This window comes from Streptomyces sp. Ru71, from assembly GCF_002920535.1.
Lineage (GTDB): Bacteria > Actinomycetota > Actinomycetes > Streptomycetales > Streptomycetaceae > Streptomyces.
On sequence record NZ_PQSS01000031.1, the window covers coordinates 1 to 57,671 of the forward strand.

A 57,671-nucleotide genomic window follows, 5' to 3' on the forward strand; every position below is an offset into this window, starting at 1 on the left:
GCGTTCATGTCGGGACGTCCCCCCTGTTCACGGGCGGCCGTGGCGGCCGCACACCAGGTCGGGACCGTAACAGCGCGTCAGCTCGCGCCGCACCGCCGGAACGCCCCGTGTCACGGACTCAGGACAATGCCGTCACCGGGCGCGGATCATGTGACGCCCGACCGCCCGCTGGGTGGACGCCCCCTTGACGTCGCCCCCCGACGCCTCGACACTCCCTTATCAGGGAATCCTAGTGAACAGGTAGGGAATGGCATGAGGACTCGCGCAGCGCTCCCGGCCCATTCCGGAGCGAGCCGTTCGCCCCTGCTGACCTCCCGCCGCCACATCGACCTGCTGCGCGTCTGCAGCGCCATCAGCAGCGCGGCCGGCTGAGCCGCACGCCCACTGCCGGCCCGCGTCGGTGCCCGTCGCTCCTTCGCAGGGCGCCGTTCGAACCCCGCCGCTGTCAGCAAGGCGTACGGCGCCGCCACCTCACCCCGCCCCCAGCACCGCCCGTCCGCGCGCCCGCGCACGCGCGCGCCCGACCCCGGGAGAACGATGTCCGTCGCACCCCTCGCCGCCCACCCCTCCGCCCCTTCGGCGCACGCCTTCCGGGGACGGATCGGGCGGGACGCCCGCAGCGGGCACTACGCCGTGCCCCGCCGCTACCGGCTGCATGTGTCGACCGCGTGTCCCGACGGTCTGCGGATCGCCGTCACGCACAGCCTGCTCGGCCTCGACGAGAGCTGTCCGGTCACCTTCCTGCCCGCCGTCCCCGACTGCCCCGACGGCGGTCACGCGGCGCTGCGCCCGCTGTACGAGGCCAGCGCCCACCACTACCCCGGCCCGGCCCTCGCGCCCGTGCTCAGCGACGACTGGTCCGGACGGATCGTCAGCACGCACGCCCGCGACATCATGCGCGACCTCGACCGGCACTTCGCCAGCGGCCGCCCCGCGCTCTACCCGTGCGGGCTCGACGCGGAGATCGACGCCGTCGAGCGGCTGTGCGCCGACGGCATCGAGGAGGCCGCCCAGCGCGCCGGATCGGCCACCGCCGACCCGGGCGAGCGGGCGGCGGCCCTGCGTGTCCTGCTGGCCGCGCTGGACCACGCCGAGCAGTGGCTGTCCGGACAGGACCACTACCTCGGCGAGCACATCACCGCGGCGGACGTCGAGTTGTGGGTCGCGCTGGTCCAGCTCGACACCGTGCACCGCCACCACCTCGACGCCGCCGCGGTGCAGCGCGTCGCCGACCACCCCGTCCTGTGGTCCTACGCGCGCCGCCTCGCCGCGCACCCGGCCTTCGGCGGCCGGCTCGACCTCGACGGCATGTCCCGCCGCCATCACGCCCGTTGCCGCGGGCTGGAGGGCGCCGGGTCCGCCGTGCAGATCCTCGACTGGACCGCCCACACCAGGTCCCAGCAGGCGGACGGGCGTTGACAGCGCCTTGACCACCTGTCTTAAATGACCGCTCAGAACGGTCAAGAGCGTCAGCGACAAGCCCTGGCTTGCTGACCGGCAACCCTCGCGACGCGGTGGGGTGCCCCAGGTGACGACCGGACCGGATGGCGTTTCGGTAAGCGCGAGGCCCCGCAGGGGGCCGGAACAGTGACGGTGACGTGATGCACGCAGCTCCCAGCCCGGCGGCCCGCCGCGCGCCGGGCTGCGTGCGGCCGTATCCGAACCCGCTGGTCGCCGACCGCGCCGTCGATCTCCTGCGCGTCAACAGCGCACTGTGTACCGCACCGGGCCGCGCCCGCTGCCGGGGCTGACCGCTCAGCCGTCCGCCCCGCGCCACCCCGCCGCACCCCGCACCCGCGGTGTGCCGCCGCCCGCCCGAGCCTCTCGGCCCCCCGGTCCCGTGCGCCTCCCGCGCCCCCGCCCGTCCACCCGGCAGCCGCCCCGCGTCTGCCCGGACGCGGTCACGCGCGGACCGCCACGGCCGGGGCGCCGCCGACTCCCCGCCGGAGCCCACCCATGAGCGAACCCCCAGGCGCCGTCGTCTCCCTCGCCGAGGCACCGATCGCTGATACATCGTCAAAAACGGATAATCCCCCGCGTGTCGTGCCTCTGCGGCATCCCGGGCGGTGGATCGCCTCCGCCGTCGTGCTCGTCCTGCTCGCCCAGTTCGTGCACGGTCTCGCCACCAACAGCTTCTACCAGTGGGACCGCTTCGCCTACTGGTTCGCGCGCCCCACCATCCTCGACGGCCTGCTCATCACCCTGGAGGTCACCGCCTACAGCGCGGTCCTCGGCCTGCTCGGCGGCATCCTGCTGGCGCTGGCCCGGCTGTCCCGCAGCCCCGTGCTGCGCCTGGTCAGCTGGACCTACGTCTGGGCCCTGCGCTCCATCCCGCTCATCGTCGTCCTGCTGTTCCTGTACAACTTCTCCGCCCTCTACAAGACGCTCAGCCTCGGTGTCCCGTTCGGGCCGGCCTTCCTCACCTTCGACGAGTCACGGCTGGCCACCGACATGGTCGTCGCCGTCGTCGGTCTCAGCCTCAACGAGGCCGCCTACGCCGCCGAGGTGGTCCGCGGCGGCATCCTCTCCGTCGACCAGGGGCAGCACGACGCCGCGGCGGCGCTCGGTCTGCCCAGGAGCCGGCAGTTCACCCGGATCGTCCTGCCGCAGGCGCTGCGCTCCATCACCCCGAACTACGTCAACCAGCTGATCGGCCTCATCAAGAGCACCTCACTCGTCTTCTACGTCTCCCTGCTCGACCTCTTCGGCGCCGCGCAGACCATGGGCTCCACCTACCCGGGCGACATCGTGCCGCTGCTGCTGGTCGTCACCGTCTGGTACCTGATCCTCACCAGCGCCGTCTCCGTCGTGCAGTTCTACGTCGAACGCCACTACGCCCGCGGCGCCACCCGCTCCCTGCCGCCGACCCCGCTGCAGCGCCTGCGCGCCGGCCTCACCGACCTGCGTGCCCGCGCCCGCCGCGAGGCCGCCGTATGACACGCCACCCCTCCACGCCCCCCGCTCACCGAGCTCACTCATCGACAAGGACAGCCATGCCTTCGCACTTCACCCGACGTCACCTGCTGCGCGGCCTCACCGCGGTGACCGCCGTCGCCACCCTCGCCACCGGCCTGGCCGCCTGCGGCGGTGACAGCGAGGCCGCCACCACGACCGAGGCGGCGGGCACCGTCGTCGTGGGGCAGGTGTCCAACGGCGCCGCGAAGCAGACCACCATCAAGGTCTCCGAGGTGAAGTCCATCAGCGCCCAACTGCCCGACTCGGTCAGGAAGAGCGGCAAGCTGGTGATCGGCTCGGGCACCCTGCCCTCGGGCGCCCCGCCGCTGGGATTCATCGGCAGCGACCAGAAGACCCTCACCGGCTCCGAACCCGACCTGGCCCGGCTGGTGGCGGCCGTCCTCGGCCTCAAGCCGGAGGTCAAGCGCTTCACCTGGGAGAACCTCTTCGTCGGCATCGACAGCGGCAAGGTGGACGTCGGCTTCTCGAACATCACCGACACCGAGGAGCGCAAGAAGAAGTACGAGTTCGCCTCCTACCGCAAGGACGACCTCGCCCTGGAAGCCCCCAAGTCCTCCACGTGGAGCTTCGGCGGCGACTACGAGAACCTCGCCGGCAAGACGGTCGCCGTCGGCGCGGGCACCAACCAGGAGCGGATCCTGCTGGAGTGGCAGCGAAAGCTGCGCAGCGAGGGCAAGAAGCTCACCGTCAAGTACTTCCAGGACAACAACAGCACCTATCTGGCGCTCGGCAGCGGCAAGATCGACGCCTACCTCGGCCCCAGCCCCAACCTCTCCTACCACGTCACCCAGACCGCGAACACGCCCCGCGCCACTCGGATCGCGGGCCAGTTCTCCGGCGCCGGCGCCTCCCTCCAGGGCCTGATCGCGGCCACCGCGAAGAAGGACAGCGGACTGGCCAAGCCCATCGCGGACGCCATCAACCACCTGATCAAGAACGGCCAGTACGCGCAGTGGCTCAAGGCCTGGAACCTCTCCAACGACGCCGTCACCACGTCGCAGATCAACCCGCCCGGGCTGCCGCTGAGCAACTCCTGACCGCCGGGAACAACCCTGCCCTGTCCCGGGCGTTGAACCCACGACGACCCTCGCGCGGCGACAGCAGCCGACCGCGCCCCACGCCGAGGAGGTGACGGACGTGCTCCGCAGCCCGCACGCCGTCCGCCTCCACACCCGGCCGCATCGATCTGCTGCGCGTGGCCGGCGCGCTCTGTCGCGTCTGACGCGCCCCGCGCCCCCCAGCGGCCACCCGATCGCCGTGCCCCTCCCTCTCCCACGGGGCCGGCGTTTCCCATGGACCTTCAGGAAGGCACCCTCGTGTCCTCGACTCCCGCTGCCCCCCTGCATCTCGCCGTCGCCCTGGACGGCACCGGCTGGCACCCCGCCTCCTGGCGCGAGCCGGTGGCCCGGCCGGGGGAGCTGTTCACCGCCCGGTACTGGGCCGACCTGGTCGCCGAGGCCGAGCGCGGACTGCTCGACTTCGTCACGATCGAGGACGGCCTCGGCCCGCAGTCCTCCCACTTCCTCGACCCCGACGAGCGCACCGACCAGGTGCGCGGCCGTCTCGACGCCGTCCTGATCGCCTCCCGCATCGCACCGCTGACCTCGCACATCGGCCTGGTGCCGACCGTGATCGCCACGCACACCGAGCCGTTCCACATCTCCAAGGCCATCGCCACCCTGGACTACGTCAGCAGCGGCCGGGCCGGCCTGCGCGTGCAGATCTCCGCCCGCCCCACCGAGGCCGCCCACTTCGGCCGCCGCACGATCGAGCGCATCGACGCCTACGACAGCCCCTCCGCCAAGGGCCTGGTCACCGAACTGTTCGACGAGGCCGCCGACTACGTCGAGGTCGTGCGCCGGCTGTGGGACAGCTGGGAGGACGACGCGGAGATCCGGGACGCGGCCACCGGGCGGTTCATCGACCGCGACAAGCTGCACTACATCGACTTCGAGGGACGCCACTTCAGCGTCAAGGGCCCCTCCATCACCCCGCGTCCGCCGCAGGGGCAGCCGCTCGTCACCGCGCTCGCCCACCAGAGCGAGCCCTACCGGCTGGTGGCCCGCCAGGCCGACGTCGGCTACGTCACCCCGCACGACACCGACCAGGCCCGGGCGATCACCGCGGAGATCCGCGCCGAGCAGGACGCCGCCGGACGCGCCGAGGAGCCGCTGCACGTCTTCGCGGACCTCGTGGTCTTCCTGGACGACGACCCGGGCGCCGCCGTCGCACGCCGGGAACGCCTGGACGCCGTGGCCGGCGAGCCGTACACCAGCGACGCGCGGATCTTCACCGGTACGCCCGCCCAACTCGCCGATCTGCTCCAGGAGTTCCAGGCGGCCGGGCTGTCCGGCTTCCGGCTCCGCCCGGCCGTCGCCGGCCACGACCTGCCGGCCGTCACCCGCGGTCTGGTCCCCGAACTCCAGCGCCGGGGCGCCTTCCGTCGCGCCTACGAGGCCGGCACCCTGCGCGGCCTGCTGGGCCTGCCCCGCCCCGCCAACCGCTACGCCGCCACCGCGACCGCCGTCTGAGCCGGAGGGACCCGAGACCATGACCAAGCCGCTGAAGCAGATCCACCTGGCCGCCCACTTCCCCGGCGTCAACAACACCACCGTGTGGAGCGACCCGAAGGCCGGCAGCCACATCGAGTTCGAGTCCTTCGTGCACTTCGCGAAGACCGCCGAACGCGCCAAGTTCGACTTCCTCTTCCTCGCCGAGGGCCTGCGCCTGCGCGAACACGCCGGGAAGATCTACGACCTGGACGTCGTCGGCCGCCCCGACACCTTCACGGTGCTCGCCGCGCTCGCCGCCGTCACCGAGCACCTCGGTCTGACCGGCACCATCAACTCCACCTTCAACGAGCCCTACGAGGTGGCCCGCCAGTTCGCCAGCCTCGACCACCTCTCCGGCGGGCGCTCCGCCTGGAACGTCGTCACCTCCTGGGACGCCTTCACCGGCGAGAACTTCCGCCGCGGCGGCTTCCTGCCGCAGGAGGAGCGCTACAGCCGCGCCCAGGAGTTCCTCGCCACCGCCCACGAGCTGTTCGACTCCTGGCGGGGCGACGAGATCGTCGCCGACCAGGCCACCGGCACCTTCCTCTCCGACGCCAAGGCCGGCGCGTTCGAGCACCGGGGCAAGCACTTCGACATCCACGGCCGGTTCAACGTCCCCCGCTCCCCGCAGGGCCGCCCGGTGATCTTCCAGGCGGGCGACTCCGACGAGGGGCGCGAGTTCGCCGCCGCCGAGGCCGACGCCATCTTCAGCCGCTACGGCACGCTGGAAGCCGGCCAGGCCTTCTACCAGGACGTCAAGCGCCGCCTGCCCAAGTACGGCCGCCGCCCCGACCAGCTGCTGATCCTGCCCGCCGCGACCTTCGTGCTCGCCGACACCGACGCCGAGGCCGAGGAGCTGGCCCGCGAGGTGCGCCGGCAGCAGGTCAGCGGCGCCACCGCGATCCGCCACCTGGAGTTCGTCTGGAACCGGGACCTGTCCGGCTACGACCCGGACGGGCCGCTGCCCGACATCGACCCGGACGTCAGTGAGCACCACATCGCCCGCGGCCGCGCCCAGGTGCGGATGTACCGCGACCCGCTGGCCACCGCCCGCGAGTGGCGCGAGCTGGCCGAGGCCAACAACTGGTCGATCCGCGACCTGGTGATCAACACCGGCAACCGGCAGAGCTTCATCGGCTCCCCGGCCACGGTGGCCGGGAACATCAACGAGTTCGTCCAGTCCGACGCCTCCGACGGCTTCATCCTCGTCCCGCACATCACCCCCGGCGGGCTCGACGACTTCGCCGACAAGGTCGTCCCGCTGCTGCAGGAACAGGGAGTCTTCCGCACCGACTACGAGGGCACCACCCTGCGCGACCACCTCGGCCTCGCCCACCCCGACGAGGTGGTGCGGGCGGAGCGGGCCGCCTCCTGACGGCCGCCCGCCCGCCGGCGGACGGCCGGCTGCGATGATCGGCTCATGACACTCCCCATCACCCGGGCCACGGTGAACGATCTGCGGCAGGTCGTGGCGGACCACCCCCGCTACTGGGGTGAGCGCGACCTGCGCGCCCTCCACCAGCCCGTGTTCGTCCAGGAGTTCGGCGCCACCTGTCTCGTGGCCCGCGCCGAGGACGGCATCCGCGGCTACCTCTTCGGCTTCGTCACCCCGGACCGCACCGGCTACGTCCACCTCATCGCCACCCGCGACGACAGCCGGGGCACCGGTCTGGGACGACGGTTGTACGAGGCGTTCACCGAGGCCGCGCACGGCCAGGGCGCCGTCCGGCTGAAGGCGATCACCTCGGTGGGCAACACCGGCTCGATCGCCTTCCACCGCGGCCTCGGTTTCGAGGCGCGGGTGGAGGACGACTACGACGGTCCCGGCCGGCCGATGGTCGTGTTCACCCGCGCCCTGCACCCCTGACGGGAACGGCCGCGGCCGGAGACGTCACCATCCCCCGAAGATGACGTCTCCGGCCGCTTTCCCCCGGCGCCGGACTGTGGTTCAGGTGCCCCCGTTTCGGCGGTGCCGCGTGCTCACCAGCACATCACCGCCGTCTCGCCCGCACCCCAGCCGGAGTACAGACGGACCCGGACGACATAGCGGCGGCCCCGGACGAGCCGGGCCGTCAGCCGCGCGTTGTGCGAGGTGCCGCCGTCGTCCCGGCCGGCGAGGAAACGGGGTTCGCCGTCCCGCTCCTCGAAGACCACGACGACGCAGTCCGCGTCGCCGAAGACCCCCACCCGGTAGGCGCGGGTCTCCGCCGGCTCGACGGTGAAGTCGGCCTGCTCGCCCGGCCCCAGCCGCAGCGGCACCGAGCGGAACGGCACCAGCGCCGCCGGCCGCTCGGTCCCGGCCGGCGGATACCAGCGCAGCACCGCCTCCTTGTCCTGCGGCGACAGCGTGCCGGGCGGATGCAGACCCCGGCGGTACTGCTCCGGCTCCAGCACCATCCCCGCGGCGAACGGGAACTGCATCACCGACTGCGGGTCCCAGACCGGGCCGTCGACCTCAGCCGCGTCCAGCGTGCGCAGCACATTGGCGTACGTCCGCTCCCGGCTGAAGAAGTTCGGCGGCCCCGCGAGATGCGCGTACACCGCCTCCTCGTCGAAGTGCAGCCCGGCGTACGGGCTCTGGTGCTGATGCAGCGGGCCCAGCGCGTGCCCGACCTGGTGCAGGGCCGTCGCCTGCTCCCCGGGCGCGGTCAGGTCCCAGCCGAAGTTCATGGTGCGCTCGCCGCGGCCGGCCCGCAGCGCCTCGCGGCCCACCGCCGACCAGGAGCCGGCGCCGCGCTGGAACCCGATGCGCAGCTCGGCCTCCGAGCGGTCGGCGACCTCCACGAAGGTGACCCCGATGCCGAGGTCCTGCCACTGGCCGAACGCCCCGCGCACGACGTCCCGCTGCTCCTCGCCGCCCACCCACGACACATGCCGTGTGCCGCCGTCCCCCGGCAGGGCGATGACGGAGCCGTCCTGGTCGCCGTCGAAGAAGCAGTAGTGCAGGACGGTGCCGTTGACCCACATCCGCCGTCCGCTCGACAGCGCGCGCCGCCGCTCGTCGGCCAGGCCCGGCGGGAGCGCCGGGGCCGGCTGCGGCGGCAGCGAGCAGTAACGGACGGTCATGGTCCCAGCGTGGCCGAAGGCGCGGCCAGGGCGCCTGAGTCGGGGGCTACTCAAGTCGCCCTGTATCAGCAACGAGTAGGCCTGCTCTTGTTGACGTGACGATCCACGAACGTGACGCCCGGACCCTGCCGCTGCCCTGGCCGTTCACCGGCCGCGACGACGAACGGGAACTGCTCCGCCGCTGCCTGGCCGGCGGCCGGCCAGGACTGGTGGTTACGGGCGGCGCGGGCTGCGGCAAGACCCGGCTGGCGGCCGAGGCCGTACGCGGCACCGACTGCGCCAGGATCAGCGGCACGCCCGGCACCCGGGACATCCCCTACGCCGCGTTCGCCCCGCTGCTGCCGTCCACCGCGAGCCCGCACGAGGCGCTGCGCCGGCTCGGCGGGATACGGCAGCTGCTCGTCGACGACGCGCAGTGGCTGGACGACGCCTCCGCCGCGCTGGTCCACCAGCTGGCCGTGCACGGCACCACCCGCCTGCTGGTCCTGGTCACCGACGGCCTGCCGGCCCCGGCCGCGATCACCCGGCTGTGGTCCGGCGACCTGCTGCCCCGGCTCGCCCTCGCCCCGCTGACCGCCGAGGACACGGCACGGCTGCTCACGGCCGGCGCCGGCCACGCCCCCGAACCGCTGACCGCCGCCCGTCTGCACCGGCTGGCCGGCGGCGATCTGCGGCTGCTGCGCGACCTGCTGGACGCGCTCACCGCGCAGGGGCGGCTCACGCCGGTCCCGGACACCGGCACCTGGGCGTGGCGGGGCCCGCTGCCGGTCACCGCCGCCGTCCGTGAGCGCGTCGCGCCTCTGCTGGAGCGGGAGGGCGCCGAGGAGCGGGAGACACTCGACCGCCTCGCCTTCGCCGAGCCCCTGCCGGTGGACGCCGGCACCCTGGACCTGCGGACCCTGGAACACCTGGAGGCCGCCGGGCTGGTCGACGTCGACGAACAGGACGCCGTACGCCTCGCCCACCCCCTGCACGGCCCCGTGCTGCGCGCCGCCGCCGGCCGGCTGCGCGAGCGCCGCCTGGCCCGCACCCCGGACGAACTCGCCCTCGCCCTGAAGACCGAGACGGCCGCGCTGGAACGCCGGATCGACACCGACGACGTCACCGAGCTGCCCGCACCGGTGGGGGAGTGGCTCGCGGCGGAGGGCGCCGGGGTCCCGGCCGCCTACGCGGCGCTGCGCGCCCGGTTCGCCCGCCTGCGCGGCGAGCTGCGCGAGGCCGCGGCATGGGCCCGCCTGGCCCCCGAGGACCCCGAGTGCCGCAGGGAACGGGCGCTGGCCGCGGCCCAGTCGGGCGATCCTGACCCGGCGCACGACGAGGCCGCCGCCTGGAGCGCCGCCGCACGCGGCGACCTCGGCACCGCCCTGGACCTGATCGGCCCCGGCGACGCCTACGACGCCGTACGGCTCGGCGCTCCCGAGCGGGCCCTGGCACTGCTGGCGCCGGGCAGCGTCTTCGCGCGGCACGCCGACGCCCTCGCCCGCCGGGACGGGGCCGCCCTGGACCGGGTGGCCGAGGAGCTCGCGGGCCGCGGCTTCCTGCTGTTCGCGGCCGAGGCGCACGCCCAGGCGGTCCCCGCGCACCGCGACCCGACCGCCGCCCGCACCTCCCGCACCCGCGCCGCCGCCCTGGCCCGCCGCTGCCCGGGCGCCCGCACCCCCGCCCTGACCGGCCTGGTGCTCGGCGAACTCACCGCACGCCAGCGGCAGATCGTCACGCTCGCCGCCGCCGGCCTGAGCAACCGGCAGATCGCCGAGCGCCTCACCCTGTCCGTCCGCACCGTCGCCAACCACCTCTACGGCGCCTACACCCGCCTCGGCACCGGCGACCGCGACGCCCTGCCGTGGCTGGTGGAGCTGCCGGCCTGACCACCGCTCAGGCCGCGCCGAACGCCGTGAACGCCCAGCCCGTCGCCTGGTGCAGCGCGTCGTCCGGGACGGCGGCGCGGGCGTCGCGCAGCGCCTCGGCGAGCGACAGTCCCGACGCGAGACCCTTGTGCAGGGCCAGCATCAGCGGCACCACCGCCGCGTCGTTGACGGGCGCGCTGGCCGCCACCACCCCGGCCGTGCCCAGCGGCAGCAACGCCGTGACCAGACCGAGGAGTTCGTCCGCGCCGACGGAGGCGAAGCGGGCGGTGTCGCAGCAGGACAGGATGATCCGGTACGGGCTGCGGTCGAGGCGTTCGAAGTCGTGCACGATGAGCGGGCCGTCGGCCATCCGCAGCGACGAGAACAGCGGGCTGTCGGCCCGGAAGGCGCCGTGCGCGGCGATGTGCGCGAGGGCCGCGCCGTCCAGCTCGGCCAGCACCCGTTCCACCCGCGCGTGCTCGTCCTCCAGCAGCGTCGGCGCGCTGTACCGCCCGGCCAGTTCCGGCACCTCGGCGCCACCGGTGGCCAGTCCCGGCCCGCGCACCAGGACGTGCCGGCCCGTCGCCGGCGGCGGGGTGTCGTAGGCCCGCAGCCAGCTGCTCGCCGACGGCGACACGCTCACCACCCGCTCCCGCAGCGACGGCAGCACCGCCCACGGCACCCGGTGCAGCCGGCCCGGCGGCACCACCACCAGCGGCCCGGAGCCCAGATGCCGGACCGCCTCGCCCAGCAGCAGCTCCTCAAGCCGCCGGCCCGCCGCCAGCAGCACCGGCAGCCGCGCCGCACCGCCCGGGTGGGCCAGCCGGCGCAGCCCCGCCTGCACATGCTCCGCCTCCGCCTCGGCCTCGGCGAGCAGCCCCGCCGTGAACCGCCGCACCCGGCCCCGCCCGGCCAGCAGCACATGCACCCGCCCGTCCACCACGGCGAGTTCGACCAGCCGCCCCTCCCCGAGCCGCTCCAGCAGGCGCCCCGCGTCGAACCGGTCGGCGCCGCCGGGCGCGTCCCCGCGCAGATGCAGGGTGCGCGAGCGTATCTCCCGCTCCAGCCGCCGCTGTTCACGCTCCAGCGCCGGCACCGCCCGGCCCTCCCCACGGGCCTCCTCCGCCCGGGCGGCGATCTCCCGGAACGCGGTCAGACGGCTCAGCAGGGCCGGATCGGCGGGCGGCCGGGTCGGCGGCGCGCTCAGCGCGGTCGCCCGCCAGCGCTCGCTCCACTCCAGCAGCCGCCGCGGCCCGCCCGAGGCCAGGCTCGCCCGCTGGGCCATCGCCGCCAGCTCCGCGCCCTGCTCGGTGGCGCGCGCCCGCAACTCCGAGGCGCCCAGCGTCATCCGGTACTCGTCCAGCACCGCGAGCCCGCTGCGGCACGCCTGCAGCACGCCCCGGCCGGAGCCGGCGGCCTGAGCGCGCAGCGCCTGTGCCGCCCAGCCGGTGATCCGCGCCAGCGGCGGCCCGCCGTACCTGCTGCGCGCGGCCAGCGCCAGATGCCGTTCCGCGTCGGCCGTCCAGCCCAGCGCCAGCGCGATCCGGCCCGCCAGCAAGGACGCCTCGGGCGCGGCCGGCGCCCCGAACGACGCCAGCCGCTCGGCGACCCGCGCCGCGTCCGCGACCAGCCGCCCCGAGGCCCGGCCGGCGGCGAACCGCGCCTCGATCAGCACCAGCCGGGCGTGCGCCTCCCACCAGGGCCGCCGCTGCGCCGCGAACAGCCGTACCGCCACCGCGGCCCGGGCGATCGCGGTGTGCGGGTCGCCGGCCGGCCGGGCGGCGCGCGCGGCGGCCAGCAGCAGCTCCGCCTTGCGGGTCAGCTGCCCGCCGATCCCGTCCAGCACCCGGATCGCCGCGTCCGCCTCGGCCAGCGCCTCCGGTGCAAGACCCGCCGCCATCAGCACCTCGCAGCGGCGGATGCTGAGCATGAACGTGGGCGTGCCCAGCGCCGCGTACCGCCGCTCGGCCTCGTCCAGCAGCCTCAGCGCCGCCGGCACGTCCCCCGCGCGGAACGCCGCGAGGCCCCGGCTCTCCACCGCGTCGGCCTTGTCGTGCTCCTGGCCGGTGGTGTCCCACAGCGCCTCGGCGGCGGCGAAGTCGGCGTCCGCCCGCTCCACCGAGCCCAGCGCCAGATGCACGGTGGCCCGCAGCGTCAGCGCCCGCGCCGTCCAGATGACGTCCCGCTCCTGCCGCAGCACCGGGATCGCCCGGCGCACGTCCTCCAGCGCCTCCCGGTGCCGGCCCAGCACCCACCGTGCGTAGGCCCGGCGGAACAGCACCCGCGCCCTGATGTGCCCGCTGCCCCGCTCCACGCCCCGCTCCAGGGACGCCAGGCCCTGCCGGGTGCGGCCCGCGTGCACCAGCGCGACCCCGAGCGTGGCCAGCACGTCCGCCTCCCGGTCGGACCGCTCGGCGCGCGCCGCGAGGTCCCGGGCCCGCCGCAGATGGCGCAGGGCCAGGCGCAGATCGCCCCAGTCCCGCTGCCAGATGCCGATCACCTGGTGCGCCACGGAGGCGTGCACCGGGGACGGGCCCCGTCCAGGACCTCCCGCGCCCTCGACAGCGCGTCGTTCGGGGCGGCGAACACCATCGGCAGCAGGTCGAAGACGGCGTCGCTTCCCGAGGTCACCCTTGGGATGGTAGGGGACCGGAACCATATCCCCACAGGTGTGCCTCTGTATCAATCGGCTGTATCAACCGGCGACCGGACGGCTCACACTCACGACGGTCGCCCCAGGGGGAGGACAGGACATGCCACAGCGGTTCCGCGAGCAGTTCGACCAGATCCAGCGCTCCATGCCCGGCGTCCCGCTGGCCATGGGACCCGACGACTCCGCCGAGTTCGTCTTCGAGAAGGGCGTCGTGCTCGTGCGCGACGGCGACGACGCCGCGTTCGTCGAGGACGCGGTCCGCGCCCACTTCACCGCCACCGAGGGCCTGGTCCCCGACCATGTGCGGCGCGCGGGTCCGCAGACCAACCGCTCCGGCATCACCCGCATCCAGGTCGCCGACCCCGGCCAGGGCACCCACCCCGGCGACCCGGTCGTCGGCCACGCGCTGCGCGCCGTACGGCAGGCCGAGGACCGCACCGGACGCCGGCTGGTCAGCCGCAACCACGTGGTGTCCATCGCGGTCAACTCCTGCCCCGGCGACGAGCCCGTGCCCGCCGACCGCACCGCCGGCCCCAACCCGGCCGCCTCCCAGGGCGGTTACGACCCCGAGCGCGCCGTCGGCGTGCTGGTGATCGACAACGGCCTCAGCCACGACTACCGCGAGCACCCGCTGCTCGCCCACACCCAGGGCGAGCTGCACCCGCAGGAGACCGACGAGGACGGCGTCCTGCGCCAGTACATGGGCCACGGCACGTTCATCGCCGGGCTGCTCGCCGCCGTCGCGCCCAGCACCGACATCACCGTCCTCGGCACCCTCAACGACGCCGGCGCGATCCTGGAGTCCGAGTTCGGCGACAAGCTCTTCGAGGCCGTCGACCGCAACGGCTGGCCCGACATCCTCAGCCTGTCCGCCGGCACCTCCAACGGCCGCACCGACGGCCTGCTCGGCGTCGACGCCTTCATGCGGGAACTGCGCGAGCAGCGGACCCTGCTGGTCGCCGCGGCCGGCAACAACTCCAGCGCCAGCCCCTTCTGGCCCGCCGCCTACGCGACCCTGCCCGGCTTCGAGGACGCGGTGCTCAGCGTCGGCGCGCTGCGCGACGACGGCGAGTTCGGCGCCTGCTTCACCAACCACGGCCCCTGGGTGCGCGCCTACGCCCCCGGCGAGCGCCTCACCAGCACCTTCACCGGCTTCGGCACGCCCGTGCCGTACGTCTACCACCACTCCACCTACGACGCCTGCCGCTACGGCTTCGGCTACGCCTGCACCTGCACCACGCCGAGCCACACCGGACTGCTCAGCGACGACGGGGAGACGAGCGCCAAGCCGGACCAGGTGATGTTCGAGGGCCTCGCCCACTGGAGCGGCACCTCCTTCGCCACCCCGGTGGCCGCCGGGCTGGTCGCCGCGCACATGAGCGCGCACAAGGAGACCGACCCGCGCGCCGCCCACACCCGACTGATGGCCGCGAACCGGGAGTTCGCCGAGGTCCGCGGGGCGCATGTGCCGGCGCTGCGGCCGCCCACCTGGCGTCCGGCAGGCGCCCCGGCGTCATGACGGCCGGCGGTACCACCCGTACGGCGTACCATGACGTGCCGTACTGGAGGGGTGGGGCAGTCGTGGACCGAGCAGATGTCGGCACGCTGGTCCGGTCCGCCGTCGACGGTGACGGCGCGGCCTGGAAGGCGCTGGTGGAAGGGCTCAGCCCGCTGGTCTGGTCCGTCGTGCGCGCGCACCGGCTCTCCGACGCCGACGCGCACGAGGTGTACCAGACGGTCTGGTTCCGTTTCGCCCAGCATCTGGGCCGGCTGCGCGAGCCCGACAAGGCCGGCTCGTGGCTGGCGAGCACCGCCCGCCACGAGTCGCTGAAGGTGATCAAGAGCTTGCAGCGGCTGACCCTGACCGACGACCCGCAGCTGCTGGACCGGGCCAGCGAGGAGCACTCGCCGGAACAGTCGCTGCTGCGGGCGGAGGAGGCGGCCGCCGAGCGGGAGCGGATCCGCAGCCTGTGGCGGGAGCTGGAGGAGCTCGGCGAGCGGTGCCGGGGGCTGTTGCGGGTGCTGATGGCCTCGCCGCCGCCCAGCTATCAGGAGGTCTCGGCGGCGCTCGGCATCGCCGTCGGCAGCATCGGGCCGCTGCGCCAGCGCTGTCTGCGCCGGCTCAAGGCCCGACTCGACGCACGGGGGGTGCGGTGATGGACGACGACGAGGTGCAGCTGGAGTGGCTGGAGGCGGACCTGCGCCGGGCGGCGGCCGTGCTCGACCCGCCACCGGCACAGCTGACCGCGCTCGCCGTGGAGGCGTACGCCCTGCACGACCTCGACGCGAGGATCGCGGAGCTGACCTTCGACTCGCTGACCGACGCGCTGCCGGTGCGCGGCGCGGGTGAGGTGCCGCGGATGCTGACCTTCTCGGCGGGGGAGCTGACCGTCGACGTGGAGGTGGGCGCCGACGGGCTGCTCGGTCAGGTGCTGCCGCCGCAGCAGGCGAGCGTGGAGGTGCTGACCGGCCCGCACGGCGGTGCCGAGCTGACCGCCGACGCGATGGGCCGCTTCGCGTGCGGCACCGCGCCCGCCGGCCCGTTCGCGCTGCGGCTGCGGGCGGGCGGCGAGGTGGTCGTCACGGAGTGGCTGCGGGCCTGAGCCGCCGGGCCGGCGGCCGTGGCTCAGCCGGACATGGCGTCCACCAGGCGGGCCAGGGCCCCGGCGAGCCTGCCGAGGCCCCGGCCGGCGGGCCCGCCCGGCTCGCTCATGTAGGTGTCCCGCCGGATCTCCACCATCAGCGCGGCCACGCGCGGTTCACGGCCGTAGAAGTCCAGCGGCACGTACGTTCCGCTGAACGGGCTGTCCAGGCCGCTCTCCCCGCACCCCGCGAACGCCTCGCGCGCCGCCTTGAGCAGCGCGGGCGGGGTGTGGAAGGAGTCCGTGCCCAGGCACACGGGCGGGCGGGGGCCGGTGCCGTGCAGCTCGTAGGGCAGGGGAGCGGTCGGGTAGGAGTGCACGTCGACGATGACGACGCGCCCTGCGGCCGCCAGGCGCTGCGCCACGGCCTCGGTCATCGCCCGGGCGTACGGCCGGAAGTACCGCTCCAGCAGCGGCTCGGGGTCGTGGCTGTCGTGCCGCAGCACCTCCCGGTGCGTGGTCCGGGTGTACACGGCCCCCATGCCGACGGCCGTCATCTCCTCCCGCTCGTCCGGGAACCGCTCCGGATCGACGACCAGCCGCGACAGCCGGTTGACGAACCGCCACGGGGTGAGCCCGGCCAGCCGGGCCGCCTCCTCGGCGATCCCGGCGGTGTGCGCGTCGGTGATGTGGTCCAGCTCCCGCGCGAGCGCGGTGTCGTCGAGCACGATGCCGGCGCGTACGTCGTCCGGTATCTCCCGCGCGGAGTGCGGCACATGCAGGATCACCGGCGAATCGGCGGCGCCGGGCAGCAGCTCGAAGGAGGGGACGGCGGCGGTCACGGGCGGCTCCGGGGCGTGGTCGGTGGCGGGGTGCATGATCAAGGTGCCACATCCCGCGCCGGCTCGTCAGGGCCCGAGCCCCGTCCCGCAGGCGCGACGCTGCTACCGGCCGGGCGGCGCCGGGGCCACCCGGCATGGCGCCCGTGCCGTCATGCCGTCATCGGCCTCGGCGGAACACACCTCCGCCCCGGCCGGGCGGTGCGCGGTCGGGGCGGAGGCGGGGCGGTCCCGGGGGGACCCGGGCGTCAGCTCAGGGACGCCAGGGCCTCGTTCCAGGTGGCCGACGGGCGCATGACCGCGGCGGCCTTGGCCGGGTCGGGCTGGTAGTAGCCGCCGATGTCGACCGGCTTGCCCTGGACGGCGATCAGCTCGTCGACGATCTTCTGCTCGTTCGCGGCCAGCGTCTCCGCGAGCGGCTGGAAGGCCTTGGCCAGCTCGGCGTCGTCGGTCTGCTGGGCCAGCTCCTGCGCCCAGTACAGGGACAGGTAGAAGTGGCTGCCGCGGTTGTCGATGCCGCCGACGCGACGGGTCGGGGACTTGTCCTCGTTGAGGAAGGTCGCCGTGGCGCGGTCGAGGGTGTCGGCGAGGACCTTGGCGCGGGCGTTGCCGGTGGCCGTGGCGTACTGCTCCAGGGACGGCACCAGCGCGAAGAACTCACCGAGGGAGTCCCAGCGCAGGTAGTTCTCCTTGACCAGCTGCTGCACGTGCTTGGGCGCGGAGCCGCCGGCGCCGGTCTCGAACAGGCCGCCGCCCGCCATCAGCGGGACGACCGACAGCATCTTGGCGCTGGTGCCCAGCTCCAGGATCGGGAAGAGGTCGGTCAGGTAGTCACGCAGCACGTTGCCGGTCACCGAGATGGTGTTCTCGCCGCGGCGGATGCGCTCCACGGACAGCTTGGTGGCCTCGACGGGGGACAGGATGCGGATGTCCAGGCCCTCGGTGTCGTGCTCCGTCAGGTACTGCTTGACCTTGGCGATCAGGTTGGCGTCGTGGGCGCGGTTCTCGTCCAGCCAGAACACGGCCGGGTCGCCGGTGGCGCGGGCGCGGGTGACGGCCAGCTTCACCCAGTCCTTGATCGGCGCGTCCTTGGTCTGGCAGGCGCGGAAGATGTCACCGGCCTCGACGCTCTGCTCGATCAGGACGGCGCCGGAGGCGTCGACCAGGCGGACCGTGCCGGCGGCCGGGAGCTCGAAGGTCTTGTCGTGGGAGCCGTACTCCTCGGCCTTCTGCGCCATCAGGCCGACGTTCGGCACCGAGCCCATGGTGGCCGGGTCGAACGCGCCGTTGGCCTTGCAGTCCTCGATGACGGCCTGGTACACGCCGGCGTAGGAGGAGTCCGGGATGACGGCGAGGGCGTCGTGCTCCTGGCCGTCGGGGCCCCACATGTGGCCGGAGGTGCGGATCATCGCCGGCATGGAGGCGTCGATGATCACGTCGGACGGGACGTGCAGGTTGGTGATGCCCTTGTCGGAGTCGACCATGGCCAGCTCCGGGCCCTCGGCGAGCTCGGCGTCGAAGGAGGCCTTGATCTCGGCGCCCTCAGGCAGGGCGTCCAGGCCCTTGAGGATGCCGCCCAGACCGTCGTTCGGGGTGAGACCGGCGGCGGCGAGCTTCTCGCCGTACTTCTCGAAGGTCTTCGGGAAGAAGGCGCGCACCACGTGACCGAAGATGATCGGGTCGGAGACCTTCATCATCGTGGCCTTGAGGTGCACCGAGAACAGCACGCCCTCGGCCTTGGCGCGGGCGACCTGCGCGGTGAGGAACTCGCGCAGCTTCGCGACCCGCAGCACGGACGCGTCGACGACCTCGCCCGCCAGCACGGGTACGGACTCGCGCAGCACGGTGGTGGTGCCGTCGGCGGCCACGTGCTCGATCCTCAGCGTGCCGTCCTGCTCGATGATCACGGACTTCTCGGTGGAGCGGAAGTCGTTCTCACCCATGGTCGCCACGTCCGTCTTGGACTCGGAGGTCCAGGCGCCCATGCGGTGCGGGTGGGTCTTGGCGTAGTTCTTGACGGAGGCGGGGGCGCGGCGGTCGGAGTTGCCCTCACGCAGGACCGGGTTCACGGCGGAGCCCTTGACCTTGTCGTAGCGGGCGCGGATCTCGCGCTCCTCGTCGGTCTTCGGCTCGTCCGGGTAGTTCGGCAGCGCGTAGCCCTGGCCCTGCAGCTCGGCGATCGCGGCCTTCAGCTGAGGGATGGACGCCGAGATGTTCGGCAGCTTGATGATGTTGGCGGCCGGCGTCTTGGCCAGCTCGCCCAGCTCGGTCAGCGCGTCCGGGATGCGCTGGTCCTCGGTCAGGTACTCCGGGAAGACGGCGATGATGCGCCCGGCCAGCGAGATGTCCCGCGTCTCCACGGAGACACCGGCCTGCGAGGCGTACGCCTGGACCACCGGCAGGAAGGAATACGTCGCCAGGGCCGGGGCCTCGTCAGTGTGTGTGTAGATGATGGTCGAGTCAGTCACCGGGTGCTCCGCTCCACGTCTGCAACATTGCTCGACATCAAGATATCTCGTGATCCGGTCCGGCTCGACAGGGGTCCTGGCCGGAAAACGCGCCGCCGGACCGGCCCGCGGCTCAGCCGCCGCGCGCTGTGGCCGGGCCGGTACCGCCTGTCATCTCACGCCCGATCCAGCGGCAGATCACGGCGACCACGTACGCCCGCTCGGCGTGGCTCAGCTCGCGGCCCTTGGGGATGCCGTGCCAGCGCTCCAGGCAGCTGCGGCAGCAGGTCGCGGTCGCGTGCTGGGCCACGAACACCGGGTGACCGCGGTACGGCGTCTGCCTGCCGTCCTTGTACGGCTCGGCCGGCGCGAGGCGCTTGACGATCAGGTCGTGGGCGTGGCGCCGGATCGTCGCCGGGCCCTTCAGCTCGGCGGTGGCGCGGTCACGGCCGCGCAGGTGGAACTTCGACCGGAACGGCTGCCGGGCGAGCGCGTCCAGCCGCCGGTCGATGTCACGGACGTCGGGGGAGGAGGTCATGCTGCCTCGACCCTAGCTCTCGCCCAGCACCAGGTCCGCCAGGAGCGGCAGCTGTTCCGGTACGACGTCGGCGATCTCACCGATCAGCTGGCTCCAGGGGCCCAGGGACAGCGCCTCGACCAGCAGCAGGCGCCCCCGCGGCGACGGCCCCAGCGACCGGGCGATCACCGCGAGCGCCTTGCCGCGGTGTTCCGGCGCGGTGATCGCGTCGGCCAGGTCCCGTGCCTGCTCCGGCGCGTCCGCCCGGACCAGGGCCTTCGCGAGCGCCGGCATGGCACGCTCCCGCAGGACGGGGCGGTGGATCTCGTCGAGCAGCGCCAGGCCACGCGCGATGTCACCGCCGGCGGCCGTTCCCGCCGCGAGGAAGCCGAGGCTGCGCTCGCCCATCGCCGTGTCGGCGGTCTCCTCGGTGAACAGCGCGGCCCGGTCCAGGTCACCCAGCTCCACCAGCTTCTCCACGACGCCGCTCAGGAACTCGGGGACCACCTCCCGCGGCAGGTCCCCCTTGAGCGCGAGGGCTTCGTCCACCTCGCCGGCCGCGAGGAACGCCGTCGCGGCGGCGTAGGTGTCCCAGCGGCGCCGGGAGGGACTGTCCGCGGTGAGGGACAGGTCCCGGATCTCCCGGGCCAGTTCCGCGGCCCCGCCCGGGTTCCCCGTGCCGGCGAAGGCCTCGGCCACGCGTTGCAGCGCGTCGGCGCGTTCCGCCCGGCCCAGGCGCGTCCGGATCTCGTCGAGCAGGAGGCGGAAAAGGTCATCCGCCTCCGCGCGACGCCCCGTGTGGTGCAGCACCCTGGCCAACTTCGTGAGATTCATCAGGCGCCCGTAGCTGTCGTCGGGCAGCGCGGCGATGGTCTCCTCCGCGCGGCGGACGACACGGCGGGCCCGATCCCGCTGCCCGGACCGGCCCAGGGCGGCCGCGACCTCGACGAGCGTGTTCACCCACTGCCAGGGGGCCAGTCCGTACCGGGCCAGGTGCGTGGCCCGCACCAGCACGGCATCGGCCCGCTCGCGATGACCCGCCCGGTACAGGAAGTCCGCCGTGTCGACCAGCAGCTGCACCTGCCAGTGCGGATAGAGCACGTCACCGACGACGTCCAGGGCACGATCGGCCACCCGCATGGTGCGCACCGGGTCGCCGGACGCGGCCAGCTCCTTGCCGACGGCGTTGAGGACCTTCGCCCGGTAGATCGGCTCGGTGAGGTCCTCGGCCAGCGCCAGTGCCCTGCCGACGTCACCGGACTCCGCGGCCACGACGCCGATCTCGACCAGGCCGTCCTCGGGATCGGCGAGGAACGACTCGACCAGGTCCAGCGCCCGCTCGTGCTGTCCTGTGGCCCCAAGACCCGCGGCGACCTGGGGAAAGAGCCACTCCACGTCGTCGGGATCGGCCATGGCCGCCGTCAGCTCCGCCGCCGTCGCCGCGCACCGGGCGGCCAGGGCGGCGAGTGCGGGCGCCGCGGACATTCTCCGGGCGGCCAGGGCGAGCACCTGCGGACGCCGGAACGCGCCTTCACTCTCCTCGCAGCGGCACGCCCGGTCCGCCAGCCGCAGGGCCTGCCGCCCGTCGCCGAGCAGGGACAGCGACGCGGCCAGGGCGGCGCACAGGGCGCTCTCGGTGAGCACACCGGTCCCCGTCACCGTCGCGTCGACCGCTTCGAGGGCGGCCGCGGCGGCATCGGCACCCAACGTCGCGCTGTCGTCTGTACCCGGCGCCGCGCCGTCGTCGGCACCGGGCGCCAGGCCGTCGCCCGTACCCCGCGTCGCGCTGTCGTCTGTACCCGGCGCCGCGCCGTCGTCGTCGGCCGCCCCGTCGCGGCTCGCGGCCCGGGCCACGGCCTCGACGACGGCGACGAGTGCCTGCGCCCTGCGTTCGGCGTCGTCGATGTCCCGGGCCAGCCGCAGGGCGGCGGCGTGCCGCCCGCTGTCCGCCAGCCCTTTGACGATCGCTTCGGCCAGGCGGCACCGGTCCTCCTCCCCGTCCACCTCGTCGAGCAGGGCGGCCGCCTCGTCCGCCTGCCCGGTGGCGGCGAGGGAGCCGGCCACGTCGGCCAGGGCAGCCACCCTGTCGTACGACTCGCGCTGTGACTTCGCCAGACCGAGGGCTCGTCCGGTGTGCCCGAGGCGGGACCACAGACCGATCAGGGCGGCGGGAAGGTTGGCCGTCCGGTCGTGCAGGGCGTCCCGCGCGGCGGCGAGCCGCAGGGCGACGGCCACGTCCTGGTCGCCGGCTCGCCGTCCGTCCGCGAGGATCTGGTCGAAGGACACCGCCACCTCGCTCAGCGCCTCCAGGTCCGCGCCGGACACCTGCCACAGCCGCTCGTGGCGGCGGGCGTCACAGGCCAGCGCCACCAGCCTCGGCGTGTCCCCCTGCTCGCGCAGGAGCTGGCCGTAGCCGCGCAGGAGGTATTCGGGCGTTGTGTCGGGCCACCGAGCGCTCCGGTAGCCGTCCGCCCATGAGTGCAGGCGCGCGCGGTGGGCCGACAGCTCCTTCCCGGTGAGGAGTTCCGCCGCGCTCTGCTGGATCTCCTCGTGGGCCAGCAGCCAGACGTCGGGGCCGACGGGGGTCCAGTGCGCGGAGCGCCGGAGGAAGCTGCGCCCGTCCACCGCGCACAGCTCTCGCTCCACTAGCCGCTGCGAGGTCTCCGTCAGCTCGGCGAAGTCACGCGCGCTCAGGCCGCCTTCGGCCGCCACGGTCAGGCCGACCAGGTCCCAGCCCAGCCCGCCGCCCTCGCGCAGCCGCAGCAGATCCCGCTCCGCGTCCCACCGCACGGCCTCGGCATGGGGCGACGGCTCCAGCTCGTGATCGATCTGCGTCGTTCTGAGGGGATGCCCCGGCGGCACGTCCCCCGGCACCGGCGGATGCGGGCGGCCGGCGACGATGACGCGCATGCCGTGCGGCGGTACGCGGGGCAGCAGCGCGGCGATGCTGTGGCAGTCCGGTCCGGCGGTCACCCCTCGGTCCTCGTCCAGCCCGTCCACCACGAGCACGAGACGCCGGCCGCGCTCGGCGCACCACTGAGCCGCCCGGTTCATCGCGAGCAGCGTCTGTTCGTCGCGTGTGGCGGGCGTGCTCAGCGGTTCCTCCTCGCCCAGCAGGGCGTACAGCTGACGCTGGACGACCTCGCAGAACGCCGCCGCGTCGTTCTGCCGGGCCAGGCGGGAGGTGATGAAGAACGAGATGATGTCGACGCCGGGCGGCGGATCGAGGACGAACCTGGCCAGCAGGGCGGACTTTCCCGCCCAGGCGGGTGCCACCCAGCGCCAGTAGCTGTCGCCGGGACGGTCGTTCGGGGTGTCGTCGCGGCAGAAGGCCGACAGCTGGGCGAGTTCGCGTGCGCGGCCCTGGAAGCCGGCGGTGGACAGGGCCTCGACCTGCAGCAGGTAGCCCGACACGGCCGGGCGCGGCGGGGCCACCCGCACGGGGCTGTTGATCATCACCCCGGTGTTGGCGAAGGCCCCGGCTCCCCGCGCCGAGGCCTCGCCCGAATCGCTCACCGAGGTTCTGCCGCGGGACGTCATCGCGTGTGCCGTCAGTCCTGCCGGAAACCGGTGTTGGCGCTGCCGCCGTCCGCCTGTGCGTCACCGGTGCCGTCGACGGACACCTCACCGGGTGCGGCGCCGGGCGTGGCGGAGACGAAACCCGTGTTGGCGTCCCCGCCGCCGTTGGCCGTGGCCTTCCCCGTGCCCGACACCCGCACGGCGGCGGCACCGCGGGCCGGTGCCAGCAGGGTGTGGACGCTCAGCCCGAGCGCGGCCACCCCGAACAGCGCGGAGGCCACCCCCGCCACCTGGTTCGCGCGCTCCCAGCTCAGGAACGACAGCGCACCGGCGAACACCGCGATCACCAGCCCCGTCGCCGCCAGGACGGCGCGTCCGCCACCGCTCACGCCCAGCCCTCCCACCCTGTCGGCGCCCGGCGCGGGCAGGGACGTCCCGCGCCCGCGTCTGCCACGGAACGCGAGCCAACGATACGGCCAACGCCCGTGCCGCCGCCGCCTCGTGGCGGGTCCCGGCCGGGTTCATCCGGCCTGGGAGGGCCCCGCCACCATGTCCTCCCTGCTCCGCTGCTGCGGGATCGTCGCCGACCCCTGCTGGAGGGTCACCGTGCGTGCCGGGGCCGGGATGACGATGCCCTCGGCGCGGTAGCGCTTGTGCAGGCGCTTGATGAACTCGTGCTTGATCCGGTACTGGTCGCTGAACTCGCCGACGCCCAGGATCACCGTGAAGCCGATCCGGGTGTCGCCGAAGGTGTGGAAGCGGATCGTCGGCTCGTGGTCCGGCAGCGCCCCGGTGATCGAGGTCATCACCTCGGCGATCACCTCGTTGGTGACCCGCTCCACCTGGTCCAGGTCGCTGTCGTACGCCACACCGACCTGCACCAGGATCGTCAGGTCCTGCTCGGGCCGGGAGAAGTTGGTCATGTTGGTCTTGGCCAGCTGGCCGTTCGGGACGACGACGAGGTTGTTGGACAGCGCGCGCACGGTCGTCTGCCGCCAGTTGATGTCCTCGACGTATCCCTCCTCCCCGCTGCTGAGCCGGATGTAGTCGCCGACCTGCACGGTCTTGGAGGCGAGGATGTGGATGCCGGCGAACAGGTTGGCGAGCGTGTCCTGCAGCGCCAGGGCGACCGCCAGACCGCCCACGCCCAGGGCGGTGAGCAGCGGCGCGATGGAGATGCCCAGCGTCTGCAGCACCACCAGGAAGCCGATCGCGAGGACCAGCACCCGGGTGATGTTCACGAAGATCGTCGCGGACCCGGCGACGCCGGAGCGCGACTGCGTCACCGCGCTCACCAGGCCACCGATCACCCGGGCCGCAGACAGCGTCACGACGAAGATCAGCCACACCGTCAGCGACTGGTTGACGGTCCGCTGCACCGTCCGGGTCAGCGGCAGCACGGCCGCCGCCGAGGCGGCTCCGCCGGCGATGGCCGCCCACGGCACCACCGTGCGCAGGGCGTCCACGATGACGTCGTCGCCGCTCCACCGGGTCCGCTTGGCGTGCTTCGCGAGCCAGCGCAGCAGGGTGCGGGAGAAGAAGGCCACCAGCAGGCCCGCCGCGAGGGCGATACCGGCCAGCACCAGGTCGTCCAGGGTCAGCGCGCGGTTCACCGGCCGCCTCCGTGCGGACGTCGTGGGGCCTGCCCGGCCGACGGCGGTATGTGAAGTCTCGTCACGAGGTCACCTGCTCGAACTGTTTAGTGCCAGGGATGCGCGCCGCGCCCGGCCGACGGGCCGTCAGGGCGCGGCGCGAGCGCTCATCCTGCCGCATCCGGCACAGCAGTTCGAAACCGGGCGGGTGGTCCGCAGTGCGGCGGCGGCGTCCCGCGCGGCCCGGCTCGCCCGGTCCGGCCGCGCCGGTCGGCGGGGGTGCCGGTCAGGCCGGCCCCTGCCGCGGCCAGGGGCGGCGGCCCGCGGGACGTGTGCGCGCCGGGCGGGCCGCCGGGCCGCGGTGCGATGCTGCCGACGGCCTGGGCCGCGAGACCGGCGGCAGAGCGCGAGGCCGGTCAGACGATGCCCTCCGCGAGTTCCGCCTGCTCGCGCTCGTCGCCGTAGGCGGCGGTGGCCGGGGTGGCGTACGAGCGGCGGGCCATGAACCACCACACCGTGGCGAGCAGCAGGACGACGGCGAGGGCGACGGCGGCGTAGTTCATCGTGTCGGCCGTCACCGGCCGGGACTGCGGCAGGCAGAACAGCACCGTCACCAGCGCCACCCACACCACCGCGATCCAGCCGATCGGCTTGCTCCACCGGCCCAGGTGCCACGGCCCGCGCTGGAAGCGGTCCCCGGCGCGCAGGCGCAGCAGCACCGGGATGGCGTAGGCGGGGGTGATGCCGATGACGTTGATGGCGGTGACCGCGCCGTAGGCGGTCGCCGAGTACAGCGACGGCAGGGCGAGCACGCACGCCACCGTGACCGACAGCCAGACCGCCGCCACCGGTGTCTGGGTGCGGGCGCTGACCCGGCGCCACAGCGCCGAACCGGGCAGGGCGCGGTCCCGGGAGAAGGCGAACACCATCCGGCTGGCCGCGGCGACCTCGGCGTTGCCGCAGAACAGCTGCGCGACGATGACGACGAGCAGCAGCGCGCTCGCGCCGTCCGTGCCGAGCCCGTCCAGCAGGATCTGCGCGGGCGGCACCCCGGTGGCGCTGGTCCGGGTGGCGTCGTAGTCCTGGATGGCGAAGGTCAGCCCCGCCAGCAGGACGAAACCGGCCAGCCACGACGCCCAGATGGCGCGCACGATGCCGCGGGCGGCGGCGGTGGACGCCTGCTTGGTCTCCTCGGACAGATGGGCGGAGGCGTCGTAGCCGGAGAACGTGTACTGCGCGAGCAGCAGGCCGATCGCGGCGACGTACACCGGGTTGTCCCAGCCGGTGTCGTTGACGAACGTGGTGAACACGAACGACGGCGACCGGTGGTGGTCCGGCACGATCGCCAGCGCGCCCACGATCAGCGCCACACCGGCCAGGTGCCACCACACGCTGATCGAGTTCAGCACGCTGACCAGGCGCACCCCGAACAGGTTCAGCACCGCGTGCAGCAGCAGGATCGCGCAGAAGATCAGCATGGTCTTCCCCGGCGTCGGCGTGAACCCCCACTGCAGGTTCGCGAAGGCCCCGGTGAACAGGGCGGCGCCGTAGTCGATGCCGGCGATCGCGCCGAGCAGGCCGAGCAGGTTCAGCCAGCCGGTGTACCAGCCCCAGCGGCGCCCGCCGAGCCGGTCGGCCATGTAGTACAGGGCACCGGACGTCGGGTACGCGCTGGTGACCTCGGCCAGCGCCAGCCCCACGCACAGCACGAACAGGCCGACGCCCGCCCAGCCCCACAGCATCACGGCCGGGCCGCCCGCGCCCATGCCGAAGCCGTACAGCGTCATGCAGCCGGACAGGATCGAGATCACCGAGAAGCTGATCGCGAAGTTGCCGAAACCGCCCATGCGGCGGGCCAGGACGGGCCGGTAGCCGAGCTCGCGCAGCCGCTTCTCCTCGTCGCGGGAGTCGGCCGGGTCGAGGGTGGACATGTGAAGGCCTCCGGGGGGTCGGGTCAGTCGGGGGTGGGCGCGGCGGCGCGGCAGCGGGCGCGGGCCTGCCGGAAGAGGTCCACGGCCTGCTCCCGGCCGGCGGTGCGGTACTGCCAGGGGGCGGGCGTGACGTACGGGCCGAGCGCGTCGAACACCTGCGCCGCCTGCGGGAACAGCAGCGCGCCCCACAGGGCGTGCGCCAGGTGGTTGAGGTCCAGCGGGGAGCGCTCGGCGGGCCCGGTCCGCGCGAACCAGGACTCCAGCGCCCCCTCCGCCTCGCGCACCGCGTCCTCCGCCACCCAGTGCAGATCCAGCGCCGCGCCCTGCCCGCCGTCGTTCCGGTAGCGCTCCACCCGCACGTACAGCGGCAGCAGATGCAGCGCCGAGCCGGGCGGCGCGGTCTGCGTGGCCCGGTGCGCGTACCCGGTCGCCTCCGGCAGGCGCGGTGAGGAGGCACGCGCGAACAGGAACTGCAGCATGCGGTGGTGGGCCTCACGGTTGAACGGGTCGCGCCGGTCCGCCTCGGCGAGCAGACCCCACGGGCCGGCGGGCAGCATCGGCTCCGGCGGCGGCTCGCGGTGCTCCTTCCACTGCTGCTTCTTGTCCAGCCGGGCCAGCGCCAGCAGGCACACCCACGGCACCGGGTCCTGCGGTGCGGCCCCGGCGGCGGTGCGGGCGGCGTCCCAGGCCTCGATCCACAGTTCGTGCGTACGGCGGTGTCCCGCGCGCTCGGCCCGCAGCGCCCGCTCGACGGCCACCCGGGCCTGCATCACGGTGGCCGCGACCCCGGCCGGGTCCTCGGCACGCCAGGCCCGCACCACGTCGGTGCCCGCGGCCGCCGCCGCCAGCACCTGGGTGCGCCGCGTCCACTGCCACCACGGCATCGGCTGTTCCAGCAGTGTGCGCATCGACATCCAGCGGCCCGCGCGCACCTCCTGCAGGGCCTCGCGCAGCGCGCCGTCGTGGCCGGCCGGGTCGAAGACGGGCCGGGTTCCCTCTCTGGCCATCAGCCGGCCGCCCCCGGTCGCGGGGCGGCCGGGGTCGCGCGGACCACGACGGCATGGAAAGCCAACAGTCCTCCCCCGGGCGGACGTTGAGAAGATCGGTAGCGGTCGGCGGCCACTATAGGGGCGCGAGTTCCGCTTCTCGCCGTCGTTCGCGGAACCTGACGAACTTCCTTGCCTCCCCGACGCTTTGCCGCCGCCCCTCATGGTCTCGATCGCTGCTTGACGCGGTGCGCGCGGCGGCGGCAGGCTGGCGCGGGCAGTGATCGACGTCAAGGGGTGGCATGACATCTGCGGTGCTCGCCGTCGACCAGGGCACGTCCGGCACCAAGGCCCTGGTGGTCTGCCCCGAACGCGGCGTCATCGGCTCCGGGTTCGCCGCGGTGCACCCCCGGCACCTGCCCGGCGGGCGGGTCGAGGCCGACCCCCGCGAACTGTACGACTCGGTGCTCGACGCGGGCCGTCAGGCGCTGGCCGAGGCCGGCGAGGACGTCGTCGCGCTGGGCCTGGCCAACCAGGGCGAGACCGTGCTCGCCTGGGACCCGGACACCTCGCGCCCGCTGACCGACGCACTGGTCTGGCAGGACCGCCGCGCCGACACCGTGTGCGCCGAACTCGCCGCACACGGCGACGAGTTGCTCCGCCTCACCGGCCTGCCGCTGGACGCGTACTTCGCCGCGCCCAAAATGGCCTGGATCCGCCGCCACCTGACCCGCGAGGGAGTCGTCACCACCTCCGACGCCTACCTCGTCAACCGCCTGACCGGTGCCTACGTCACCGACGCCGCCACCGCCGGCCGCACCCAGCTCCTCGACCTGGACCGCACCGCCTGGTCCCGCCGCGCACTGGACCTGTACGGGCTCGCCGGCGAACGCCTCCCGGCGGTCGTCGACAACGCGCTCCCCGTCGGCGGCACCACCGCGTTCGGCCGCGAGATCCCGGTGACCGGCCTGATCGTGGACCAGCAGGCCGCCCTGCTCGCCCACCGCATCACCACCCCGGGCGGCGCCAAGTGCACCTACGGCACCGGCGCCTTCCTGCTCGCCCCCACCGGCGGCACACCCCGGCGCTCGACCACCGGCCTGGTCAGCTGTGTGGCCTGGCGGCTGGCCGGCCGCACCAGCCACTGCCTGGACGGCCAGGTCTACACGGCCGCCTCCGCCGTGGGCTGGCTCACCGGCCTCGGCGTCATCACCGGACCCGCCGACCTGGACCGGGTGGGCGCCGCCGTACCCGACAGCGGCGGCGTCACGTTCGTGCCCGCGCTGGCCGGACTCGCCGCCCCCTGGTGGCGCGGCGACCTGCGCGGCTCCCTCACCGGACTCGGCCTCGACACCGCCCCCGGACATCTGGTGCGCGCCCTGTGCGAGGGGCTGGCCGCCCAGGTCGCCGAACTCGCCGACGCCGTCGCCGCCGACCTCGGCGCCCCCCTGGACGTGCTGCGCGTCGACGGGGGCCTGACCCGCTCGGCGCTGCTCATGCAGACCCAGGCCGATCTGCTGCAACGCCCCGTGGAGGTCTCGGAGTTGCCGGACGCCACCGCCCTCGGCGCCGCCGCCCTGGCCCGGCTGGGCGCCGACCCCGCGCTGACCCCGGCCGACGTGCTGCCGGACACCAAGCCGTCCGCCGTGTACGAGCCCCGCATCACACCCGACGAGGCCGCCGCACGCCGGGCGGCCTTCCGGCAGGCCGTGACCCGGCTGCTCGACGGGGAGCCGGGGTGAGCGCGCCGCGGGAGGGGATGCCGCGGCACCTGGAGTCCGCCCCGCAGGACACCCCCGTGACCGTCACCGCCGCCGGTGCGCTGCCCGAGCGGCCGTACGACGTGGCGATCGTCGGCGCCGGCGTCGTCGGCTGCGCCGTCGCCCGCGCGCTCGCCCGTCACCGGGGGCTGCGCCTGGCCCTGATCGAGGCGCAGGACGACGTCGGCCAGGGCACCTCCAAGGCCAACACGGCGATTCTGCACACCGGTTTCGACGCCGTGCCCGGCTCGCTGGAGGCCGCCCTGGTGCGCGACGGCGCCCGCCGGCTCACCGCCTACGCCGCCGAGTCCGGCATCCCCGTCGAGCGGACCGGCGCCCTCCTCGTCGCCTGGGACGAGGAGCAGCTCGCCGCCCTGCCCCGCCTCGCCGAGAAGGCCGAGCGCAACGCGTACCACGCCGTGCGACCGCTCGGCCCGGCGGAGCTGTACGCCCGCGAACCCCACCTCGGACCCGGCGCCCTCGGCGCCCTGCACGTGCCCGACGAGAGCATCGTCTGCCCCTGGACCACGCCCCTCGCCTACGCCACCCAGGCGGTCCGGCACGGCGTGCACCTGCACCTCAACTGCCGTGTCACCCGCGCCCGCAGGCACGAGGACACCCACCTGCTGGACACCACCCGCGGCCCGGTGCGCGCCCGCTGGCTGGTCAACGCGGCCGGCCTGCACGCCGACACCCTCGACGCCGCCCTCGGCCACCACGACTTCACGGTCACCCCGCGCCGCGGCCAGCTGATCGTGTTCGACAAGTTCGCCCGCGACCTCGTGCGCCACATTCTGCTGCCGGTCCCCACCGCCGCCGGCAAGGGCGTCCTCGTCGCCCCCACCGTCCACGGCAACGTCCTGCTCGGCCCCACCGCCGAGGACCTGGACGACCGGACGGCCACCCACTCCACCGCCGAGGGCCTTCAGGGCCTGCGGGCCAAGGGCCACCGCATCCTGCCCGCACTGCTGCGGGAGGAGACCACCGCGGTCTACGCGGGCCTGCGCGCCGCCACCGAGCACGACGACTACCGCATCACCGCGCACCCCGAGCAGGCGTACGTCACCGTCGGCGGCATCCGCTCCACCGGACTGACCGCCTCCCTCGCCATCGCCGCGCACGTCGTCGACCTCCTGACCGAGGCCGGCCTGAAACCCGGCGCCGCGCGGGACCTGGAGCCGGTGCGCATGCCCAACCTCGGGGAGGCCTTCCCGCGCCCCTACCAGCGACCCGACCTGATCGCCGCCGACCCCGAGTACGGCACCCTCGTCTGCCACTGCGAGCGGGTGACGCGCGGGGAGATCCGCGACGCCCTCGGCGGCACCGTCCCGCCGCGCAGCCTGGAGGGGCTGCGCCGCAGGACCCGGGCCAGGGCCGGCCGCTGCCAGGGCTTCCACTGCGGCGCGGCGGTCCGCGCGCTGTTCGAGGGAGCCGGTCGGTGAACCGCGCGGTCGACGTCCTCGTCGTCGGCGCCGGTCCCGCCGGGCTCACGGCCGCCGCCCGGCTCGCGGCGGCCGGGGCGGGCCGGGTGGAGGTGCTGGAGCGGGAACAGCGGGCCGGGGGAGTGCCCCGGCACTGCGCCCACGGCGGCTTCGGCACCTGGCCGCGCCCGCTCACCGGCCCGCGGTACGCCCGACGCCTCACGGACACGGCCCGGCGGGCGGGAGCCGCCGTACGCACCGGCGTGACCGTCCTGGACTGGGCCGGCCCGCTCACCCTGACCGCGGTGAGCCCCGGCGGACCCGAGACGATCACCGCCCGCGCGGTCCTGCTGGCCACGGGCGCCCGCGAACGCCCGCGCACCGCCCGCCTGGTGCCGGGCACCCGGCCCGCCGGGGTGTACACCACCGGCGAACTCCAGCAGGCCGTCCATCTGTACGGGCAGCACATCGGCGCCCGGGCGGTGGTCGTCGGCGCGCAGGACGTGTCGTACGCGGCGGCCACCACTCTGCGGGCGGCGGGCGTGCGGGTGGCCGCCATGGTCACCGAGGACCCGCGCCCCCGCACGGCCCCGGCGCGCGCCGCGCACGCCCGCCTGTGGCACGGCGTCCCGCTGCTGACGGACACCTCGGTCACCGAGCTCCTCGGCCACGGCCGCCTGTCCGGCGTCCGCGTCCGCCGCCGCGACGGCCGTACGACCGTCCTGGCCTGCGACACGGTCGTCTTCACCGGCGACTTCACACCCGAGCACGAACTGGCCCGGCGCGGCGCCCTCACCCTCGCCGCCGGCACCCGCGCCCCCGCCGTCGACACCTCCTGGCACACATCCCGCCCCGGCGTCTTCGCGGCCGGCGGCCTGACACATCCGGGCCGGAGCGCGACGACGGCGGCCCGTGCGGGCGCGCAGGCGGCCCGAGCGGTGCGGGACTGGCTGACGGCGGGCGAAGGGGCATAGATACCAGGTGTTCATGGACGTCGGATCGCATGAGCATGGCTGCTAGTCCACTTTGGCTCGCATCTGCGTTTCCCTGAATGCACTTCGGACGCGCCCCCGTGCTGCTCGCGGTCGCGGTGGACGGGGCCCCGCTCGACCGGGCCGGGCCGCAGCTGCTGCCGCAGGACCGCTGCGGCGGCCGGTACATCAGCGGCATCACCGCGATCCGCGTGGACGGCGGTTACGACACGGCGGCCTGACCGGCAGGTGCCCCGCGCCGGAGGCCGCCCGTGCCCGGTCAGTCGTCCGTGAACGCCCCGTGCCGGCCCGCGCCCGCCGCGAAGCGGTCCGCGCCCTTCTTCGCCTCCGCCAGCACGCCCATGCCGTGGCCGAGTTCCACCCGCAGGGCCTCCTGCTCGTCCAGACCCTCCTGGTCCAGCACCGAGGCGCGGTCGGAGCGCAGGCAGGCCTGCGGCAGGCGGGCCAGGCCGGCGGCCAGTTCCTCGGCGGCGGCACGCGCGGTGCCGGCCGGCACGACGCGGTTGGCCAGCCCCATCTCGTAGGCCTCGCGGGCCGGTACCGGACGGCCCGTCAGGATCATGTCCAGGGCCCGGCTGGTGCCGATCAGCCGGGGCAGCCGTACCGTGCCGCCGTCGATCAGCGGCACGCCCCAGCGGCGGCAGAAGACGCCGAACACCGCGTCCTCCTCGGCGACCCGCAGATCGCACCACAGCGCCAGCTCCAGGCCCCCGGCCACCGCGTGCCCGGCGACGGCGGCGATCACCGGCTTGGACAGCCGCAGCCGGGTGGGGCCCATCGGCCCGTCCCCGTCCTCGGCGACCCGGTTGCCGCGCTCCCCGCCCATGGCCTTCAGGTCCGCGCCCGAGCAGAACGTGCCGCCCTCGCCCCACAGCACGGCCACCCGGGCCTCGTCGTCGGCCTCGAACGCGTGGAAGGCGGCGGCCAGTTCGGCGGCCGTCGGACCGTCCACCGCGTTGCGCACCTCGGGACGGGACAGCACGATGGTCGTGACGTGATCTCGTCGTTCGACCCGGACCGGCATGGTGGGATTCCCCTCTGTACGACTCCGTGCGACGCGATACGGCGACGCGACGTGCGCACGGTACCCGCCGGTCGCGGGCCTCAGATCACCTTCAGGCGAACCAGCGCCCCCAGGGTCAGCGCGCCCGGCAGCAGCGGCAGCCACACGGTGAGGATCCGGTAGGCCAGCACCACCGCCGTCGCCACGGCCGCCGGGCCGCCCGCCGCGACCAGCGCCACCACCAGCGCGGCCTCCACCGAGCCGAGCCCGCCGGGTGTGGGAACCAGGGCCACCGCCACGGTCCCCGCCAGATACGCCACCGCGATGTGCGCCGGCGACACCGGAAGGTCCAGCGCCTGCCCGACCAGGACCAGCCCCGCCGCCTGCAGCGCCGGGAAGGCGAGCGAGCCGCCCCACAGGGCCAGGGCGCGGGCCGGCCGGGTGTGCACCGAGCGGGCCTCGCCCAGCGCCGTGCGCAGGAAACCGAGCGCGGCCGTGCGCAGCCGTCGCACACAGGCCAGCACGACCCCCGCGGTCAGCGCGAGCGCGGCGACGGCCGCCAGCAGCGGCAGCAGCGCGCCGCCGGGCAGCAGCGAGCCGACGCTCAGCGCGTCCGGGAAGGCGGCCAGCAGCACCGCCAGCAGGACGAGCCGGCCCACGCACTCGGCCAGCATGTACAGGGCGAGGGCCGCCGAGGAGCGGGCCAGCGGCACCCCGCACACCGTCATGAAGCGCAGGTTCACCGCGCTCGCGCCGAGCCCGGTGGGCAGCAGATGGTTGGCGGCGCCGGCCGCGAACTGGGTGGCCAGCAGCCGCCGCCGGGGCAGCCGCTCGACCACGGCGCCCTGCCGGGTGAAGGAGGCGGCCACCCAGGTCAGACAGGTCGCGCCGGCCGCCGCGAGCAGCCAGGGCCACTCGGCGGTGCGCAGCTGGCCGAAGCCCTCGGCGAGCGTGGCGCGGTGCCGCACGGCGACGACGGTGACGAGCAGGAGCGGAAGCAGACACAGCACATGCCGGACGGGGACGCGACGGGGGAGTCGTCCCTGCGGCAGCGGGGGAAGGGGGACGGCGGTCACGTCCGAAGAGGCTGTCCGCACCGTGCCAACGGCGGGTTGCGGAGGCGGGGACGGCACATTACGTACGGTCATCGGATCCTTCGTACAGGGGGACGGGCGGCGGACATTGACCTCAACGATGATTGAGGTTCTACGTTGCTGTCCATGAGCATGGAGACCACCGCATGGACGCAGCTGCACAGCGTCATGACCGCCCAGCAGGAGCGGCGCCCCTTCGACCCCGCGACGCTGCGCCGCATCGGCGCCTTCGCCCGCCCGCACCGCCGCCGTATCGCGCTGTTCGTGGCGCTCGGGGTGGTGACCGCGCTGCTCGCCGTCGCCACGCCCGTCCTCGCCGGTAGCGTCGTCGACGCGATCGTGTCGCACGGCGACGAGGCCCACGTCGTACGCCTCGCCCTGCTCATCGCGCTCATCGCGGTGGCCGAGGCCGCGCTCGGCATCCTGTCCCGGAGGCTCTCGGCGACGCTCGGCGAGGGACTCATCCTCGACCTGCGGACGGCTGTGTTCGATCATGTGCAGCGCATGCCGGTCGCGTTCTTCACACGTACCCGTACGGGAGCGCTGGTCTCCCGGCTCAACAATGACGTCATCGGCGCCCAGCGCGCCTTCAGCAACACCCTGTCCGGCGTGGTCAGCAACCTCGTCACCCTGCTGCTCACGCTCGCCGTGATGCTCACGCTGTCCTGGCAGATCACCCTGCTCGCCCTGGTGCTGCTGCCGGTGTTCGTGATCCCGGCCCGGCGGATGGGCAGCCGGATGGCCCGGATGCAGCGGGAGGCCGCCACGCTGAACGCGGCGATGGGCACGCGGATGACCGAGCGTTTCTCGGCCCCCGGCGCCACGCTGGTGAAGCTGTTCGGCCGTCCCGAGGAGGAGTCGGCGCAGTTCGCGCTGCGCGCCCGGCGGGTCGCCGGCATCGGCGTGCGCACCGCCACCGCCCAGTCGGCGTTCATCACCGCGCTCACCCTGGTCTCCGCGCTCGCCCTCGCCCTGGTCTACGGCCTCGGCGGCTATTTCGCCCTGCGCGGCACGCTGGAAGCGGGCGCCGTGGTTTCCCTGGCGCTGCTGCTGACCCGGCTGTACGCGCCGCTCACCGCGCTCGCCGGGGCGCGGGTGGAGGTGATGAGCGCGCTGGTCAGCTTCGAGCGGGTGTTCGAGGTGCTCGATCTCAAGCCGCTGATCGAGGAGAAGCCGGACGCCCGCGAGGTGCCCGCCGGGCCGGTCGGCGTCGAGTTCGACGACGTCCGCTTCGCCTACCCGGCCGCCGACCAGGTCTCCCTCGCCTCCCTTGAGGAGGTCGCCGCCCTCGACAGCCGCGGCGGCGCGGAGGTCCTGCACGGCATCTCCTTCCGCGCCGAACCCGGGCAGACGGTCGCCCTCGTCGGCTCCTCGGGCGCCGGCAAGTCGACCATCGCGCAACTGCTGCCACGGCTGTACGACGCCGACGCGGGCGCCGTGCGGGTCGGCGGCGTCGACGTGCGCGACCTGTCCTTCCGGTCGCTGCACGACACCGTCGGCATGGTCACCCAGGACGGCCACCTCTTCCACGACAGCGTCCGCGCCAACCTGCTGCTCGCCCGGCCCGAGGCGAGCGACGAGGAGCTGTGGGACGCGCTGCGCCGCGCCCGCCTCGACGATCTGGTGCGCGAGCTGCCCGACGGCCTGGACACCGTCGTCGGCGAGCGCGGCTACCGGCTGTCCGGCGGCGAACGCCAGCGCATGACGATCGCCCGGCTGCTGCTGGCCCGCCAGCGCGTGGTGATCCTCGACGAGGCCACCGCGCACCTGGACAACACCTCGGAGGCGGCCGTCCAGGAGGCGCTCACGGAGGCCCTGGCCGACCGCACGGCCCTCGTCATCGCACACCGCCTGTCCACCGTACGGGCGGCCGACGTGATCCTGGTGGTGGAGGCGGGCCGCATCGTGGAACGCGGCACCCACGAGGAACTCCTGGCCCTGGAGGGCCGCTACGCGGAGCTGTACAGAACCCAGTTCGCCGCGTCGGAGCCGCTGGCGGGGGAGGCGGTGGGGTAGGGGATCGGGCCGGGGGCCAGCGGTGGAGCCGGGTGTGGCGGCGCTGGGGCGCTCCGGACGAGGTCCGCGCGCGGCGCCTGGGTGCACCGGATGAGAACCGCGCGGTGGCGCGAGGGCACCGGCCGGGTCGCTGTCCGTCTCGGGGTTCCGGACGCGGCCCGGCCGGAGTTGTGGATTCCGGTGTGGTGCCGGTGGGTTCAGTTAACGGCGCTCCGAGAGGCTCCGCATCTTCGGTGCACCGAACGGCGCACCTCCGTCACCGGTGCCCCGGCCGCTCCGGTCCCGACAGCACCCCCGTCACCGGTGCCCCGGCCGCTCCGGTCCCGACAGCACCCCCGTCACCAGTGCCCCGGCCGCGCCAGTCCCGCCGGCAGTACCGTCGACGCGTCCCCCCTGGCCGCGTTCAGCTGGGCCTGGGTGACGAAGAGGGCGTCCGTGAGGTCGGCCCCGGTGAGGTCGGCGTCCCGCAGGTCCGCGCCGATCAGATCGGCCGAGCGAAGGTCGGCGCCCTTGAGGTCGGCCGCGACGAGGAGCGCCCCGCGCAGGCTCGCGCCCCGCAGGTCGGCGCCGGCCAGCCGGGCCCCGATCAGATCGGCCCCGCGGTGATTGCGGCGCCGGCCCGGCAGTCGCCCCCGCACCAGCTCGCTCGCCCGCAGCAGCAGCTCGTTCACCTCGCCCCGCAGCGCGTTGACGTCCACGGCGAGGATCTCCTCGGCGGCGCCCCGGGTGATCTCCTCGATACGGCCCGACGCCCGCCGCAGGTCCCGGTGCACGGGCCGGGCCTCGGCGAGACCGAGCGCCTCGGTGACGTACCACAGCAGCTCGTGCAGCTGCCGCATCACCGGGAACACCGCGAACATCGCCTCGGACGTGCCCGGCGCGCTCCGCCAGTCCGTCCCCCCGAAGGTGACCTGGGAGACCTTCTGGCCCGCGCCGAAGCAGTCGAAGACGGTGCAGCCCGGGTAGCCCCGCTCGCGCAGCCCGGCGTGGATGCCGCAGCGGAAGTCCGCCTGCAGGTTGCCGCACGGCTTCCCGGCCGGCTTGTCGGCCGCGAAGTCGGCGGACCGGGCGAAGGGCAGCGCGACACAGCACAGCCCGAAGCAGGAGGCGCAGTCGGACTGGAGATCCGCCCGGCGCAGCAGCGGCAGCGAACGGCGGCCCTCGGCGGACGGCGCCGACGGGGTGCCCTGACCCGACCGAGCCTGCGGCGCCCGGCGCCTGTCCCCGGCCGCGTCGGACCGGCCCCGGCCGGCGGACGCGGCGGGTCGCTTGCGGCCCCCGGCGGGGGAGGGGGTTGCGTGCTGTCGGGACACCGTACGCGCGCTCCAAGGACGAGACGGGCGCCACCGGCCGGCGGCGCTGGAAGACCGGCCGTCCATTCTCGCAGAACACGGGCCCTCGGGATCGTGGGGAGGGGTCAGCGGGACGTCGCCGCGTCCGGGGCCGGCGCCCGGGCCGCGCGGCGGAAAGCGGCCCGGTAGGCGCTCGGGCGGTGGCCGGTGTGGCGGGCGAAGAGGGCGGCGAACGTGCCGGGGTCCTGGTAGCCGACGGCCGCGGCGACGGCGGCGACGGTGCGGTCGGTGGTCTCCAGCAGATGACGGGCGCGGCGCACCCGGGAGGCCTGGAGGTGGGCCAGCGGGCTGCGCCCGGTCTCCTCGGCGAAGCGGCGCAGCAGCGTGCGGGTGCTGACCCGGAAGGCGTCCGCGAGCGCGGCGAGGTCGTACCGCTCGGCGAGGTTCTGCTCCAGCCGCCGCATCACCCGCTGGGAGAACTCCCCGCCGGGCTGCGGCAGCAGCCGAGGGTCGACGTACGGGGTCTGCGAGGTCCGCGCGTCGTCGACGAGCGCCAGCCGCGCGGTGGTCCGGGCCACCCGGGCGCCGTCGTGCCGGCGGATCAGGTCCAGCGCGAAGTCGTACATGGCACTGAAGGCGGCCGTGGTCGTCACCCCCGTGTCGGTGACGACCAGCTGCTCGGGCCGCACCTCGGCGTCCGGGCAGCGCCTGGCCAGCTCCCCGGCGTACAGCCAGGAGGTGGTGGCCCGGCGCCGGTGCAGGAGTCCGGCCTCGGCGAGCAGGAACGCGCCGACGCACAGTGAGACGACGGCGGTGCCGGCGGCGGCCTGCGCGCGGATCGCCGCGATCTCGGGGCCGAGCCGGGCGAGCCGCGCGTCGAGGTCCGTGTCCGGGCGCAGTTCGAAGCCGGGGACCACGAGGACGTCGACCTCGCGCAGGGGACGCACGTCCAGGCCGGCGCCGCCCGCGGCGGTGACCCGGCGGCGGGGCGAGAGGACGGACACCCGGTAGCCGGGCGCGTCCGGCCCGGCGACATGCCCGGCCATCGTCAACAGGTCCGGCACACCGAACACTTCGGACGCGAAGCAGCCCGGATACGCCAGCACCCCGACCCGCAGCGCACCGGCATCCTTACCCGGGCCGTCCTGCGTCATCGCCACCCCCTGGAGTCCCCCGGCCCCGGGTCCGCCGACCCGCGTGCCGCCCGCCGCCACGGGTGGCGAGATTACCCCCGGCTCAGGCGATCCCGCCCCTCAACCGGCGGCAGGGCCCGGGACCAGGCTGGCCCCATGAGCGACGACGATCCGATCAGCGACTTCACCCGCCGCAGCGTGGCCGTGGAGGGGGTGGAGAAGACGGTGTACGTGGCCGGGGCCGGGCCCGCGGTCGTGGTACTGCCCGAGATGCCGGGCATCAGCCCCGACGTGCTGCGGCTCGCGCGCTGGGTGCGGGACGCGGGCTTCACCGTCCATGTGCCCTCCCTGTTCGGCACGGACGGCGCCTTCCCCACGGCCGAGGGCGGCCGGGAGGTCGTCCGCCGCGCCTGTGTCAGCGCGGAGTTCCGTGCCTTCGCCGGGGGCGGCACCAGCCCGGTGACCCGGTGGCTGCGCGGCCTGGCCCGCCAGGCGCACCGCGCGTGCGGTGGGCCGGGGGTGGGCGCGATCGGCCTGTGCTTCACCGGCAACTTCGCCCTCACCATGGCCCTGGAGCCGGCGGTCATCGCCCCGGTGGTCAACCACCCGTCGCTGCCGCTCGACGACCCCGGCGGACTCGAACTCGACCCGGCGGACGCACGCGCGGTGCGCGACCGGCTGCGGCGCGACGGACTCACCGTCCTCGCCTACCGCTTCGCGGGCGACCGCTGGTGCACGGGGCAGCGCTTCGCCGCCTACCGCGCGCTGCTGGGTGACGCCTTCGACGGGCGCGTCCTGCCCGACAGCGCCGCCAACCCGGCCCCGCCGCCCTTCTTCGCCGACCTGGTCGGCACCCCGCACAGCGTGGTCACGGCCCATCTCGTCGACGAGGCCGGCCATCCCACGGTCCGGGCCCGCGACGAGATCCTCGCCTTCCTCACGGACCGCCTGCACCCGGACGGGTAGCGGCCCTCGCCCGAGTCCGCGCGGCCGGCCGGGCCCGGGAGAACCCGGACCCGGCCCGGGTGCCGGTCGCGGAGCGTGCGGGCTCGACCGGACGCTCCCTAGGCCTGCACGACCTCGGCGGAGTTGATCACGACCTGCTCCTTGGGCACGTCCTGGGCGCCCGTGGGGACCTGGGCGATCCGGTCGACGACGTCCTGGCCCTCGACGACCTTGCCGAAGACGGCGTAACCCCAGCCGTCCTGGCCCGGGTAGTCGAGGAAGTCGTTGTCGTTCACGTTGATGAAGAACTGCGCGCTGGCCGAGTGCGGAGCGGACGTGCGGGCCATGGCGACGCTGTACTTGACGTTCTTCAGGCCGTTCTTCGCCTCGTTCTCCACGGTGTTCGGCGCCGGCTTGATGCGCATGTCGGTGCCGTGGCCGCCGCCCTGGATCATGAAGCCGTTGATGACGCGGTGGAAGATCGTTCCGGCGTAGTGGCCGCTGTTGAGGTACTGCAGGAAGTTCTCGACCGTCTTCGGGGCCTTGGCGTCGTCGAGGCTGAGGACGATGTCGCCCATCGTCGTCGAAAGGCGGACGTTGGTCATGACTGCTTCTCTCCGTCTGTGTCGTCGATACCCTGCCCGAACAGGCACGGGAAACACGTCAGTCTTTCACAGCCCCTCCCGGCACAGGCCGCACCATTGGTCCGACCGGGCGCCGGTCCCGACGGGGCTCGTCAGCGCCGCGCCCCCGTGATGAGGGCGGCCGCCTTCTCCGCGGCCATGATCGTCGGCGCGTTGGTGTTGCCGCGCGGCACCGTCGGGAAGACGGAGGCGTCCACGACACGCAGGCCCGCCACGCCGAACACCCGCAGCTCGGGGTCGACGACCTCGCCGATGGCACAGGTCGACGTGGGGTGGTACAGCGTCTGCCCGTGGCGCTGCGCCCAGGCGAGGAGGCCGGCGTCCGAGTCCGCCTCCGGCACGAGGTACGGCCCCGTCGCGACGTCGGTCACCGCCCTTTGCGCCGCGATCTCCAGGGCGATGCGCAGACCTGCGACGATGACCTCCCGGTCCTGGGCCGTCGTCAGGTAGTTGTGCACGATCCGCGGCGCGACGTCGGGCCGCGCGGAGCGCAGGGTGACCGTGCCGCGGCTGGTCGGGGCGAGCACGCACGGGCCGAAGGAGAAGCCGTGCTCGGTCGGTGCGCCGAGCCCCTCCTGGTGGAAGAGCACGGGGGCCGCGTGGAACTGGAGGTCCGGGGCGGCCAGGTCGTCCCGGCTGCGGAAGAAGCCGCCGGCCTCGCCGATGTTGGAGGTGAGAGGGCCGCGGCCCTCGCTCTGCAGCAGCGCGGCGTTCTCCGGGGTCGCCGCCGTGAGCAGGGACTCGACGCCGGTGCGGTAGTTGAGCAGCGTCATGTAGTGGTCCTGCAGGCCCTCGCCGACGGGCAGGTCCTGGACGACGCCGATGCCGAAGGCGGCCAGCGTGGCGGCCGGTCCGATCCCGGACAGCATCAGCAGCTTCGGCGACTCGTAGGCGCCCGCGGAAAGGATCACCTCGCGCTCGGCGCGCACCACCTCGACGGTGCCGCCCCGCTCCACCTCCACCCCCGTGGCCCGGCCGCCCTCGATCACCACGCGGTGCGCGAGGGCCGCCGGCAGCACGGTAAGGTTCGGCCGCTCCAGCGCGGGGTGCAGATAGGCGACCGCGGCACTGCAGCGCAGGCCGCCGCGCTGGGTGAGCTGGTAGCGGCCGACACCGAACTGCGTCTCGCCGTTGAAGTCGTCGTTCGCCTTGTGCCCGGCCTGCACGGCCGCCTGTACGAAGACCGAGGCGAGCGGGTGCTGCGACCGGCCGTCGCTGACGGTCAGCGGCCCGTCCGCGCCGTGGTACTCGTCCTCGCCGCGCTCGTTGCCCTCCGCGCTCTTGAAGTACGGCAGGACCTCGTCGTACGACCAGCCCTCGGCCCCGGCCGCGGCCCAGCCGTCGTAGTCGGCGCGGTTGCCGCGGATGTAGATCATCGCGTTGATCGAGCTGCAGCCGCCGAACACCTTGCCCCGGGGAAGGAAGGACCGCCGTCCGCCGATCCCCGGCTCCGGCTCGCTGTCCAGGTCCCAGTCCAGGGCCGACTTGAACAACTGCGGGAAGGCGGCCGGGACATGGATCTCCTGCGCGGTGTCGGGACCGCCCGCCTCGATCAGCGCGACCCGGACGTCCGGGTCCTGCGAGAGGCGTGCCGCGAGGACACAGCCGGCGGATCCGGCGCCGACGATGACGTAGTCGTACGTGCTCATGTCCATCCCCTTTGATACGTAGGGCAGTTCTACGGCCGTGCGGGATCGAGGGCGCGGACGAGGAAGTGGAGCTGATCTCCCGGCGCCCGCTGCCACACTCCCGCGTGGACGTCCAGCGGTCGACGGGGTACTCGGACAACTGCGCCCGCATTTCCGCGCCAGCCGGCGGGCCGCACCGGGCGGGGCGATGCGCTGTTCTTCCCGGGACCCCGCTGGGGCGGGGGGTCAGCCGAGCGTGCCGTGCGGCTCGGCGGGCAGGGCCTGCTCCGCCCAGATCACCTTGCCCTCGCGGCTGTGCCGGGTGCCCCAGCGCTCGGCGAGCTGGGCGACCAGCAGCAGTCCGCGCCCGCCCTCGTCGAAGGTGCGGGCGCGGCGCAGATGCGGGGAGGTGCTGTTCGTGTCGAAGACCTCGCAGGTCAGCGTGGACTGAAGGATGAGGCGCAGCTGGATGGGGCCCTTGCCGTAGCGGATCGCGTTGGTGACCAGCTCGCTGACGATCAGCTCCGTGGCGAAGGACAGCTCCTCAAGGCCCCACGCGGTGAGTGTCTCCACGGTGCGGGCACGGGCGCCGGCGACGGCCGCCGGATCCGACGGGAGGTCCAGCGTGGTGACATGGCCCGGGTCGAGGGCCCGGGTCCGCGCCACCAGCAGGGCGACGTCGTCGGAACGGTCGTCCGGCAGTACGGCGGCCAGCAGCCGGTCGCAGATCTCCTCCGGCGTGGCCGGCCCGTCGGTGACCGCGTCACACAGCGCGGCGCGCGCGGCGTCGACGTCCCGTCCACGGCTCTGGATGAGACCGTCGGTGTACAGCGTCAGCAGGCTGCCCTCGGCCAGCTCGAACTGGGCCGTCTCGAAGGGGAGTCCGCCCAGGCCCAGGGGCGGCCCGATCGGCATCTCGGGGAAGTCGACCGACCAGGTGGCGTCGACGCCCGGCGCGTCAGGAGGAGTCGCCACCGCCGGCGCGACATGGCCGGCGCTGGCCAGCGTGCACAGCCGGGACACCGGGTCGTAGACCGCGTACAGGCACGTGGCGCTCAACTCGCCGACGTCGCGCGCCTCTTCGCGCTGCAGGCGGATGACCACGTCGTCCAGGTGGGTGAGGAGTTCGTCGGGCATGAGGTCGATGTCCGCGAAGGACCGCACGGCCGTGCGCAGGCGGCCCATCGTGGCGGCGGCGTGCAGTCCGCGGCCGACGACATCGCCGACGACGAGGGCGACCCGCGCCCCGGACAGCGGGATCACGTCGTACCAGTCGCCGCCCACGCCCGCCCGGGCTCCGCTCGGCAGATAGCGCGACGCCGTGTCGACGGCGGACTGCTCCACCGCGCGCTGCGGCAGCAGACTGCGCTGGAGGGTGAGCGCGGTGGTGCGCTCCTGGCTGTAACGGCGGGCGTTGTCGATGGACACCGCCGCCAGCGCCGCGATCTCCTGGGCCAGCAGGAGGTCGTCGTCGTCGAAAGGGGTCGCGGTGCCGCTGCGGAGGAACTGGGCGAGGCCCAGCGTGTTGCCGCGGGCCCGCAGCGGGAGCAGCAGGGCCGAGTGGTGCCCGGACGCGGGCGCCGTGGGGCGGTGCAGACGCGGCCGTCCCGAGGCCAGGGCGCGTGCCGGTTCCGACTCCGCCGGGTAGGTGTGCGTGCGGCCGGTGGCGACCGGCGGGCCGGCGCCGTCGTCCAGCACGGAACGCTGGGCGATGCGACGCAGCACCGGCGTACGCGCCGACGGGGCCGGGGGACGGTCGTCGCCGTCGTGGAGCAGGGAGTCGAGGAGGTCGACGGTGACGAGGTCGGCGAAGTCCTCGGTGCCGAACTCCGTCAGTTCCTGGGCCGTGCGGGCGGTGTCGAGACTCGTCCCGATCCGCCGGCTCGCCTCGTTGGCCAGCAGCAGCCGTCGCTGCAGCCGCCGGTCGCGCTCCTCCTGGTAGGCCGCGACGACCTGCTCCGACCCGCGGTCGACGTACCGGAAGGCCGCCCCGACCAGCCGCATGGCCGCGGCGTTCATCAGCTCCCAGTCGTCGGTGAGCCGGGCGGCCTCGCCCTGGATCAGCTGGACCAGGATCATGTGGCCGAGGCGGTAGGAGCGCAGCAGCCGGCTGAGCGGCACCCCGTGCCGGGCGGCCTGGCGGGCGATCTCCAGCGCCTCGGGCGGCGCGTCGACGTCCGTCACGTCGATGCGCTGTTCGAGCACGTCCAGGAACCGGGTGATGTGCGAGGCCGTCTCCTCCAGCGCGAGCGCGGCGATCTCCTCGTGCTCCCACAGCTCGGGCATGTCGACGGCCAGGCGTTGCAGCAGCAGGTCGGCCGACTCCTCCGCCCGCGGTCTGAGCTCCTGAGCCAGACGACGGAGGAACGCGTCGACATCGATGCCCATACCGGAAACGTACCGAAGCTCCCGAATTCTCGCCCCTCCAGCGAGGCCGGACAGTCCGTGCCCGCCCTGCGGCGGGGCCGGGGGGCGGGGGGAGGTGTCCGCCCTACAGCGGCGCCGGCGACGACGCCGCCGCGATCAGCAGCCGGGGGCTGCCCGTGCCGTCCGCCGGCACGCTCCACAGATCACTGCTGCCGACCTTGCCGTTCGTGGGCAGGGCGTAGGCGAGGGTGCGGTCGTCGAGCCAGGTGGCCTGGTCGTCGACGCTGTGCCGTTCGGCGAGCGGCGTCTGGCGCAGGGTGCGCAGGTCGAGGACGTACTCGTGCCACAGCGAGGCACCGGACAGCACCCGCTTCTTGTAGGCGACGCGGGTGCCGTCGGGGGAGAGCGAGGGGCACTCCACGTTCTCGGCCAGGGTGGTGACCGTGCGCCGGGTCAGTGAACCCCGCACCAGGTGGGTCTTGTTGCCCGTGTTGAGCGTGGCGTAGAACGTGTCGTCGTCGGAGGCGAAGGTGACGCCCCAGAAGTTGACGTCCGAAGCCCGGTAGGGCTTGCCTTCCTTGACGATCGAGAACGTCTCCAGGCTGGGCGTCAGCCGCATCGTGCGGGTGTCCAGGATCGACGTCCGGGTGGAGAAGAAGGCCGACGAGTAGGACTCGCCGGAGACGAAGACGGTCCAGGCGGCGAAGCGGCCGCTGGGCGAGACCCGGGCCCGGCTGGGGGTGCCCGCGAGCGGGAAGGTGCGCAACGTCCGCAGGCCGGAGTCCAGCAGCAGGGCGCGGTTGCGCTGCTTGAGGACGCCGGGGTCGGACTGGAGGCAGACGCCGGTGCCGGCCGCGGCGTAGAAGCGCACGCACGTCAGGTCCGAGGCGGTCCGCCTGCCCGCCGGGTCGGCGGACGGCACCGAGGCGACGGCGCCGCGGTGCGGGCCCGCGGCCCCGTTGACGAACATCAGCCGGTCCCGCCCGTCGAGCGTGACCTTGCCAGCGCCGACGGCGGGCCCGCCCGAGGGCGCTTCGTTCGCCCGGTCGGCGCGGGCGGCGGCGTGCAGGACCACGCCGGTGCCCAGGCCGGCGAGCAGCAGGACCGCCGCGAGGAGTACGAGCAGGCGGCGGCGCAGCGGTGTCATCCGGGTCCTCGGTGTCGTGGTGGTCATCGGGTGCCGTCCGCCGGCCGCAGCACCAGGGCCGCGACGGCCGCGCAGCACAGCAGGCCGAGCGCGGAGCCGGCCAGCGCCGGGCCGTCCCCCCAGGCCGTCCAGGCGGCGCCGAAGGCCAGCGAGCAGCAGAACCGGGCCAGTGCCTGACTGGTGCCGACCAGGGCGAGGCCGCTGGCGCGCAGGTGCTCGGGCACGACTCCGGCGAGCGCGGCTGGCAGCACCCCGTCGGTGGCCGCGTAGAAGACGCCGTGCAGGGCGAGGACGAGCGGGGCGAGGGCCGGCGTGCCCGGGGCCCACAGCAGCAGGGCGTAGGCGGTGAGCAGGCCGGCGTGCCCGGCGAGGAACACGGTGCGCCGTCCGATCCGGTCGGCCAGCGCGCCCAGGGGCACGGCCAGCAGCAGGAACACCGCGGCGGTGCCCAGCGGCAGCAGCGTGAACCACTCCTCGCCGACGCCGGCCCGCCGTTGCAGCAGCAGATAGACGAAGGCGTCGCTGACCGTGGTCAGGCCGAGCAGCGCGGCGCAGCAGGCCAGCGTCCGCAGACGCGGCAGGCGCAGCAGCGCCAGCGCCTCGCGCACGGACGGCTTGGCGCGCGGGGGGCCGGACTCCTGCGTCCGCTCGGCCTGCCTCCTGCCGGGGACGAACAGCACCAGCACCAGCACGCCGAGCGCGGCGACGCAGGCGCTCACCCCGAACACGGCGTCGTAGCCGTCGGCGGCGGCGCGCAGGATCAGGAAGGCCGCCAGCGGGCCGAGCATGGCGCCGGTGGTGTCCATCGCCCGGTGCACCCCGAAGGCCCGGCCGTGGCTGCCGGCCGGGGTGGACAGGGAGATCATCGCGTCGCGCGGGGCGGTGCGCAGGCCCTTGCCGGTCCGGTCCAGCGCGAGGACCGTGCCGAGTGTGCCGATGCTGCCGGCGAGCAGCAGCAGCGGTTTGCACAGCGCGGACAGGCCGTAGCCGAGCCCGGCCATCAGCTTGTGGCCGCGCACCCGGTCGGCGAGGTGGCCGCCGGTGAGCTGGACCAGCGCGCTCACGCCGTTGTAGATGCCGTCCAGGGTGCCGAACCCCAGCGGGCTGAAGCCGAGTGTGCTGACGAGGTAGAGCGGCAGCACCGCGGTGACCATCTCCGAGGAGATGTCGGTGATCAGGCTGACCGTGCCGAGCACGAGCACGACCGGGGCGACCCGGCGCCCGGGGCCGCGTCTTCGGCCCTGGCCGGGGCCCGCCTGCACGGGCGCGGAACGGTCGGTGAGGTACATGGACGAGGGACTCCAGGGGCGGTGCGATCAGTTCTGCCGGCTGCTGGACGACAGGTTCCGCCGGCCGCCGGGCGACGAGCCCTGCCGGCTGCTCTCGTCCCGCAGCCAGGTGCCGAAGTCCCCCGCCCGGACGGCCTTCCCGGCCCGCCGCCGGGCGACGACAGCCGCGCCGGCGAAGACCACGAGGGCGGGCAGGAGCTTCGGGTCCCGGCGCAGCAGGGCGATCAGATCCGCGCGGCCGGTGCGCGCCGACGCCTCGCCAGGTGCCCGGTGCTGTTCGACCTGGGCGGTGGACACCGCGGCCCGCACCCGCCGTCTGATCAGGTCCGGCCAGGTGCGCGGCGGGTGCACCACGACCCGGGCCGTGTCGAGCACGCGCCGCTCCCCGGGCGCGAAGGCGAGGGAGGCGGCCAGGTCGTCGGCCATCAGCGGCGGCAGGGCGGCGATCCGGGCGTGCCCGGCCTCGGAGAGGGCGATCACGCCCCGGCCGAACAGCCCCTCGCGCACGGCGGGCAGCCGCTGCCACACCCGGTAGTACGCCCGCACCCGCCAGGCGCAGCCGTCCAGCGGGACGTGCCGGGCGGGAGCGGTGGCGAGGACCCCAGAGGTGCCGTCGGCCAGCGGTTCGGCCAGCGCCCGTACGCCGGCACCCGTGATCACGACGTCGGCGTCCACGTACACGCGTGGGAAGCCGCGCGCGTGGTCGTCGCCCGCGCGCAGGGCGGCGTGCTTGGACGGCACCGGGATCTCGACGACCCGGACGCGCGGGCCGCGGGCGGCCGCGACCGCCGCGGTGTCGTCCGTGCAGCCGTTGCACACGACCACGATGTCGGTGTCGTCCTCGGCGGGATCGGCCAGCAGCGAATCGAGGAGCCGGCCGATGACGCGCGCCTCGTTGTGAGCCGGGATCACGATGCTCGTCACCCGGGCAGTATGCCGCCGGTGACGCCCCTGCGCTGCGTGTTTCGTCCAACTGTTCCCGCGACTGCGTCCCGTGGTCTAGATTGAGGTTCGCCGGACCGGTTTGGGAGGGGAAATCAGCCTTGACTGCCCGTCAAGGCACGGCGTTGTGAACCGGATGCCGTACAAGCAGACCAACATGCGGGGGGCATGAGGCGGTTGGGGAACCGCCGAAAACCCCCTCGTTTTCAGTGCTTTCAGTGCCTTTCAGTGCCGCTGTGCTGAGGAGATGCAGCGGCACTGATCCAGTCCTGGCTGCGGGCCTCGGTGCCGCATGCCGGGTTTCGTTGGGTCAAGGGTGGCTGCGCATGTCGTGGGGGGTCCATGACCATTGAGATCACGCATGAGCACCTGGTTGTGGAACATCGCATTCCAGATGCTCGTCGAAGACGCTGGGAAGGGAAGTACCGAAGAGCCCTGCTGGTCGCGGACGGCCTGACGGCCGCCGCCGCGGCCCTCGTGATCCACGCGGTGTACGGCCGCTGGGCGGTGGCCCTGCTGCTGCCGCCGGTGTGGATCGCGGTGATGCTGGTCCACCGCTCCTACGACCGCGCCGCATACGGCCTCGGGGCCGAGGAGTATCTGCGGGTGCTGCGCGGTGCCGTGGCCCTGCCCGCCCTCGCGGGCGCGCTCTGGCTGGTCACCCGCGACGCCGGGCTCCTGCACGACCTGGCCATGGCCGCACTGCCGGTCGCCGGCTTCGGCCTGGCCGCCCGCTGCGCGCTGCGCCGCCGGCTGCACCGGCGCTGGGCCCGCGGCCGGGACGGCAGCGCCACCCTCCTGGTCGGCCCCTCGCGCGACGTCCTGGAGCTGGTCGCCGTACTGCGGCGCCCCGGCGGCGTCCAGGGACTGCGGGTCGCCGGTGTGTGCCTGAGCGACCAGGACCACACGGCCCGGATCCGCAGGCTGGGCATCCCCGTCCTCGGCACGGTCGGCGACATGAACGACGTCGTGCGGGCCATGGGCATCACCACCGTCGTGGTGCTGCCGGCACCCGAGTTCGACGCGGACGCCCTGCGCCGGATGTCCTGGACGGCGGCGGTCCACCACGCCGACTTCCTGCTCGCCCCCGTCCTGTCCGACGTGTCCGCCTCCCGGCTGGCCGTCCGCCCCACCAACGGGGTTCCACTGGTGCGGATCCAGGCGCCGAACCTCTCCCGGCTCTCCCGGCTGCCCAAGGAAGCGCTGGACCGCTCGCTCGCCGCGGCGCTCCTGACCCTCCTCGGGCTGCCCATGCTGCTGATCGCCCTGATCGTCCGGCTGGACAGCTCCGGACCGGCGCTCTACCGCCAGCAGCGGGTGGGCCGCTACGGCGAGAACTTCACCATGCTGAAGTTCCGCACCATGCGGCCGGACGCGGACGCCCTGCGGGCCGAACTCGCCCACCTCAACAGCAACAGCGACGGCCTGCTGTTCAAGGTGAAAAAGGACCCGCGCGTCACCCGCGTCGGCTCCTTCCTGCGGCGCAGCTCGCTCGACGAACTGCCGCAGCTGATCAACGTGGTCAAGGGCCACATGTCGCTGGTCGGCCCGCGCCCGCCGCTGCCCGAGGAGGTCGAGGAGTACCCGCCGGACATCAAGCGGCGCCTGCTCGTCAAACCCGGCCTCACCGGGCTGTGGCAGGTCAGCGGCCGCTCCGACCTGCCCTGGGACGAGGCGGTCCGGCTCGATCTCGGATACGTGGACAACTGGTCGATGGGCCTTGACCTGTCGATCCTGCTGCGCACCGGCTCCGCCGTGGTGCGCGGAACGGGGGCCTACTGATGCGCCAGGGAAAGAGGAACGCAGTGACGCAGGAGCCGTTGGGGGTCGCGGTCGTCGGGGCCGGCTACTGGGGCCCCAACCTGGTACGCAACTTCCAGGCCAGTGACCGGTTCCGGCTGCGCTGGCTGTGCGACCTGGACGTGCAGCGGGCCGAGCGGGTCCTCGGCGGCTACTCGACGGTTCAGGCCACCGCCGACTACGCGGCCGTCCTCGCCGACGACTCCGTGGCCGCCGTCGCCGTGGCCACGCCCGCCGGCACCCACCTCGACATCGCCCTGGCCGCGCTGCGCGCCGGCAAGCACGTCCTGGTGGAGAAGCCGCTCGCGGCCACCTACGCCGACGGCATGCGCCTGGTGACCGAGGCCGAGGAGCGCGGCCTGACCCTGATGTGCGACCACACCTACTGCTACACGCCCGCCGTGGGCCGCATCCGCGACATGGTCCACTCCGGGGAACTCGGCGAGATCCACTTCGTCGACTCGGTCCGCATCAACCTGGGTCTCGTCCAGAAGGACATCGACGTCCTGTGGGACCTGGCCCCGCACGACCTGTCCATCCTGGACTTCATCCTGCCCGACCACGTCGAGCCGGTCGCCGTCGCCGCCCACGGGGCCGACCCGATCGGCGCCGGACAGGCGTGCGTTGCGTATCTGACGCTGCAGCTCAACACGGGGGCCATCGCCCACGTGCACGTGAACTGGCTCTCCCCGACCAAGGTGCGCACCACCATGGTGGGCGGCGCCAAACGCACCCTGGTCTGGGACGACCTCAACCCCCTGCAGCGGGTGGCCGTGTACGACCGGGGCGTGGACCTGGCCGCGCCGCAGGAGATCGGCGCGGACGAACGCCGGGAGATGCTCGTCTCCTACCGCGCGGGCGACATGGTCGCGCCCGCGATCGGCGAGAAGGAAGCGCTGCGCGGCATGGTCGACGAGTTCGCCGACGCGATCACCCACCGGCGGGCCCCGCTGACCGACGGCCGCGCGGGCCTGCGCGTGCTGGACATTCTCGAAGCGGCCTCCCGCAGCCTTCAGTTCAAGGGCGCGGTCGTCGGCCTGCGCGCCGGGCACTGAGAGCCGTAACCCATGGAGAGGGCAGAGCAGTTGAGCAGCGTACGAGGCAAGAAGATCCTGGTCACCGGAGGGGCGGGCACCATCGGCTCGAACCTCGTCGACCTCCTGGCCGAGGGCGGTGCCCGCGAGATCGTCGTGCTCGACAACTTCGTGCGCGGCCGGATGGCCAACCTGGCGCGGGCGCTGGGCAGCGGCGTGGTGCAGGTCGTCGACGGCGACGTCCGGGACACCGCCACGGTGCGGAAGGTCACCGAGGGCGCCGACCTGGTGTTCCATCTCGCCGCCATCCGCATCACCCAGTGCGCGGAGGAGCCCCGGCTCGCCAACGAAGTGCTGGTCGACGGCACGTTCAACGTCCTGGAGGCGGCGGTCGACGCCGGGGTGTCCAAGGTGGTCGCCTCGTCCTCGGCGTCCGTCTACGGCATGGCCGACACCTTCCCGACCACCGAGGACCACCACCCGTACCACAACGACACCTTCTACGGCGCCGCCAAGGCCTTCAACGAGGGCATGCTGCGCAGCTTTCACGCCATGTACGGGCTGGACTACGTGGCCCTGCGCTACTTCAACGTGTACGGGCCCCGCATGGACATCCACGGCCTGTACACCGAGGTGCTCATCCGCTGGATGGAGCGCATCGAGGCCGGCGAGCCGCCGCTGATCCTCGGAGACGGCAGCCAGACCATGGACTTCGTCGACGTCCGTGACATCGCCAGGGCCAATGTGCTGGCCGCCGAGTCGGACGTCACCGACGAGGTGTTCAACGTCGCCAGCGGCACCGAGACCTCGCTGAAGGAGCTCGCCCAGGGCCTGCTGGAGGCCATGGGCGCGTCCGGGCTGGAGCCCGAGCACGGCCCCGCCCGCGCGGTGAACGGGGTGACCCGGCGCCTGGCCGACACCAGCCGGGCCGCCGAACGGCTCGGCTTCACCGCCCGCATCGACCTGCGCACCGGACTGAAGGACCTGGTCGAGTGGTGGCGCGCGGAGCGGGAGGCGGCCGTATGAGCACCGACCGCGTCCCCGTGATGATCCCCTGGCTCGGCGAGGAGGAGGCCCGGGCCGCCGCCGAGGCGGTGCTGTCCGGCTGGGTCGCCCAGGGCCCCCGGGTCGCCGCCTTCGAGCGGGCCTTCGCCGAGCGGGTCGGCGCCGAGCACGCCGTCGCGGTCAGCTCGTGCACCACCGCCCTGCACCTGTCCCTCGTCGCCCTCGGTCTCGGCCCCGGCGACGAGGTGATCGTGCCCTCCCTGTCGTTCATCGCCACCGCCAACGCGGTCCGCTACGTCGGCGCCGAGCCGGTCTTCGCGGACGTGGAGGCGGCCACCGGCAACCTGACCCCGGCCACCGTGGACGCCGTGCGCACCCCGCGCACCCGGGCCGTCCTCGTCGTCCACCAGGGCGGCGTACCGGCCGACGTGCACGCCCTGCGCGCCGCCTGCGCCGACTGGCAGCTCCCGCTGGTCGAGGACGCGGCCTGCGCCATCGGCTCGACGGCCGGCGGCAAGCCCGTGGGGCACGGCGCGCTGATCGCCGCCTGGTCCTTCCACCCCCGCAAGGTCGTCACCACCGGCGAGGGCGGCATGATCACCACCGACGACGCCGCGTGGGCCGAGCGGCTGCGCCGGCTGCGCGAGCACGGGATGAACGCCTCCGCGGCGGAGCGTCACGCCAGCGACAGGCCGGTCCTGGAGAGCTATCTGGAGGTCGGCTACAACTACCGGATGACCGACATCCAGGCCGCGGTCGGCCTGGTCCAGCTCGGCCGGCTCGACGAGATGATCGCCCGCCGCCGGGAACTGGCGGCACGCTACGACGCGTTGCTCCGGAACGTCCCGGGCCTCACCCCGGTCCGCGACCCCGAGCACGGCGAGAGCAACTTCCAGTCCTACTGGGTGCTGCTGGGCGAGGACTTCCCCGTCGGCCGGGACGACCTGCTCGCCGCGCTCGCCGCGGCCGGTGTCTCCGCCCGGCGCGGCATCATGGCCGCCCACCTGGAACCCGCCTACGCCGGCCACCCGCACGCCCCGCTGCCGGTCACCGAGCGCCTCAGCCGCGACTCGCTGATCCTGCCGCTGTTCCACACGATGACCGAGCCCCAGCAGGACCGCGTCGTCGCCGTGCTGCGCGAACAGGCGGCGCCATGAGCGAACTGCTGATCATCGGCGCCGGCGGCTTCGCCCGGGAGACCGCCCAGGCCGTACGGGACGCGGGCGAGGCCAAGCTGCTCGGGCACCTCGACGACAACCGCGCCCTGCACGGCACCGAGGTCGACGGCGTGCCCGTGCTCGGCGGCTGCGACCTGGTGCACGACCTGCCCGACGCCCGGGTGGTGATCTGCGTGGGCAACCCCCGCGACTACGCCGCCCGAGCGCGGCTGGTGCGCCGGCTCAACCTGCCCCCGGACCGCTGGGCCACCGTCGTCCATCCGACCGCGGCCGTCTCGGCCACCTCACGGATCGGCCCGGGCTCGGTCCTGCTCGCGCACTGCGTGCTGACCGCCGCGGTGCGGGTGGGCGCGCACGTCGCGGTCATGCCGCACGTCGTGCTCACCCACGACGACGTGGTCGAGGACTACGTCACCATCGCGGCCGGCGCCCGGCTGGGCGGGGGAGTACGGCTGGCCCGGGGCAGCTATCTGGGCTCCGGGACGCTGGTCCGGGAGGGCACCACGGTCGGCGCCTGGTCGCAGATCGGCATGGGGAGCACCGTGCTCGGCGACGTCCCGCCGGGCGAGGTGTGGGTGGGGAGCCCGGCCCGGCGGCTGCGCGAGGCGGCCGCCCCGGCGCTGGACGAACAGGCGAGACGAACCATGGGGGGACAGACCGTATGAACCGGATTCCGCTGGTGGACCTCAAGGCCGCCCACGAGGAGGTCGCCGACGAGGTACAGGCCGGGTTCGCCCGCGTCCTGGCCGGCACGGCGTTCATCGGGGGCGAGGAGGTCGGCCTCTTCGAGCGCGAGTACGCCGGCTTCGGCGGCGTCGCGCACTGCGTGGGCGTCGCCAACGGCACCGACGCCGTCGAACTCGCCCTGCGCGCGAGCGGGGTCGGGCCCGGCGACGAGGTCGTGGTGCCCGCGAACACCTTCATCGCCACCGTCGGCGCCGTCGCCAGGATCGGCGCACGGCCGGTCCTCGCGGACTGCCTGCCCGACAGCCACCTGCTCGACCCGCAGGCGGCGCTGGACGCGGTCGGCCCGGCCACCCGCGCGGTGATCCCCGTCCATCTCTACGGGCAGCTGGCGGACGTGACGGAACTGACCCGCCACCTGCCCGAGAGCGTGCGGGTCGTCGAGGACGCCGCGCAGTGCCAGGGCGCGAGCCGCGACGGCCGCACCCCCGGCAGCGGCACCATCGCCGCCACCAGCTTCTACCCCGGCAAGAACCTGGGCGCCTACGGCGACGCGGGCGCGGTCCTCACCGACGACGAGGAACGCGCCGGCCTGGTACGCGCCATCGCCAACCACGGCGGCGTCGCCAAGTACCGCCACGACGTGCCCGGCTTCAACAGCCGCCTGGACGGACTGCAGGCCGTCGTACTGCGCGCCAAACTCGCCCGGCTGGCGGACGGCAACGCGGCCCGGCGGGCGGCAGCCGCCCGCTACGACGCGCTGCTCGCCGGCCTGGCGGCGGCCGGCCGGGTGATCCTGCCGGCGACCGTGCCCGGCAACGTCCACGTCTGGCACCTCTACGTCGTCCAGGTCACCGGCGCGGACCGCGACGACGTCGTCGGCAAGCTCAACGCCGAGGGCATCGGCGCCGGCGTGCACTACCCCACCCCCGTCCACCTCACCCCGGCCTACCGCCATCTCGGCCACACCCGGGGCGACTTCCCGAACGCGGAGCACGCGGCCGAACGCATCCTGTCGCTGCCGCTCTACCCGCAGATCACCCCCGACCAGCAGCAGCGGGTCGTGGACGCGCTCACCGAGGCGCTCGCAAGCTGACACACCCCGCTCCACCCCCGACCGAACGGGTCGGGCCTGCACAGCACCGCTGAGAGGTACTCATGAACAGTTGGAGCAGACGACTCAGGGGCGGGCGCCTCGCCGTCGTCGCAGCGTTGATCTTTGCGGTGCTCCCGCAGGCCGTGCCCGCACAGGCCGTGACCGATCCGTGCGGGGCGGGCTCGAACCCGATCGTGTGCGAGAACTCCAAGCCGGGCAGCCCCAAGTCCGACTGGTTCTCCGCCAACGCCTACGGAGACATCAAGGGTTTCACGACCAAGGAGAGCGTCCAGGCCGGGGAGACCGTCCAGTTCAAGGTCCAGTCGAAGACCCCGTACCGCATCGAGATCTACCGCCTGGGCTGGTACGGCGGCAACGGCGCGCGTGAGATCTCGACGGCGGCGCAGGCGGCGGTGACCTACCCGGCGAACTACACCACCAGCCCCAAGAGCTGCACCACCAAGGCCGCCACCGGCCTGGTCGACTGCGGCAACTGGCCCGTCACCGCCGGCTGGACGGTGCCGAGCGACGCCGTGTCCGGCCTGTACATCGCGAACCTGACGCAGACCGACGGCGACGGCCTCATGCCGTACCCGTTCGTCGTCCGCAAGGACTCCAGCACCTCCGACATCGTCGTGCAGACCAGCGACCAGACCTGGCAGGCGTACAACGACTACGGCGGCCAGGACCTCTACGGCGGCACCGGTCCCGCGCCCGACGGCCGCGCCTACGAGGTCAGCTACAACCGGCCGCTGGACATCGGCGGTGACAACGGCATCTACGGCTCCGAGTTCATGATGCTGTCCTGGCTGGAACGCAACGGCTACGACGTCAGCTACCTCTCCGGCGTGGACGTGTCGGCCAACGGCTCCACCCTGCTGAAGAACCACAAGGTGTACCTGTCCTCCGGGCACGACGAGTACTGGACGCAGAGCCAGTACTCCAACGTGCTCGCGGCCCGCAAGGCCGGTGTGCGGGAGGCCTTCTTCAGCGGCAACGAGGTCTTCTGGAAGACCCGCCTCGCCCCCAGCATCGACGGCGCGAACACGGCGAACCGCACCCTGGTCTGCTACAAGATGACCAAGATGGCGCAGAACAACGGCATCGCCGACCCCAGCGGCATCTGGACCGGCACCTGGATGGACCCGGCCAGCACCCAGTACGGGCAGGCCTACCAGCCGCCGAACATCCTCACCGGCTCCATGTTCACCGTGAACGGCTACCGCGCCGACTCCATCACGGTCCCCGGCTCCTACGGCAAGAACCGGCTGTGGCGGGGCACCTCCATCGCGAACCTCACGCCGAGCCAGACGGCCACCTTCCCGGCCGGCACGCTCGGCTACGAGTGGGACAGCGACATCACCAACGGCACCCGGCCCGCCGGGGCGATCGACCTGTCGTCCACGACGGTCGACATCAACGACGGCAAGTACCGCCTGGACTGGGGCAACACCTACGGCAACGGCACCGCCACGCACAACCTCGTCGCCTTCCGCGACCAGGACTCCGGGGCGCTGGTGTTCGGCTCGGGCACCGTGCAGTGGTCGTGGGGGCTGACCAACGTGCCCACCTACAACCCCGAGGACACGGTGGTCACCGAGGACTCGCGGATGCAGCAGGCGACGTTGAACCTCCTCGCCGACATGGGCGTCCAGCCGCTGACCCGGCAGAGCAACCTCGTGGCCGCCACCGCCTCCACCGACACCGCGGGACCGGCCGTCACCGTGTCGAGCCCGGCCTCCGGGGCCACCCTCCCGGCGCTGAAGCCGGTCACGATCACCGGCGCCGCCACCGACTCCGGCGGGGGAGTGGTCGCCCGCGTGGAGGTGTCCACGGACGGCGGGACGACGTGGAACGCAGCCACCGGCCTCACCTCCTGGAAGTACACCTGGACGCCCACCGTTCCGGGTGCGGCGTCGATCAAGGTCCGCGCGGTCGACGACAGCGTCAACATCGGCGCCGTCACGACCCTCCCGGTGACCGTCGGCCCCCAGACCTGCCCCTGCACCGTGTGGCCGGCCTCGTCCGTGCCCGGCACCGTCAACGCGGGCGACGGCAGCTCCGTGGAGCTCGGCGTCAAGTTCCGCACCACGGTCGCCGGTTCGATCACCGGCGTGCGCTTCTACAAGTCGCCCGCCAACACCGGCACCCACACGGGCAGCCTGTGGACCGCCTCCGGCACCCGCCTGGCCACCGGCACCTTCACAGGCGAGACGGCCTCCGGCTGGCAGCAGCTCAACTTCGCCACCCCGGTCGCGGTGAAGGCCAACACCACGTACGTGGCCTCCTACTTCGCTCCGAACGGCGGCTACTCCTACGACGGCGGCTACTTCACCGACAGCGGCGCGGGCCTCGCCCCGCTCACCGCGCTGAAGTCCGGCACCGACGGCGGCAACGGCGTCTACCGCTACAGCTCCACCAGCGCCTTCCCGTCCTCGCAGTCCACCGGCAGCAACTACTGGGTCGACGTGGTGCTGGACACCGCGACGGCCAGCACCGCACCGCCCACCGTCACCGCGACCTCCCCGACCTCGGGGGCCACCGGCACGGCGATCACGGCACCGGTGTCCGCGACGTTCAGCTCGTCCATCGACTCCGACAGCCTGACGTTCACCGTGAAGGACCCGGACGGCACCGCCGTGCCCGGCTCCGTCACGCTGCCCGCGGCGAACAAGGCGACCTTCACCCCGTCGACCCAGCTGGCGCTGCACACCACGTACACGGCGACCGTGCAGGCCTCGGACGTGTGGGGCAACGCCATGGCGGACCCGGTGACCTGGTCCTTCACCACCAGCTCCACCCCGCCCGCGGTGACCTGCCCCTGCACCCTGTGGAACGCGAACACGGTGCCGGCCAACCCCGACATGACCTCCGACACCAACTCCGTCGAGCTGGGCACCCGGTTCACGTCCTCCACGGCCGGCTGGATCACCGGCGTCACCTTCTACAAGGGCACCGGCAACACCGGCACCCACACCGGCAGCCTGTGGACCGACGACGGCACCCTGCTGGCCGGCGGCACCTTCACCGGCGAGACCGCCTCCGGCTGGCAGACGCTGACCTTCGCCACCCCCGTGGCGGTCACCGCGGGCACCCCGTACGTCGTCTCCTACCACGCGCCGAACGGCAACTACGCGGTCGACGGCGGCTACTTCACGGCAGCCCACCAGTCGTACCCGCTGACCGCCACCGCCGACACCACCGCGCACCACAACGGGCTCTACCGCTACGGCGCCGGACCGCTCTTCCCCAACAGCTCCTACGGATCGGCGAACTACTGGGTCGGCCCCGTCTTCACCGCCGACGACCCCGGCGCCGCCCTCGCACCGGCCACCGCCTCGGAGGTGACCACGTCCTCGGTGACGCACACCGCGGACGCGGCCTCCCCCCTCGTCACGACCGTGCCCGCCGGGACCGCCCTGTCGTCCGTCACGGCGACCGTGACCGTCCTGCCCGGACCCCAGGCGGCCGCCGCCCGAAAGCTCCACGTCACCGCCGTCACCTCCTACGACCGGGCCACGCGCAAGGTGTCCGTGCACCTGTCCGCCCCGCTGCCGGACGGCACCCGCTTCAAGGTCACGGTCACGGCCCTCGACAAGCACCGCCACCCGGTGACGTCGCGGAGCTGGACCCTGACCGGCAAGACCGTCCGCACGAAGAAGAACTGACCGATTGGCTGCCGCATCGATGAGCA

At 73.9% G+C, this 57,671-nt stretch carries 44 protein-coding genes, 2 pseudogenes and 1 riboswitch (1 of these 47 running past the window's edge); of the genes and pseudogenes, 26 read left to right on the forward strand and 20 right to left on the reverse strand.

Features of this window, described 5'->3' with window-relative positions:
* Nucleotides 1-252 precede the first annotated feature (252 nt).
* From C3489_RS40050 to C3489_RS19435, 8 genes are all read left to right on the forward strand, one after another.
* On the forward strand, nucleotides 253-372 hold the full coding sequence (locus C3489_RS40050; protein ID WP_374936757.1) for a putative leader peptide: 120 nt from the start codon (nucleotides 253-255) through the stop codon (nucleotides 370-372).
* A 165-nt stretch (nucleotides 373-537) separates the two neighbouring features.
* On the forward strand, nucleotides 538-1,419 hold the full coding sequence (locus C3489_RS19410) for a glutathione S-transferase C-terminal domain-containing protein (protein WP_103783145.1): 882 nt from the start codon (nucleotides 538-540) through the stop codon (nucleotides 1,417-1,419).
* 39 nt (nucleotides 1,420-1,458) lie between these two features.
* A riboswitch (SAM riboswitch) is annotated at nucleotides 1,459-1,568 on the forward strand.
* Nucleotides 1,569-1,601: 33 nt separating this feature from the next.
* The gene (locus tag C3489_RS38735) at nucleotides 1,602-1,751 is read left to right on the forward strand and encodes a hypothetical protein (protein ID WP_181139746.1); all 150 of its coding nucleotides are present in this window, start codon (nucleotides 1,602-1,604) and stop codon (nucleotides 1,749-1,751) included.
* A gap of 205 nt (nucleotides 1,752-1,956) precedes the next feature.
* On the forward strand, nucleotides 1,957-2,937 hold the full coding sequence (locus tag C3489_RS19415) for an amino acid ABC transporter permease (RefSeq protein WP_103783146.1): 981 nt from the start codon (nucleotides 1,957-1,959) through the stop codon (nucleotides 2,935-2,937).
* Between the two features lie 56 nt (nucleotides 2,938-2,993).
* Nucleotides 2,994-4,013, forward strand: coding sequence for an ABC transporter substrate-binding protein (locus C3489_RS19420; RefSeq protein WP_103783147.1), 1,020 nt, complete (start codon nucleotides 2,994-2,996; stop codon nucleotides 4,011-4,013).
* Nucleotides 4,014-4,268: 255 nt separating this feature from the next.
* Nucleotides 4,269-5,507, forward strand: a complete 1,239-nt coding sequence (locus tag C3489_RS19425; RefSeq protein WP_103783148.1) for an LLM class flavin-dependent oxidoreductase — start codon at nucleotides 4,269-4,271, stop codon at nucleotides 5,505-5,507.
* Between the two features lie 19 nt (nucleotides 5,508-5,526).
* Nucleotides 5,527-6,903, forward strand: coding sequence for an NtaA/DmoA family FMN-dependent monooxygenase (locus C3489_RS19430; RefSeq protein ID WP_103783149.1), 1,377 nt, complete (start codon nucleotides 5,527-5,529; stop codon nucleotides 6,901-6,903).
* Nucleotides 6,904-6,948: 45 nt separating this feature from the next.
* A complete protein-coding gene (locus C3489_RS19435) occupies nucleotides 6,949-7,395 on the forward strand; it encodes a GNAT family N-acetyltransferase (protein WP_103783150.1) in 447 nt (148 codons plus the stop codon).
* A 113-nt stretch (nucleotides 7,396-7,508) separates the two neighbouring features.
* Here the strand turns inward: C3489_RS19435 and C3489_RS19440 are convergent, their stop codons facing one another.
* Nucleotides 7,509-8,594: a M12 family metallopeptidase gene (locus tag C3489_RS19440; protein ID WP_103783151.1), complete on the reverse strand. Its 1,086-nt coding sequence runs from the start codon at nucleotides 8,592-8,594 to the stop codon at nucleotides 7,509-7,511.
* A gap of 95 nt (nucleotides 8,595-8,689) precedes the next feature.
* On the opposite strand from C3489_RS19440, the gene C3489_RS19445 reads away from it, so the two are divergent.
* On the forward strand, nucleotides 8,690-10,462 hold the full coding sequence (locus tag C3489_RS19445) for a helix-turn-helix transcriptional regulator (protein ID WP_103783152.1): 1,773 nt from the start codon (nucleotides 8,690-8,692) through the stop codon (nucleotides 10,460-10,462).
* A gap of 7 nt (nucleotides 10,463-10,469) precedes the next feature.
* Here C3489_RS19445 and C3489_RS19450 read toward each other — a convergent pair.
* Nucleotides 10,470-13,033: pseudogene (locus C3489_RS19450) on the reverse strand (CHAT domain-containing protein).
* Nucleotides 13,034-13,194: 161 nt separating this feature from the next.
* Between C3489_RS19450 and C3489_RS19455 the strand changes: the two are divergent.
* The 3 genes from C3489_RS19455 to C3489_RS19465 all read left to right on the forward strand — a co-directional run bounded on the left by C3489_RS19455 (nucleotide 13,195) and on the right by C3489_RS19465 (nucleotide 15,697).
* A complete protein-coding gene (locus tag C3489_RS19455) occupies nucleotides 13,195-14,613 on the forward strand; it encodes a S8/S53 family peptidase (RefSeq protein ID WP_103783153.1) in 1,419 nt (472 codons plus the stop codon).
* Between the two features lie 62 nt (nucleotides 14,614-14,675).
* Complete coding sequence (locus C3489_RS19460; RefSeq protein WP_103783154.1) at nucleotides 14,676-15,251, forward strand: RNA polymerase sigma factor; 576 nt, start codon at nucleotides 14,676-14,678, stop codon at nucleotides 15,249-15,251.
* Entirely contained in the window at nucleotides 15,251-15,697 is a 447-nt protein-coding gene (locus C3489_RS19465; protein ID WP_103783155.1) for a hypothetical protein, read from the forward strand. The genes C3489_RS19460 and C3489_RS19465 overlap by 1 nt, the downstream gene beginning before the upstream one ends.
* A 23-nt stretch (nucleotides 15,698-15,720) precedes the next feature.
* Here the strand turns inward: C3489_RS19465 and C3489_RS19470 are convergent, their stop codons facing one another.
* The 8 genes from C3489_RS19470 to C3489_RS19505 form a co-directional block, all read right to left on the reverse strand.
* Complete coding sequence (locus tag C3489_RS19470; protein ID WP_103783201.1) at nucleotides 15,721-16,518, reverse strand: N-formylglutamate amidohydrolase; 798 nt, start codon at nucleotides 16,516-16,518, stop codon at nucleotides 15,721-15,723.
* Between the two features lie 245 nt (nucleotides 16,519-16,763).
* A complete protein-coding gene (locus tag C3489_RS19475; protein ID WP_103783156.1) occupies nucleotides 16,764-18,983 on the reverse strand; it encodes an NADP-dependent isocitrate dehydrogenase in 2,220 nt (739 codons plus the stop codon).
* Nucleotides 18,984-19,095: 112 nt separating this feature from the next.
* On the reverse strand, nucleotides 19,096-19,500 hold the full coding sequence (locus tag C3489_RS19480; protein ID WP_103783157.1) for a DUF4186 domain-containing protein: 405 nt from the start codon (nucleotides 19,498-19,500) through the stop codon (nucleotides 19,096-19,098).
* Nucleotides 19,501-19,512: 12 nt separating this feature from the next.
* Nucleotides 19,513-22,995, reverse strand: coding sequence for a hypothetical protein (locus tag C3489_RS19485; RefSeq protein WP_258054858.1), 3,483 nt, complete (start codon nucleotides 22,993-22,995; stop codon nucleotides 19,513-19,515).
* Nucleotides 22,996-23,030: 35 nt separating this feature from the next.
* Complete coding sequence (locus tag C3489_RS19490) at nucleotides 23,031-23,387, reverse strand: hypothetical protein (protein ID WP_103783159.1); 357 nt, start codon at nucleotides 23,385-23,387, stop codon at nucleotides 23,031-23,033.
* A 132-nt stretch (nucleotides 23,388-23,519) separates the two neighbouring features.
* Nucleotides 23,520-24,611, reverse strand: coding sequence for a mechanosensitive ion channel family protein (locus tag C3489_RS19495; RefSeq protein WP_103783160.1), 1,092 nt, complete (start codon nucleotides 24,609-24,611; stop codon nucleotides 23,520-23,522).
* A 395-nt stretch (nucleotides 24,612-25,006) separates the two neighbouring features.
* Nucleotides 25,007-26,521, reverse strand: a complete 1,515-nt coding sequence (locus tag C3489_RS19500) for an amino acid permease (RefSeq protein ID WP_103783161.1) — start codon at nucleotides 26,519-26,521, stop codon at nucleotides 25,007-25,009.
* A 23-nt stretch (nucleotides 26,522-26,544) separates the two neighbouring features.
* Nucleotides 26,545-27,528 (reverse strand): hypothetical protein, encoded by a 984-nt coding sequence (locus C3489_RS19505; RefSeq protein WP_103783162.1) that lies wholly within the window; start codon nucleotides 27,526-27,528, stop codon nucleotides 26,545-26,547.
* Nucleotides 27,529-27,809: 281 nt separating this feature from the next.
* Between C3489_RS19505 and C3489_RS19510 the strand changes: the two genes are divergently transcribed.
* The 4 genes and pseudogenes from C3489_RS19510 (at nucleotide 27,810) to C3489_RS38740 (ending at nucleotide 31,901) form a co-directional block, all read left to right on the forward strand.
* The gene (locus tag C3489_RS19510) at nucleotides 27,810-29,249 is read left to right on the forward strand and encodes an FGGY family carbohydrate kinase (protein WP_103783163.1); all 1,440 of its coding nucleotides are present in this window, start codon (nucleotides 27,810-27,812) and stop codon (nucleotides 29,247-29,249) included.
* 56 nt (nucleotides 29,250-29,305) lie between these two features.
* The gene (locus C3489_RS19515; RefSeq protein WP_103783202.1) at nucleotides 29,306-30,709 is read left to right on the forward strand and encodes an FAD-dependent oxidoreductase; all 1,404 of its coding nucleotides are present in this window, start codon (nucleotides 29,306-29,308) and stop codon (nucleotides 30,707-30,709) included.
* A pseudogene (locus C3489_RS19520) lies at nucleotides 30,706-31,650 on the forward strand (NAD(P)/FAD-dependent oxidoreductase); the annotation flags it as partial. The gene C3489_RS19515 and the pseudogene C3489_RS19520, both read left to right, overlap by 4 nt.
* A gap of 89 nt (nucleotides 31,651-31,739) precedes the next feature.
* On the forward strand, nucleotides 31,740-31,901 hold the full coding sequence (locus C3489_RS38740) for a hypothetical protein (RefSeq protein WP_181139750.1): 162 nt from the start codon (nucleotides 31,740-31,742) through the stop codon (nucleotides 31,899-31,901).
* A 38-nt stretch (nucleotides 31,902-31,939) separates the two neighbouring features.
* Here the strand turns inward: C3489_RS38740 and C3489_RS19525 are convergent, their stop codons facing one another.
* The gene (locus C3489_RS19525; RefSeq protein ID WP_103783165.1) at nucleotides 31,940-32,704 is read right to left on the reverse strand and encodes a crotonase/enoyl-CoA hydratase family protein; all 765 of its coding nucleotides are present in this window, start codon (nucleotides 32,702-32,704) and stop codon (nucleotides 31,940-31,942) included.
* Nucleotides 32,705-32,784: 80 nt separating this feature from the next.
* Nucleotides 32,785-33,759, reverse strand: a complete 975-nt coding sequence (locus tag C3489_RS19530; protein WP_258054859.1) for a lysylphosphatidylglycerol synthase transmembrane domain-containing protein — start codon at nucleotides 33,757-33,759, stop codon at nucleotides 32,785-32,787.
* A 150-nt stretch (nucleotides 33,760-33,909) separates the two neighbouring features.
* Between C3489_RS19530 and C3489_RS19535 the strand changes: the two genes are divergently transcribed.
* Nucleotides 33,910-35,793: an ABC transporter ATP-binding protein gene (locus C3489_RS19535; RefSeq protein ID WP_103783167.1), complete on the forward strand. Its 1,884-nt coding sequence runs from the start codon at nucleotides 33,910-33,912 to the stop codon at nucleotides 35,791-35,793.
* 338 nt (nucleotides 35,794-36,131) lie between these two features.
* On the opposite strand, the gene C3489_RS19540 is transcribed toward C3489_RS19535, so the two are convergent.
* Nucleotides 36,132-36,941 carry a pentapeptide repeat-containing protein gene (locus C3489_RS19540; protein WP_103783203.1) on the reverse strand — a complete coding sequence of 270 codons (810 nt, stop codon included), beginning with the start codon at nucleotides 36,939-36,941 and terminating at the stop codon, nucleotides 36,132-36,134.
* Nucleotides 36,942-37,210: 269 nt separating this feature from the next.
* Nucleotides 37,211-38,239 (reverse strand): GlxA family transcriptional regulator, encoded by a 1,029-nt coding sequence (locus tag C3489_RS19545; RefSeq protein WP_103783204.1) that lies wholly within the window; start codon nucleotides 38,237-38,239, stop codon nucleotides 37,211-37,213.
* Between the two features lie 135 nt (nucleotides 38,240-38,374).
* Here C3489_RS19545 and C3489_RS19550 point away from each other — a divergent pair, with 135 nt between their 5' ends.
* Nucleotides 38,375-39,184 carry a dienelactone hydrolase family protein gene (locus C3489_RS19550; protein ID WP_103783168.1) on the forward strand — a complete coding sequence of 270 codons (810 nt, stop codon included), beginning with the start codon at nucleotides 38,375-38,377 and terminating at the stop codon, nucleotides 39,182-39,184.
* A 98-nt stretch (nucleotides 39,185-39,282) separates the two neighbouring features.
* Here the strand turns inward: C3489_RS19550 and C3489_RS19555 are convergent, their stop codons facing one another.
* From C3489_RS19555 to C3489_RS19580, 6 genes are all read right to left on the reverse strand, one after another.
* The gene (locus C3489_RS19555; protein WP_103783169.1) at nucleotides 39,283-39,768 is read right to left on the reverse strand and encodes a peptidylprolyl isomerase; all 486 of its coding nucleotides are present in this window, start codon (nucleotides 39,766-39,768) and stop codon (nucleotides 39,283-39,285) included.
* A 131-nt stretch (nucleotides 39,769-39,899) separates the two neighbouring features.
* A complete protein-coding gene (locus tag C3489_RS19560; protein WP_103783170.1) occupies nucleotides 39,900-41,456 on the reverse strand; it encodes a GMC family oxidoreductase in 1,557 nt (518 codons plus the stop codon).
* A 225-nt stretch (nucleotides 41,457-41,681) separates the two neighbouring features.
* Entirely contained in the window at nucleotides 41,682-43,823 is a 2,142-nt protein-coding gene (locus C3489_RS19565; protein WP_103783171.1) for a SpoIIE family protein phosphatase, read from the reverse strand.
* A 103-nt stretch (nucleotides 43,824-43,926) separates the two neighbouring features.
* Complete coding sequence (locus tag C3489_RS19570; RefSeq protein ID WP_374936758.1) at nucleotides 43,927-44,976, reverse strand: TolB family protein; 1,050 nt, start codon at nucleotides 44,974-44,976, stop codon at nucleotides 43,927-43,929.
* The gene (locus C3489_RS19575; protein WP_181139748.1) at nucleotides 44,973-46,238 is read right to left on the reverse strand and encodes an MFS transporter; all 1,266 of its coding nucleotides are present in this window, start codon (nucleotides 46,236-46,238) and stop codon (nucleotides 44,973-44,975) included. Before C3489_RS19575 ends, C3489_RS19570 begins: the two co-directional genes overlap by 4 nt.
* A gap of 27 nt (nucleotides 46,239-46,265) precedes the next feature.
* Nucleotides 46,266-47,162, reverse strand: coding sequence for a glycosyltransferase family 2 protein (locus C3489_RS19580; RefSeq protein WP_103783173.1), 897 nt, complete (start codon nucleotides 47,160-47,162; stop codon nucleotides 46,266-46,268).
* 360 nt (nucleotides 47,163-47,522) lie between these two features.
* On the opposite strand from C3489_RS19580, the gene C3489_RS19585 reads away from it, so the two are divergent.
* From C3489_RS19585 to C3489_RS19620, 8 genes are all read left to right on the forward strand, one after another.
* Nucleotides 47,523-48,962: a sugar transferase gene (locus C3489_RS19585; protein ID WP_103783174.1), complete on the forward strand. Its 1,440-nt coding sequence runs from the start codon at nucleotides 47,523-47,525 to the stop codon at nucleotides 48,960-48,962.
* Nucleotides 48,963-48,985: 23 nt separating this feature from the next.
* Nucleotides 48,986-50,035, forward strand: coding sequence for a Gfo/Idh/MocA family protein (locus tag C3489_RS19590; protein WP_258054860.1), 1,050 nt, complete (start codon nucleotides 48,986-48,988; stop codon nucleotides 50,033-50,035).
* 30 nt (nucleotides 50,036-50,065) lie between these two features.
* Nucleotides 50,066-51,040 carry an NAD-dependent epimerase/dehydratase family protein gene (locus tag C3489_RS19595; RefSeq protein WP_258054861.1) on the forward strand — a complete coding sequence of 325 codons (975 nt, stop codon included), beginning with the start codon at nucleotides 50,066-50,068 and terminating at the stop codon, nucleotides 51,038-51,040.
* Entirely contained in the window at nucleotides 51,037-52,176 is a 1,140-nt protein-coding gene (locus C3489_RS19600) for a DegT/DnrJ/EryC1/StrS aminotransferase family protein (RefSeq protein WP_103783177.1), read from the forward strand. The genes C3489_RS19595 and C3489_RS19600 overlap by 4 nt, the downstream gene beginning before the upstream one ends.
* Nucleotides 52,173-52,862 carry an acetyltransferase gene (locus C3489_RS19605; RefSeq protein WP_103783178.1) on the forward strand — a complete coding sequence of 230 codons (690 nt, stop codon included), beginning with the start codon at nucleotides 52,173-52,175 and terminating at the stop codon, nucleotides 52,860-52,862. Before C3489_RS19600 ends, C3489_RS19605 begins: the two co-directional genes overlap by 4 nt.
* Nucleotides 52,859-53,977, forward strand: a complete 1,119-nt coding sequence (locus C3489_RS19610) for a DegT/DnrJ/EryC1/StrS aminotransferase family protein (protein WP_103783179.1) — start codon at nucleotides 52,859-52,861, stop codon at nucleotides 53,975-53,977. Before C3489_RS19605 ends, C3489_RS19610 begins: the two co-directional genes overlap by 4 nt.
* A gap of 116 nt (nucleotides 53,978-54,093) precedes the next feature.
* Nucleotides 54,094-57,645 carry a DUF4082 domain-containing protein gene (locus C3489_RS19615; RefSeq protein ID WP_258054862.1) on the forward strand — a complete coding sequence of 1,184 codons (3,552 nt, stop codon included), beginning with the start codon at nucleotides 54,094-54,096 and terminating at the stop codon, nucleotides 57,643-57,645.
* A gap of 19 nt (nucleotides 57,646-57,664) precedes the next feature.
* Nucleotides 57,665-57,671: the 5' end (the start) of a glycosyltransferase gene (locus C3489_RS19620; RefSeq protein WP_103783181.1), read on the forward strand. Its footprint extends 1,040 nt past the window's final position; the window shows 7 of its 1,047 coding nt (coding positions 1-7); its start codon is at nucleotides 57,665-57,667; the stop codon falls past the right edge of the window.

Excerpts from the sequence above, each read along its gene's own strand:
- C3489_RS19420 (WP_103783147.1), top strand. The coding sequence starts at position 2,994 with ATGCCTTCGCACTTCACCCGACGTCACCTGCTGCGCGGCCTCACCGCG.
- C3489_RS19465 (WP_103783155.1), top strand. The coding sequence starts at position 15,251 with ATGGACGACGACGAGGTGCAGCTGGAGTGGCTGGAGGCGGACCTGCGC.
- C3489_RS19425 (WP_103783148.1), top strand. The coding sequence starts at position 4,269 with ATGGACCTTCAGGAAGGCACCCTCGTGTCCTCGACTCCCGCTGCCCCC.
- C3489_RS38740 (WP_181139750.1), top strand. The coding sequence starts at position 31,740 with ATGCACTTCGGACGCGCCCCCGTGCTGCTCGCGGTCGCGGTGGACGGG.
- C3489_RS19500 (WP_103783161.1), bottom strand. The coding sequence starts at position 26,521 with ATGTCCACCCTCGACCCGGCCGACTCCCGCGACGAGGAGAAGCGGCTG.
- C3489_RS19525 (WP_103783165.1), bottom strand. The coding sequence starts at position 32,704 with ATGCCGGTCCGGGTCGAACGACGAGATCACGTCACGACCATCGTGCTG.
- C3489_RS19610 (WP_103783179.1), top strand. The coding sequence starts at position 52,859 with ATGAACCGGATTCCGCTGGTGGACCTCAAGGCCGCCCACGAGGAGGTC.
- C3489_RS19605 (WP_103783178.1), top strand. The coding sequence starts at position 52,173 with ATGAGCGAACTGCTGATCATCGGCGCCGGCGGCTTCGCCCGGGAGACC.
- C3489_RS19550 (WP_103783168.1), top strand. The coding sequence starts at position 38,375 with ATGAGCGACGACGATCCGATCAGCGACTTCACCCGCCGCAGCGTGGCC.
- C3489_RS19410 (WP_103783145.1), top strand. The coding sequence starts at position 538 with ATGTCCGTCGCACCCCTCGCCGCCCACCCCTCCGCCCCTTCGGCGCAC.
- C3489_RS19455 (WP_103783153.1), top strand. The coding sequence starts at position 13,195 with ATGCCACAGCGGTTCCGCGAGCAGTTCGACCAGATCCAGCGCTCCATG.
- C3489_RS19510 (WP_103783163.1), top strand. The coding sequence starts at position 27,810 with ATGACATCTGCGGTGCTCGCCGTCGACCAGGGCACGTCCGGCACCAAG.
- C3489_RS19435 (WP_103783150.1), top strand. The coding sequence starts at position 6,949 with ATGACACTCCCCATCACCCGGGCCACGGTGAACGATCTGCGGCAGGTC.
- C3489_RS38735 (WP_181139746.1), top strand. The coding sequence starts at position 1,602 with ATGCACGCAGCTCCCAGCCCGGCGGCCCGCCGCGCGCCGGGCTGCGTG.
- C3489_RS19575 (WP_181139748.1), bottom strand. The coding sequence starts at position 46,238 with ATGTACCTCACCGACCGTTCCGCGCCCGTGCAGGCGGGCCCCGGCCAG.
- C3489_RS19555 (WP_103783169.1), bottom strand. The coding sequence starts at position 39,768 with ATGACCAACGTCCGCCTTTCGACGACGATGGGCGACATCGTCCTCAGC.
- C3489_RS19440 (WP_103783151.1), bottom strand. The coding sequence starts at position 8,594 with ATGACCGTCCGTTACTGCTCGCTGCCGCCGCAGCCGGCCCCGGCGCTC.
- C3489_RS19560 (WP_103783170.1), bottom strand. The coding sequence starts at position 41,456 with ATGAGCACGTACGACTACGTCATCGTCGGCGCCGGATCCGCCGGCTGT.
- C3489_RS19570 (WP_374936758.1), bottom strand. The coding sequence starts at position 44,976 with ATGACCACCACGACACCGAGGACCCGGATGACACCGCTGCGCCGCCGC.
- C3489_RS40050 (WP_374936757.1), top strand. The coding sequence starts at position 253 with ATGAGGACTCGCGCAGCGCTCCCGGCCCATTCCGGAGCGAGCCGTTCG.
- C3489_RS19505 (WP_103783162.1), bottom strand. The coding sequence starts at position 27,528 with ATGGCCAGAGAGGGAACCCGGCCCGTCTTCGACCCGGCCGGCCACGAC.
- C3489_RS19430 (WP_103783149.1), top strand. The coding sequence starts at position 5,527 with ATGACCAAGCCGCTGAAGCAGATCCACCTGGCCGCCCACTTCCCCGGC.
- C3489_RS19585 (WP_103783174.1), top strand. The coding sequence starts at position 47,523 with ATGACCATTGAGATCACGCATGAGCACCTGGTTGTGGAACATCGCATT.
- C3489_RS19535 (WP_103783167.1), top strand. The coding sequence starts at position 33,910 with ATGGAGACCACCGCATGGACGCAGCTGCACAGCGTCATGACCGCCCAG.
- C3489_RS19565 (WP_103783171.1), bottom strand. The coding sequence starts at position 43,823 with ATGGGCATCGATGTCGACGCGTTCCTCCGTCGTCTGGCTCAGGAGCTC.
- C3489_RS19415 (WP_103783146.1), top strand. The coding sequence starts at position 1,957 with ATGAGCGAACCCCCAGGCGCCGTCGTCTCCCTCGCCGAGGCACCGATC.
- C3489_RS19600 (WP_103783177.1), top strand. The coding sequence starts at position 51,037 with ATGAGCACCGACCGCGTCCCCGTGATGATCCCCTGGCTCGGCGAGGAG.
- C3489_RS19480 (WP_103783157.1), bottom strand. The coding sequence starts at position 19,500 with ATGACCTCCTCCCCCGACGTCCGTGACATCGACCGGCGGCTGGACGCG.
- C3489_RS19545 (WP_103783204.1), bottom strand. The coding sequence starts at position 38,239 with ATGACGCAGGACGGCCCGGGTAAGGATGCCGGTGCGCTGCGGGTCGGG.